This is a genomic window from Citrobacter sp. A316 (genome assembly GCF_002042945.1).
In the GTDB taxonomy this organism is placed as follows: Bacteria; Pseudomonadota; Gammaproteobacteria; order Enterobacterales; family Enterobacteriaceae; genus Citrobacter; species Citrobacter portucalensis.
In genome coordinates, this window is record NZ_MVFZ01000025.1 from 1 (window position 1) to 57,671 (window position 57,671).

Annotated in this window: 54 protein-coding genes, 1 tRNA gene and 2 pseudogenes (1 of these 57 running past the window's edge); 24 read left to right on the forward strand and 33 right to left on the reverse strand. The window is 52.7% G+C overall.

Translation table 11 applies throughout. From position 1 onward, the window contains the following. The 5 genes and pseudogenes from BZK41_RS23535 to ebgR form a co-directional block, all read right to left on the reverse strand. A pseudogene (locus BZK41_RS23535) lies at positions 1–323 on the reverse strand (hypothetical protein); the annotation flags it as partial. Positions 324–405: 82 nt separating this feature from the next. Further along, positions 406–1,839, reverse strand: a complete 1,434-nt coding sequence (locus BZK41_RS23540; RefSeq protein ID WP_079939777.1) for an amino acid permease — start codon at positions 1,837–1,839, stop codon at positions 406–408. Between the two features lie 65 nt (positions 1,840–1,904). Then, entirely contained in the window at positions 1,905–2,354 is a 450-nt protein-coding gene (locus tag BZK41_RS23545; RefSeq protein WP_003828536.1) for a beta-galactosidase subunit beta, read from the reverse strand. Beyond that, positions 2,351–5,443, reverse strand: coding sequence for a beta-galactosidase subunit alpha (ebgA, locus tag BZK41_RS23550; protein ID WP_079939778.1), 3,093 nt, complete (start codon positions 5,441–5,443; stop codon positions 2,351–2,353). Before ebgA ends, BZK41_RS23545 begins: the two co-directional genes overlap by 4 nt. Positions 5,444–5,650: 207 nt before the next feature. Further along, positions 5,651–6,634: a transcriptional regulator EbgR gene (ebgR, locus tag BZK41_RS23555; RefSeq protein WP_079939779.1), complete on the reverse strand. Its 984-nt coding sequence runs from the start codon at positions 6,632–6,634 to the stop codon at positions 5,651–5,653. A 209-nt stretch (positions 6,635–6,843) separates the two neighbouring features. On the opposite strand from ebgR, the gene BZK41_RS23560 reads away from it, so the two are divergent. Next, positions 6,844–7,176 carry a tRNA-binding protein gene (locus tag BZK41_RS23560; RefSeq protein ID WP_079939780.1) on the forward strand — a complete coding sequence of 111 codons (333 nt, stop codon included), beginning with the start codon at positions 6,844–6,846 and terminating at the stop codon, positions 7,174–7,176. A gap of 77 nt (positions 7,177–7,253) precedes the next feature. On the opposite strand, the gene ygjG is transcribed toward BZK41_RS23560, so the two are convergent. Further along, complete coding sequence (gene ygjG, locus BZK41_RS23565) at positions 7,254–8,633, reverse strand: putrescine aminotransferase (RefSeq protein WP_172313286.1); 1,380 nt, start codon at positions 8,631–8,633, stop codon at positions 7,254–7,256. A gap of 430 nt (positions 8,634–9,063) precedes the next feature. On the opposite strand from ygjG, the gene BZK41_RS23570 reads away from it, so the two are divergent. Next, positions 9,064–10,584 (forward strand): PAS domain-containing methyl-accepting chemotaxis protein, encoded by a 1,521-nt coding sequence (locus tag BZK41_RS23570; protein WP_079939781.1) that lies wholly within the window; start codon positions 9,064–9,066, stop codon positions 10,582–10,584. Positions 10,585–10,637: 53 nt separating this feature from the next. Here the strand turns inward: BZK41_RS23570 and BZK41_RS23575 are convergent, their stop codons facing one another. Beyond that, entirely contained in the window at positions 10,638–11,309 is a 672-nt protein-coding gene (locus BZK41_RS23575; protein WP_172313289.1) for a PadR family transcriptional regulator, read from the reverse strand. 235 nt (positions 11,310–11,544) lie between these two features. Between BZK41_RS23575 and BZK41_RS23580 the strand changes: the two genes are divergently transcribed. Continuing rightward, complete coding sequence (locus tag BZK41_RS23580) at positions 11,545–12,318, forward strand: siderophore-interacting protein (RefSeq protein WP_079939783.1); 774 nt, start codon at positions 11,545–11,547, stop codon at positions 12,316–12,318. Here the strand turns inward: BZK41_RS23580 and BZK41_RS23585 are convergent, their stop codons facing one another. Further along, positions 12,319–13,167 (reverse strand): helix-turn-helix transcriptional regulator, encoded by an 849-nt coding sequence (locus tag BZK41_RS23585; RefSeq protein ID WP_079939820.1) that lies wholly within the window; start codon positions 13,165–13,167, stop codon positions 12,319–12,321. It abuts the gene before it with no gap. A gap of 67 nt (positions 13,168–13,234) precedes the next feature. Here BZK41_RS23585 and cfa point away from each other — a divergent pair, with 67 nt between their 5' ends. Further along, the gene (gene cfa, locus BZK41_RS23590; protein ID WP_032934180.1) at positions 13,235–14,389 is read left to right on the forward strand and encodes a cyclopropane fatty acyl phospholipid synthase; all 1,155 of its coding nucleotides are present in this window, start codon (positions 13,235–13,237) and stop codon (positions 14,387–14,389) included. Positions 14,390–14,568: 179 nt separating this feature from the next. On the opposite strand, the gene BZK41_RS23595 is transcribed toward cfa, so the two are convergent. Continuing rightward, positions 14,569–16,227: a glycerone kinase gene (locus BZK41_RS23595; protein ID WP_079939784.1), complete on the reverse strand. Its 1,659-nt coding sequence runs from the start codon at positions 16,225–16,227 to the stop codon at positions 14,569–14,571. Between the two features lie 561 nt (positions 16,228–16,788). Here BZK41_RS23595 and BZK41_RS23605 point away from each other — a divergent pair. Beyond that, positions 16,789–17,886, forward strand: coding sequence for a glycerol dehydrogenase (locus BZK41_RS23605; RefSeq protein WP_003024745.1), 1,098 nt, complete (start codon positions 16,789–16,791; stop codon positions 17,884–17,886). 90 nt (positions 17,887–17,976) lie between these two features. Next, a complete protein-coding gene (dhaR, locus tag BZK41_RS23610) occupies positions 17,977–19,902 on the forward strand; it encodes a dihydroxyacetone kinase operon transcriptional regulator DhaR (protein WP_079939785.1) in 1,926 nt (641 codons plus the stop codon). Here the strand turns inward: dhaR and BZK41_RS23615 are convergent. Genes BZK41_RS23615 through BZK41_RS23630 form a run of 4 tightly spaced genes read right to left on the reverse strand, consistent with a single transcriptional unit; the run spans position 19,880 to position 22,395 of the window. Then, positions 19,880–20,410: a cob(I)yrinic acid a,c-diamide adenosyltransferase gene (locus BZK41_RS23615; RefSeq protein WP_079939786.1), complete on the reverse strand. Its 531-nt coding sequence runs from the start codon at positions 20,408–20,410 to the stop codon at positions 19,880–19,882. The two genes, dhaR and BZK41_RS23615, sit on opposite strands and share 23 nt — an antisense overlap. Next, positions 20,411–20,764 (reverse strand): glycerol dehydratase reactivase beta/small subunit family protein, encoded by a 354-nt coding sequence (locus BZK41_RS23620; protein WP_079939787.1) that lies wholly within the window; start codon positions 20,762–20,764, stop codon positions 20,411–20,413. It lies immediately after the preceding gene. A gap of 16 nt (positions 20,765–20,780) precedes the next feature. Next, positions 20,781–21,944, reverse strand: a complete 1,164-nt coding sequence (dhaT, locus tag BZK41_RS23625; RefSeq protein WP_003024734.1) for a 1,3-propanediol dehydrogenase — start codon at positions 21,942–21,944, stop codon at positions 20,781–20,783. Positions 21,945–21,966: 22 nt separating this feature from the next. Beyond that, entirely contained in the window at positions 21,967–22,395 is a 429-nt protein-coding gene (locus BZK41_RS23630; protein ID WP_079939788.1) for a heme-binding protein, read from the reverse strand. Between the two features lie 392 nt (positions 22,396–22,787). Between BZK41_RS23630 and BZK41_RS23635 the strand changes: the two genes are divergently transcribed. The 11 genes from BZK41_RS23635 (at position 22,788) to BZK41_RS23685 (ending at position 34,307) form a co-directional block, all read left to right on the forward strand. Further along, on the forward strand, positions 22,788–24,455 hold the full coding sequence (locus tag BZK41_RS23635; protein WP_079939789.1) for a propanediol/glycerol family dehydratase large subunit: 1,668 nt from the start codon (positions 22,788–22,790) through the stop codon (positions 24,453–24,455). 11 nt (positions 24,456–24,466) lie between these two features. After that, the gene (locus BZK41_RS23640) at positions 24,467–25,051 is read left to right on the forward strand and encodes a propanediol/glycerol family dehydratase medium subunit (protein ID WP_079939790.1); all 585 of its coding nucleotides are present in this window, start codon (positions 24,467–24,469) and stop codon (positions 25,049–25,051) included. A gap of 2 nt (positions 25,052–25,053) precedes the next feature. Further along, on the forward strand, positions 25,054–25,482 hold the full coding sequence (locus BZK41_RS23645) for a diol dehydratase small subunit (RefSeq protein ID WP_003024721.1): 429 nt from the start codon (positions 25,054–25,056) through the stop codon (positions 25,480–25,482). A 10-nt stretch (positions 25,483–25,492) separates the two neighbouring features. Continuing rightward, positions 25,493–27,307 (forward strand): diol dehydratase reactivase subunit alpha, encoded by a 1,815-nt coding sequence (locus BZK41_RS23650; protein WP_079939791.1) that lies wholly within the window; start codon positions 25,493–25,495, stop codon positions 27,305–27,307. Positions 27,308–27,416: 109 nt separating this feature from the next. After that, positions 27,417–27,740, forward strand: a complete 324-nt coding sequence (locus BZK41_RS23655; protein WP_001573898.1) for a DUF1889 family protein — start codon at positions 27,417–27,419, stop codon at positions 27,738–27,740. Positions 27,741–28,081: 341 nt separating this feature from the next. Further along, the gene (locus tag BZK41_RS23660) at positions 28,082–29,320 is read left to right on the forward strand and encodes an MFS transporter (protein WP_139762663.1); all 1,239 of its coding nucleotides are present in this window, start codon (positions 28,082–28,084) and stop codon (positions 29,318–29,320) included. A gap of 131 nt (positions 29,321–29,451) precedes the next feature. After that, the gene (leuC, locus tag BZK41_RS23665; protein ID WP_079939793.1) at positions 29,452–30,873 is read left to right on the forward strand and encodes a 3-isopropylmalate dehydratase large subunit; all 1,422 of its coding nucleotides are present in this window, start codon (positions 29,452–29,454) and stop codon (positions 30,871–30,873) included. Between the two features lies 1 nt (position 30,874). Next, positions 30,875–31,501 (forward strand): 3-isopropylmalate dehydratase small subunit, encoded by a 627-nt coding sequence (gene leuD / locus BZK41_RS23670; protein WP_079939794.1) that lies wholly within the window; start codon positions 30,875–30,877, stop codon positions 31,499–31,501. Between the two features lie 14 nt (positions 31,502–31,515). After that, a complete protein-coding gene (locus BZK41_RS23675) occupies positions 31,516–32,394 on the forward strand; it encodes a fumarylacetoacetate hydrolase family protein (protein ID WP_079939795.1) in 879 nt (292 codons plus the stop codon). Beyond that, positions 32,394–33,308, forward strand: a complete 915-nt coding sequence (locus BZK41_RS23680; protein WP_079939796.1) for an alpha/beta hydrolase — start codon at positions 32,394–32,396, stop codon at positions 33,306–33,308. Before BZK41_RS23675 ends, BZK41_RS23680 begins: the two co-directional genes overlap by 1 nt. A gap of 33 nt (positions 33,309–33,341) precedes the next feature. Further along, the gene (locus BZK41_RS23685) at positions 33,342–34,307 is read left to right on the forward strand and encodes a LysR family transcriptional regulator (RefSeq protein ID WP_079939797.1); all 966 of its coding nucleotides are present in this window, start codon (positions 33,342–33,344) and stop codon (positions 34,305–34,307) included. On the opposite strand, the pseudogene BZK41_RS23690 reads toward BZK41_RS23685, so the two are convergent. The 3 genes and pseudogenes from BZK41_RS23690 to BZK41_RS23700 form a co-directional block, all read right to left on the reverse strand. Beyond that, positions 34,252–34,525 (reverse strand): annotated as a pseudogene (locus BZK41_RS23690) (cytoplasmic protein). The gene BZK41_RS23685 and the pseudogene BZK41_RS23690 overlap by 56 nt on opposite strands. A 173-nt stretch (positions 34,526–34,698) precedes the next feature. Next, positions 34,699–35,202, reverse strand: coding sequence for a YbjP/YqhG family protein (locus BZK41_RS23695; protein ID WP_079939799.1), 504 nt, complete (start codon positions 35,200–35,202; stop codon positions 34,699–34,701). Between the two features lie 56 nt (positions 35,203–35,258). Then, on the reverse strand, positions 35,259–35,570 hold the full coding sequence (locus BZK41_RS23700; RefSeq protein ID WP_079939800.1) for an NlpC/P60 family protein: 312 nt from the start codon (positions 35,568–35,570) through the stop codon (positions 35,259–35,261). Between the two features lie 243 nt (positions 35,571–35,813). On the opposite strand from BZK41_RS23700, the gene BZK41_RS23705 reads away from it, so the two are divergent. After that, a complete protein-coding gene (locus BZK41_RS23705; RefSeq protein ID WP_079939801.1) occupies positions 35,814–36,137 on the forward strand; it encodes a hypothetical protein in 324 nt (107 codons plus the stop codon). A gap of 475 nt (positions 36,138–36,612) precedes the next feature. Here the strand turns inward: BZK41_RS23705 and BZK41_RS23710 are convergent. After that, positions 36,613–36,688: transfer RNA gene (locus BZK41_RS23710), tRNA-Ile, on the reverse strand. 125 nt (positions 36,689–36,813) lie between these two features. On the opposite strand from BZK41_RS23710, the gene mug reads away from it, so the two are divergent. Next, positions 36,814–37,320: a G/U mismatch-specific DNA glycosylase gene (mug, locus tag BZK41_RS23715; protein ID WP_079939802.1), complete on the forward strand. Its 507-nt coding sequence runs from the start codon at positions 36,814–36,816 to the stop codon at positions 37,318–37,320. Between the two features lie 45 nt (positions 37,321–37,365). Here the strand turns inward: mug and rpoD are convergent, their stop codons facing one another. The 3 genes from rpoD to rpsU all read right to left on the reverse strand — a co-directional run bounded on the left by rpoD (position 37,366) and on the right by rpsU (position 41,573). Continuing rightward, complete coding sequence (gene rpoD, locus BZK41_RS23720; protein WP_048213265.1) at positions 37,366–39,210, reverse strand: RNA polymerase sigma factor RpoD; 1,845 nt, start codon at positions 39,208–39,210, stop codon at positions 37,366–37,368. A gap of 164 nt (positions 39,211–39,374) precedes the next feature. Continuing rightward, the gene (gene dnaG, locus BZK41_RS23725; RefSeq protein ID WP_038633998.1) at positions 39,375–41,120 is read right to left on the reverse strand and encodes a DNA primase; all 1,746 of its coding nucleotides are present in this window, start codon (positions 41,118–41,120) and stop codon (positions 39,375–39,377) included. Positions 41,121–41,357: 237 nt separating this feature from the next. Beyond that, positions 41,358–41,573, reverse strand: coding sequence for a 30S ribosomal protein S21 (gene rpsU, locus BZK41_RS23730; RefSeq protein WP_001144069.1), 216 nt, complete (start codon positions 41,571–41,573; stop codon positions 41,358–41,360). 236 nt (positions 41,574–41,809) lie between these two features. On the opposite strand from rpsU, the gene tsaD reads away from it, so the two are divergent. Then, entirely contained in the window at positions 41,810–42,823 is a 1,014-nt protein-coding gene (gene tsaD / locus BZK41_RS23735; RefSeq protein WP_003024694.1) for a tRNA (adenosine(37)-N6)-threonylcarbamoyltransferase complex transferase subunit TsaD, read from the forward strand. A gap of 85 nt (positions 42,824–42,908) precedes the next feature. Here the strand turns inward: tsaD and ureG are convergent, their stop codons facing one another. The 10 genes from ureG to ttdA all read right to left on the reverse strand — a co-directional run bounded on the left by ureG (position 42,909) and on the right by ttdA (position 50,983). Continuing rightward, entirely contained in the window at positions 42,909–43,526 is a 618-nt protein-coding gene (gene ureG / locus BZK41_RS23740; RefSeq protein ID WP_003828463.1) for an urease accessory protein UreG, read from the reverse strand. Positions 43,527–43,535: 9 nt separating this feature from the next. Next, positions 43,536–44,207 (reverse strand): urease accessory protein UreF, encoded by a 672-nt coding sequence (locus BZK41_RS23745; protein ID WP_079939803.1) that lies wholly within the window; start codon positions 44,205–44,207, stop codon positions 43,536–43,538. Beyond that, positions 44,207–44,665: an urease accessory protein UreE gene (gene ureE, locus BZK41_RS23750; RefSeq protein WP_079939804.1), complete on the reverse strand. Its 459-nt coding sequence runs from the start codon at positions 44,663–44,665 to the stop codon at positions 44,207–44,209. The genes BZK41_RS23745 and ureE overlap by 1 nt, the downstream gene beginning before the upstream one ends. 9 nt (positions 44,666–44,674) lie before the next feature. Further along, a complete protein-coding gene (ureC, locus tag BZK41_RS23755; RefSeq protein ID WP_079939805.1) occupies positions 44,675–46,378 on the reverse strand; it encodes an urease subunit alpha in 1,704 nt (567 codons plus the stop codon). Beyond that, positions 46,371–46,691, reverse strand: coding sequence for an urease subunit beta (locus BZK41_RS23760; protein WP_079939806.1), 321 nt, complete (start codon positions 46,689–46,691; stop codon positions 46,371–46,373). Before BZK41_RS23760 ends, ureC begins: the two co-directional genes overlap by 8 nt. A gap of 9 nt (positions 46,692–46,700) precedes the next feature. Next, complete coding sequence (locus tag BZK41_RS23765) at positions 46,701–47,003, reverse strand: urease subunit gamma (protein ID WP_079939807.1); 303 nt, start codon at positions 47,001–47,003, stop codon at positions 46,701–46,703. 10 nt (positions 47,004–47,013) lie between these two features. After that, entirely contained in the window at positions 47,014–47,838 is an 825-nt protein-coding gene (locus tag BZK41_RS23770; RefSeq protein WP_216350687.1) for an urease accessory protein UreD, read from the reverse strand. Positions 47,839–47,960: 122 nt separating this feature from the next. Next, positions 47,961–49,424: an anion permease gene (locus BZK41_RS23775; protein WP_063941837.1), complete on the reverse strand. Its 1,464-nt coding sequence runs from the start codon at positions 49,422–49,424 to the stop codon at positions 47,961–47,963. A 48-nt stretch (positions 49,425–49,472) separates the two neighbouring features. Next, entirely contained in the window at positions 49,473–50,078 is a 606-nt protein-coding gene (ttdB, locus tag BZK41_RS23780; RefSeq protein WP_079939809.1) for a L(+)-tartrate dehydratase subunit beta, read from the reverse strand. Next, positions 50,075–50,983, reverse strand: a complete 909-nt coding sequence (gene ttdA, locus BZK41_RS23785) for a L(+)-tartrate dehydratase subunit alpha (RefSeq protein ID WP_003828445.1) — start codon at positions 50,981–50,983, stop codon at positions 50,075–50,077. The genes ttdB and ttdA overlap by 4 nt, the downstream gene beginning before the upstream one ends. Before the next feature lie 213 nt (positions 50,984–51,196). On the opposite strand from ttdA, the gene BZK41_RS23790 reads away from it, so the two are divergent. Further along, entirely contained in the window at positions 51,197–52,138 is a 942-nt protein-coding gene (locus BZK41_RS23790) for a LysR family transcriptional regulator (RefSeq protein WP_079939810.1), read from the forward strand. 31 nt (positions 52,139–52,169) lie between these two features. Here the strand turns inward: BZK41_RS23790 and plsY are convergent, their stop codons facing one another. Next, positions 52,170–52,787 carry a glycerol-3-phosphate 1-O-acyltransferase PlsY gene (gene plsY, locus BZK41_RS23795; RefSeq protein WP_003828443.1) on the reverse strand — a complete coding sequence of 206 codons (618 nt, stop codon included), beginning with the start codon at positions 52,785–52,787 and terminating at the stop codon, positions 52,170–52,172. A 106-nt stretch (positions 52,788–52,893) separates the two neighbouring features. Between plsY and folB the strand changes: the two genes are divergently transcribed. Together folB and bacA are read left to right on the forward strand one after the other, a co-directional pair. Continuing rightward, a complete protein-coding gene (gene folB / locus BZK41_RS23800; protein ID WP_003024659.1) occupies positions 52,894–53,262 on the forward strand; it encodes a bifunctional dihydroneopterin aldolase/7,8-dihydroneopterin epimerase in 369 nt (122 codons plus the stop codon). Positions 53,263–53,348: 86 nt separating this feature from the next. After that, positions 53,349–54,167 carry an undecaprenyl-diphosphate phosphatase gene (gene bacA / locus BZK41_RS23805; protein ID WP_003828439.1) on the forward strand — a complete coding sequence of 273 codons (819 nt, stop codon included), beginning with the start codon at positions 53,349–53,351 and terminating at the stop codon, positions 54,165–54,167. 109 nt (positions 54,168–54,276) lie between these two features. Here bacA and BZK41_RS23810 read toward each other — a convergent pair whose 3' ends face one another. Both BZK41_RS23810 and BZK41_RS23815 read right to left on the reverse strand, forming a co-directional pair. Further along, positions 54,277–55,512 carry a multifunctional CCA addition/repair protein gene (locus tag BZK41_RS23810; protein ID WP_079939811.1) on the reverse strand — a complete coding sequence of 412 codons (1,236 nt, stop codon included), beginning with the start codon at positions 55,510–55,512 and terminating at the stop codon, positions 54,277–54,279. Positions 55,513–55,574: 62 nt separating this feature from the next. Beyond that, entirely contained in the window at positions 55,575–56,195 is a 621-nt protein-coding gene (locus BZK41_RS23815; protein ID WP_003828434.1) for a TIGR04211 family SH3 domain-containing protein, read from the reverse strand. Between the two features lie 241 nt (positions 56,196–56,436). On the opposite strand from BZK41_RS23815, the gene BZK41_RS23820 reads away from it, so the two are divergent. Beyond that, on the forward strand, positions 56,437–57,671 hold the 5' portion of the coding sequence (locus BZK41_RS23820; protein WP_079939812.1) for an inorganic triphosphatase. It continues 67 nt past the right edge of the window; 1,235 of the gene's 1,302 nt are visible here — the first part of the coding sequence; it begins with the start codon at positions 56,437–56,439; the stop codon falls past the right edge of the window.

Sequence of the window (57,671 nt, forward strand, 5' to 3'; positions counted from 1 at the left end):
TGGTCAGGAACCCAGGCATTGCCCTGATGGTCGGCCTGCACGGTCCAGCCCTCGCCGTAGATCAGACCAAACCACGAGCCGTGTTTTATTTCCAGGCCACCTTCTATATAGGTACCATCACTGTATTTATGTTTGTCTTGTCCCTCTAAATCCATATATCCCCCCATACCCAATTCGCCATAAAAGCGAAATGAGGGGGAAGATATTTCTGGCGTGTTCGTGTCGTCGTGTTCTGCAGGGCGAACTTCTTCTGCACCCAGAGAGGAGACGCAGAAAAAGGGCAGGGCAATAATTGCCCTGCAACAATGGCTAATGTTTTTCATGCTTCGATCCTAAGCAAATAAAATATAATTTTTATCGTTATAGCCTTGGCGAATATTTTTTATTGTTATTTTGTTTTAGTCATTAATTGATATCTGAAGCAGGAGCTGCCTCAATAGCTTTTTCTTCTTTGGTTAGCCCTTTGATGTATTTACTGTATTTCCACCAGGCAAAACCGAGGAAAATAACAATCCCACCGACGTTATAGAAAATAATGGTTATGATGTTACCGCCGGTCGGGAAGGTAGAGGCGATAAATCCGATGGTGAAAAGAACAATCAGCATCGACACCACAACAATGCCGGTTTTTTGCGAACCCATTCGGAAGTCGCGCGGTAAGTGGTCCAGTTTTGCACGCAGATTCAGGTAAGCCAGCATAATAAATAGCGGCGGCAGCATCGAGGCGGCGGCGGTCATGTTGATGATGGTGTTCATTAAATCCTGCACGGTATTGGAGCCGAGCGTCGGGATAATCATCAGCGGGATAACGATCAGGAACTGGATCCATGCTGCACGGGCCGGGACGCCGTTTTCATTCAGTTCGACGGTTTTTTTACCGAAAATACCCGCCGGAATTTCAGAGAAGAAGATCTTCACCGGCGTTGCGGTCCACATCAGCAGGGAGCCGAACATCGCGGTAAAGGAGACCAGGCCGACGAAGCGGTTAACGACCAGCTCCGGCAGACCAAAATATGCCGCCAGACCGTGGAATACCTGCACCGATCCGCCGGTAAACTTCAGCTCTTTGCTGCTGACGAAGACGTTGATCAGCACCGAGGAAATGGAATAGAGCACACCGATAAAAATCCCGGCAATGATAATGACCTTCACGAACGATTTGGAGCCGCCCTTGACGTCGTTGACGTACACCGCCACCGACTCCGCGCCGCCTGCCGCCATAAAGATCCAGGTGGTGATACCGAGGAATGCCCAGTTAAAATTCGGGATCATTGCGTCTACGGTGATAGGGTCAGCAGGCTGTACGCCGCCGACCAGCGCTGTACCTGCCAGTAAAATGTAGGACAGCGTCAGCAGCAGCATCAACGTGGAGGTGACCGAGGTAATCGGCCCTAGCATTTTTGCGCCATTGGTCGAAACCCAGGTGGAGAAGGCAAACAGCACCATACTTAACACGGTGGTCGCGAACGGCGTCAGAATGTATTCGTAGCCTAAAAAAGCATATGAGGCGTAGGCAATAACGCGGGGCAAAAGCGAGGTAAAAAAGAACAGGTTAACGAACCAGTAGGTGTAGGCGGTAATAAATGCCCAACGCCCGCCCAGCGAACTTTTTACCCATGCGTAGACACCGGCTTCGGAGTTTTTATTCAGCGAAACAAATTCGGCGATGATTAAACAGAACGGAATAAAGTAGAAAATCGTCGCGAGGAAAAACATCGGAGCGGATGCCAGACCAAGCTCAATATTATTGTTGATTACGTTATTAAAACTATAAACCGCGGCAAAGGTGAGTGAAAGTAAGCCGAACTTGCCGATGGTATTACGTTTGGTATCAGACATAGCACATCTCCGATTCCTGATTATTATAGGGTACTGGCGGCGCAACGTCGGCGCCGCCTGTGTTTTTATTTATTATGAAAATAACCATCTTCGATGGTGACTTTGAGTACGACTTTTTTCACTGCGTTATTACAAATAAAACGATAGGCTTCGTGGTTGTCACAAATAACCATTTGTCCTTCGTGCACTTCGACGGTTTTTCCACAACCTTTCAGATATTCGCGATCGGTTTCATCGCGATAATATTCAACCACCTGGAGATCCTCTTTGGCGGCATACTCTATTTTTTGCTGTCCTTGCAGGTAGTAATGGATCTCAAAATAACGACGGTGACCCGTAAACAGCGCATCGGTCGCGGAATCTGTTTCCACGCGGTAGCTCAGGGAATCACCGATCGAGTGGGCGACGCCAGGCTGAATATTGTCAATATTTTCAATAGCCTCAACGCAGCGTTGCCATTTCCGACCCGAAGCATAGCGTTGCTGGAACTGCTCTAAGTTGTCGATGATCCTCATTTTGTATTCTCGCTGTGCATATTCGTGGAAAAGAACCCAGTGCCAAAGGCGCGGTTGGCGGTGGTTTGGGCGCCAGATTCGCTGCCGGAAACCGGCAACAACGTGAAGCCGTAGCTGAATGACGTAAACCAGACGCGCCAGGAATCGAGCACCTCACTCCCCCACGAATTGGAACCTAAGCCCAACAACTGGTGATCCACATTCAGGGTGATGTCATCGCTACGTTGCAGCGCGTTGCAGTGCTGTGCGGCAAAGATATTTTCTGGCGTATAACGCCAGGCGCTCAGGTTGACAGGGCGCTGCGGAACCACCAGCAGACCGTTGCCGTGGCGGTTGGTTAGCGTTGCCCAGCGCACGTCCTGACGATTGCCGTTGTTTTGCGGGAACGGATAGTTTTCGAACATCTCATCCACGCTGCTGCGCCAGATGTCGATGATGTTAGCCCGCTGGCTATCGGCATAGTTTTCACCGGGACCACGTCCGTAATACGCCACCTGGCCCAAATCGCCGTTGATGCCCATCGTGAAGCCGATGCACGGAATGATGTCCCGGTACTCGCCGTAAGGCTGGCCAGAAAGTTCCACATTCAGCTGACCGTCCGCGGCAATGCGCCAGCGATAGGTGCAACGCATGCCGAAATCGAATACCGGCGGGGCGATAATGGTCTGGCTGGTTATCAGCAGCGCATCATCGGTTTGCTCAAGGGTAAACTCGCGCAGATGCTCCTGCATAATCTGTAAATGATTCGGCTGCCAGAGGCCTTCAAACTCTTGCTTGTGGTTATCAATGGTCGGTTTGAAGAAATTAATCTTCGGCTCGCGGGTAATCAGCTCTTCGCCATTGACGTTCCAGGCGATCGGTTTACCGGTCAGCTTTGAGAAGGTCAGATGGAAGTTATAACCACGAACGGTGCAGCTCTGGCGGCTGTCTTCCAGCGTCAGAGCGGTGGAATTTTGCAGGCTAAACGGTACGGCAGTCGCCGTTCTGGCCTTCAGTGGGAACTGATACGTCGCGATGTGATGCCCGGCTTCGCTGTATAACGTACGGGAATCTTTCGTCACGATAACGTTGAGGAATGCTTCGCGCGCATCCAGCTCCGGCAGTACGCATTGCAGCAGCGCGTCGCTGTTGGGAGGAACGTCGCGCAGTTTTATCTGTTGAGCTGAGAGCGTATCTCCTTCGGCGCGAACCTCAATATGCAAGGTGTAATCGTCAAGGGTGGTGAACCACAGTTTGTTCTCTACCCGTAGTTCGCCGCGGGCCAGATCCTGTGCGTGCACTTTCACTGGCGCAATCACCTGCTTGTACTCTTTCAGTCCCGGTCCTGGGGTTTGATCGGAATAAATCAGGCCATCAAGGCAGAAGTTGTAGTTGTTCGGATAGTCGCCGTAGTCGCCGCCATAGTTGTACCAGACGTTGCCGTCGTCATCTTTGGCCTGAATCCCGTGATCGCACCACTCCCAGACATAGTGTCCCTGAATGCAATCATGCTGATAGAAGACGTTCTGATATTCCGTTAGCCCGCCGGGACCGTTGCCCATGGCGTGAGCATATTCACAGATGATGCGCGGCTTAGGATGCGGATATTCACCAAACTCATTCATCAGCGGCACGCGGGTGTACATAGTGGAGATGATATCCACCACTTCGGCGTCACGATCTTCTTCGTAATGGATCAGACGCGTGTCATCCAGCGCTTTCGCAACGTGATACATGGCACGAATGTTACAGCCGTATCCGGATTCATTGCCGAGCGACCAGATGATGATCGACGGGTGGTTTTTCTGCGCATGGACGTGGCGCACGATGCGCTCAACGTAGACATTTTCCCACAGCGGATCGTCGGTGATCCGGCTGATATCGCCGATATTGGCGAAGCCGTGAGATTCAACGTCGGTTTCGGCCATCACGAACAGGCCATAGATATCGCACAATTCATAGAAGCGCGGATCGTTCGGGTAATGGGCGGTACGCACGGAGTTAATGTTGTGCTGCTTCATTAACAGCAGATCTTTTTCAACGCGATCCATACCGACCGCGCGGCCCTTAAGATGATCGTTATCGTGGCGGTTAACGCCATGCAGCATCACGTAGCGGTTATTGATGTAAAACAGACCGTCGCGAACTTTGATATCGCGAAACCCAACGCGCTGTGGCACGACTTCAAGAATATTGCCGCTGGCATCTTTTAACGTCATCACCAGATGGTAGAGATACGGCGATTCCGCCGACCACTGCTGCGGCGCGCTAACCTTGAAATGAAAAGCGGTCTGCGTTTGTTTATCCACCTTCAGGGTGTTAATCACACCGCTATGCAGCGCCTTCTCACCGTCAAACAGGGTGTATTCGAGCGACGCTATCGCTGGCGTTGCGGCCAGGTTTTCCAGCGCAATGTCGCAGGAGAGGGTGGCGTCGCGATAGTCATCATCGAACTCGGTGCGAACGGTAAAATCCTGAATGTGGGTCGCCTGTTTGCCGACCAGATAGACGTCGCGGAAAATTCCCGCCGACCACCACATGTCCTGGTCTTCAACGTAGGTGGAATCAGCCCATTGCATTACGCGAACGCACAGCAGGTTGTCACCAGTGCGCACCATTGCGCTGATATCAAATTCGGCCGTCAGGCGGCTGCCTTTACTGAAGCCAACGTACTGACCATTCACGTAAACTTCGAAGTAGGTTTCTACGCCATCAAACTTAATCAGCGTCTGTTTGCCCTGCCAGCCTTCGCTGAGGGTGAAAATGCGCTGATAGGCCCCGGTGGGGTTATTGGTCGGAACGTAGGGGACATCAATCGGGAAAGGAAAACCTTCGTCGGTATACTGCAGCTTACCGTGTCCTTCCATCTGCCACATGCCGGGGACGGTGATGCTGCCCCAGTCGCTCATAAACTGCGACGTAAAGTCTTCCGGCACCTGCAGTGGATGCTCAAAGAACTGAAAATTCCACTGACCGCTTAGCAGCTGAAAGAGGCTGCTGGTTTCGCGGGCAAACGAGCGAGCCTGCGCAACGGAGTCGTAAGAGAAAAAGTATGCGCGTGGCGCCAGTCGATTTTCGTGGGTGAGCTGAATGTTTTCCCAGCGATTCATAAGGCCTCCCGGTGGAGAAAAATCGGAACCATTCATTGTAATGGTGAGTAAGTGTAATTGATGGTGATTTTAGTAAAAGTTTTACTAAAATATAGCGGGCGAGGTGATTTACTTTAACTGGATCACGAAATTAATTCGGACACGGAAAATAATGCATGACAATGCGCGCCCGGCATCAGAAGAAACCGGGCGGGTTAACAGAGAGTTTTAGCGGGTGGTGCCGCGCAGTTTCAGCTTGCTGGGAACAAAAACCAGTAGGGGAAGCGCACGCCCGTCGCGGGCTTTCTCAAACAGCAGGTTGACGCCCTGACTGCCCATCATTTCTGAATGGATGCGAACGGTGGAAAGCGGAGGAAAGGTGAAACGCGCCGTTGGGATATCATTAACGCTAATCAGCGAAATATCCTGCGGAATGTTCAGACCACGCTCGTGGATGGCGCGCAAAACGCCAATAGCTATCGAGTCTGAAGCCACAAACAGGGCGCTGGGATAGTCGGGTTTTGCCAGCATTTCTTTAGCCAGTTCATAGCCTGATGAACTGGAGAAACCGCCGCGATAGATGTCCTTTTCAGAAACGACCTGCTGCAGACGACCGTATTCGACAAACGCGGCTTCGCGGATATCGGCCTTGCCCGGCTGGTCTTCGCCTCCGATGAAGCCAATGCGGGTGACGCCCTGGGCAATGAAGAAGTCGATGCTCTCTTTACTGATGCGGGCCAGATCGATATCGACGGCGTCATATCCGCTGCCGGATTCATGGAAATCGATAAAGCAGATGTTGTCGGTAAGCGCTGTTGCCGCCTCGCGCAGAGCGGGAGAAGGCTTGCCGACAATAAGGATGCCGGTAATGTGTTTGGTCTCCGGCAGCCCGCTGTGTTCATAGCAGTTGGTCAGTTCGATTCCTAGCTTCTCACACTGGGTTTCAATCCCATGGCGGATCGCGAGGTAGTAAGGATCGTTGATTTCCAAATCCTGCTGATAGCTGTAGAGCGCCAGAATATGCTGGGGGCCGAGCGCGCTGGTCTGGTTCTTGCGGGCGCTGCTGGTTTTATACTCCAGCTTTTCCGCGATCTCCAGAATGCGATGCTTAGTCTCTTCTTTTACATTCAGCGTGGGGTCATCGTTTAAAACCCGGGACACTGTCGCCAGGGACACGCCAGCTTCGATTGCGATGTCTTTAAGTGTTGCCATGTTTGCCTTTTCCCTGAGTTACCTGCGCATTGTAAATGAAGTGCTTATCTATTCATCTGTTTTCAGTAAAAAAAGCATGTTTAATTGACATGCTCGGGGTAAAACTGGTCTTTCAGAGTGTGATGAGTACGTCATTTTCCTGCTTTTGAGAACAATGCCCGGAAAATATTTTGCTAGTATTTAGTAAAATTTTACCAAAGGAGAAAACAATGGATACCGTCGCATTTGCTGATTTTGCCCGAATGGAAATACGTGTTGGAAAAATCGCACAGGTAAAGCGCCATGACAATGCCGATAAGCTGTATATCGTACAGGTAGATGTGGGAGAGCGTACGCTGCAAACCGTGACCAGCCTGGTGCCTTACTACAGTGAAGAGGAGTTGATGGGCAAAACGGTGGTGGTGCTGTGTAATCTGCAAAAGGCCAAAATGCGCGGTGAGACATCAGAGTGCATGCTGCTGTGTGCGGAAACGGACGATGGCAGAGAAAGCGTGCTGTTGACGCCAGAACGCCTTATGCCTGCGGGGGTGCGGATTGTTTAAGTTAGGCTAATTGCCGGATGGCGGCTGCGCCTTACCCGGCCTACAAAAGAGTGTCTTTTATAGGCCGGGTAAGGTTGTTACACCTGCTCCACGCTCACCCGTAATGCAGCCAGGGCTTTGCGTGTTGCTCGCAATACCAGATCGCATTGCTCAATCGTTAACGTCAACGGCGGTTCGATGCGGATCGTCTTTGCATTGTTCAGCGTGCCAGCAACCAGCACCCGCTGGCGGAACATCTCACTGGCAAAGTTGTAGCCGATTTCATTATCGACAAACTCAATCGCCATCAGCATGCCCTTACCGCGAACATCATGTACCAGGTCCGGGTATTCCCGCGCAAGCTGACGGAAACCATCCAGCAACATATCGCCTTTCTGCTCCGCCTGAGCCGGTAAATTTTGCTCCAGCAGGACGTTAATGGTGGCCAGCGCCGCCGCACAAGCGAGCGGGTTGCCGCCAAAAGTGGTGGTATGCAGGAAAGGATTGTCGAACAGGACGGAGAACACCTCTTCGGTGGCAATGGTCGCGCCAATTGGCATCACACCGCCGCCCAACGCTTTGGCCAGACACATAATATCGGGTTGCACGTTTTCGTGTTCGCAGGCGAACATTTTGCCGGTACGACCCATGCCGGTCTGCACTTCGTCAAGGATCATCAGCGCGCCAAACTCATCGCAAAGTTTACGAACGGCGGTCAAATAGCCTTGTGGAGGCAAGATCACCCCGCCTTCACCCTGGATGGGTTCGAGGATCACGGCTGCGACATCGTCACCGGTCTTTTTACACTCGCTGAGCATGGTGCGCATCGCGTTAATATCGCCAAACGGCACATGACGGAAGCCCGGCAGCAGCGGCATAAAGGGTTTACGGAAGGTAGATTTAGCCGTGGCAGACAGCGCGCCCAGTGATTTACCGTGGAATGCGCCGCTGGTGGCAATAAACGTAAATTTACCACGCGGCGATTGATACGCTTTCGCCAGCTTCAGGGCGGCTTCAACCGACTCGGTCCCGCTGTTACAGAAAAAACTGTATTTCAGTTTACCGGGCGCCAGTGCGGCGAGAGTTTTTGCCAGCATGGCCCGCAGAGGGTCAAGTAACTCCTGGCTGTGCAGAGGTTGTTTCGCGAGTTGATTCTGTACGGCGGAAACCACGACTGGATTACGGTGCCCCACGTTGAAAATTCCAAAACCACCCAGGCAATCGACGAACTCTTGCCCTTGGGTGTCGACAAGCGTATTCAGGCTTCCCGCTTGCCACTCTACGGCTCCGTAATCCCCGCCTGCAGTTACAGATTTTCGATACTCTAAGAACCCCGGATTGACATGCTCCTTGAAGTACTCAATCACCTCTCGGTTTAACGATTTCATTTCCTCATGATCAAGCGTGCGCTTTTCGATGAGATTCAGTGCGTGTGCGCTGCAGGCCAGGGCCGATGCGCTGGAAGGTAACCTGTTCAAAATATGCTCCCGGAGCTCGCGTATCACATGATACTGATTTAAGTATTGCAGGGATTGCGCCATTCCGGCGCGCTTAGCAAAAATCGGGATAAACACCAGGAAACATCTCATTTGCGCAACATTTAATGCCGATCTTTAACATTTGCTGGCATTTTGCCCAGGTCAGAAGCCTGAAAACAGATCGAATAAACGCGAATTTGCGCTAAAAATGGGCAATATTTGCACTGTGACAGTGCGCTGGTAGAAGTGACGTTGAATAGTTACTTGGTGAAAGTATTTTAAATCAATGGATTAGAATGCGTACAGATTTTGAGGTTTAATCGCAAATTGCGATCTAAATCAAATTTAACAACTAAAGATAAAAAAATTATCGCCGAAATAACATAAGCCGAAAGAGTTAACAACCAGATAACCTGCACAGGACGCAATCATGTCTTCTCATCCCTACGTTAGCCAGCAAAATACACCGCTGGATGATGATATCACCCTCATGTCTACCACCGATTTGCAAAGCTATATCACCCATGCGAACGATACTTTTGTCCAGGTCAGTGGCTATCAGCTGAATGAATTGCTCGATAAGCCGCACAATCAGGTTCGTCATCCGGACATGCCAAAAGCGGCGTTTGCGGATATGTGGTACACCCTGAAGCAGGGCGAGCCATGGAGCGGGATTGTGAAAAACCGGCGTAAGAATGGCGATCACTACTGGGTGAGGGCCAATGCGGTGCCGATGGTGCGGGAAGGACGCGTGACCGGGTATATGTCGATTCGTACCCGGGCAACTGACGAGGAAATTGCGGCGGTAGAGCCTTTATATAAAGCGCTGAACGAAGGACGTTGCAACCGGCGTATCCATAAAGGACTGGTGGTACGCAAAGGCTGGCTGGGTAAACTTCCGGCGATGCCGATTCGCTGGCGGGTGCGCAGCGTGATGGCCTTCATGTTTGTCCTGCTAGCGGTCGCATTGCAGCAAATGGGCGCCGAATGGCCGTTACTGTTGATGAGTGCATTGGTGATGCTTTTTGGAACGGCTATTTTCGAATGGCAGATTGTGCGTCCTATTGAGAATGTCACCCGTCAGGCGCTGAAAGTGGCGACCGGTGAACGGAACAGCGTGTCGCATCTTAACCGTAGCGATGAGCTGGGCCTGATGCTGCGAGCAGTGGGCCAGTTGGGACTAATGTGCCGTTGGCTCATCCATGATGTTTCCAGCCAGGTGAGTTGCGTGCGCAGCGACAGCGAAACGCTGGCGAAAGGCAGCGATGATTTAAACAAGCATACGCAGCAGACCGTAGAGAACGTGCAGGAAACGGTGACCACCATGAATCAGATGGCGGCATCGGTGAAACAAAACTCAGAGACCGCCGCCGCGGCTGATAAGCTCTCTATTGCCGCCAGCAGCGCGGCAACGCACGGCGGTGAGGCGATGGATACCGTCATCAAAACCATGGACGATATCGCCAACAGCACCCAGCGGATCGGCACCATTACGACGCTGATTAACGATATTGCCTTCCAGACTAACATTCTGGCTTTGAACGCCGCTGTTGAAGCCGCGCGGGCGGGTGAGCAGGGGAAAGGGTTCGCCGTGGTGGCGGGAGAAGTGCGTCATCTTGCCAGCCGCAGCGCCAGTGCGGCCAATGATATCCGCAAGCTGATTGATGCCAGCGCTGACAAGGTGCAGTCCGGATCCAACCAGGTTCACGCCGCAGGACGCACGATGGACGATATTGTGGCGCAGGTGCAAAACGTCACTCAGCTGATCGCCCAAATCAGCCACTCCACGCTGGAACAATCGGATGGTCTTTCCAGCCTGACCCGCGCGGTGAATGAGCTGAGCAACATTACGCAGAAAAACGCCGAACTGGTTGAAGAGAGTGCGCAGATTTCCGCGATGGTGAAACATCGCGCGGGTCGTCTGGAAGATGCGGTTACGGTGCTGCATTAATACTAAAAATACAGGCGGAACGTCGGGCATACGGGTTCCGCCTGCTGTGCAGATTAATCCAACTGAGTAATATCCAGCGCAGCGCGATCGATAATACCGATGATTTTTTTGATCTGCGCATCGCTGGTATCACCATGATTGACGCGTAGATCCAGCACGGCTTTGAAGTTTTCCAGCGCGCGTTTCATCTGTGGATTTTTGCGTAATTCAAAACCCACGCAGCGGGCTTTAATACGTTCGTGGATATGTTCCAGATGCTCACGGTTTTCATCCAGCCACTGCTGGCCCTGGGTTGTGATCGCAATCTGTTTACGCCCACCTTCCTCGTCGCTGACGGTGATCAGTGCCTGATCCTGCAAGAAATCCAGCGTTGGGTAGATAACGCCCGGGCTTGGGGTGTAATTACCCTGAGTCAGAGTTTCAATCGCTTTAATCAGCTCATAGCCGTGGCTGGCGTCGCGGGTCAAGATATCCAGAATCACCAGGCGTAATTCGCCGTGGCCGAAGAACCGCTGACGACGACCGCCGCCGCGACGATGCCCGCAGCCGTGCTCGTGGTGATGATCTTTGTTACAGCCTTCTTCATGGTGATGTTCTTCACCTTTGCAGCAACCTGCATGGTGTTCGTTGTGGCGGCCTTCGTGGTGATGTCCTTCACCCTTGCAGCAGCCTTCGTGTTGGTGCTCTGTGTGCTTGCAGCAACCTTCATGATGGTTTTGCATCATCGTCTCCTGATGTTGTTTAGATATATCTAATTTATATCTAAAAATTATCAGCTTGCAAGTCTATAAAATTATTTTTGTTTAATATAATGATTATTAAGTGTTTTTATGTGAATGTGATAGCGGGGTATTCATAACTCAACTATATCAAAAAGTGCTTGCAATCTTTTTGATTAGCAATCATTATCATTTGAAAATGAGTTTAGATATATCTTATTATTTTCACGAAGGCGAAAAAATGACAACAAACACCTCACGCTACCCGCAGCGCGTTCGCAATGAACTTCGCTTTCGGGAACTTACCGTCCTGAGCGTAGAACGCATTAGCGCGGGCTTTCAGCGCATTGTACTGGGCGGTGACGCTCTGGACGGTTTTAGCTCACGCGGCTTTGACGATCATACCAAGGTCTTTTTCCCTGAACCGGGCAGCCACTTTGTACCGCCTGTCGTCACCGATGAAGGCATTGTCTGGGCTGACGGCGTACGCCCGTTATCCCGTGACTACACGCCGTTGTATGACGAAGCGCGCCATGAGCTGGCGCTGGATTTTTATATTCATGACGGTGGCGTGGCAAGTACATGGGCGATGAATGCCCGCGGGGGTGACAAGCTGACAATCGGCGGGCCGCGCGGTTCTTTGGTGGTGCCAGAGGAATATGCGTATCAGGTTTATGTGTGTGATGAATCGGGAATGCCCGCGTTGCGCCGACGCCTGGAGTCGCTCAGTCGTTTAGTGGTACGTCCGTACGTCACGGCGCTGGTTAGCGTGCAGGATGCAGCGTACCAGGACTATTTAGACCATCTCGACGGATTTACCATTCAGTGGTTTATCGGTCATGACGAGCATGCGGTGGATGAACACTTATCGCGGCTATCGGTGCCCGCAGACGATTATTACATCTGGATCACCGGTGAAGGAAAGGTGGTGAAAAACCTGAGTGCTCGCTTTGAAACCGAGGCGTTCGATCAGCAACGGGTTCGCGCAGCGGCTTACTGGCATCAACGTCGTTAATCAGTAATTAGACGGCGGAACGCCAAACGCCTGGCGGAATGCGTAGCTAAATGCCGCGGTGCTTGAATACCCTACGTCGAGCGCCACGGCGGTTACGCTTTTATTTTTCTTCAGCATTAATACTGATTCAAGTATTCGCATTTTTTGCTTCCAGACGCTGAAAGGCAATCCGGTTTCTTTTTTGAAATGGCGTGAAAAGGTACGAGCAGACATACCCAGATGCTGCGCCCAGTATTCAACCGAATGCTCCAGTGCAGGGGATTCTTGTATTGTTCGGCATACTTTGGTTAATTCGCGATCCTGCGGCCAGGGTAATACAAAAGCGACTTCCGGGAGTTGCAGAATAATATCGACCAGCACACTAACCAGCTTGCCCTCTTTTGACTGACTATCATAATGGCCTGAAATTGAATTCGTGGCGTAATGAATAAACTCTCTGGCGAAATCACTGATAGCCACTACTTTACATTCATTGATGCTCTCTTCAAGAAAGCCCGGTTTAATATCCAGATTTTCTAAATACACATCATCTAATGCCCAAACCGCATGCTCCGTATTATTGGGGATCCAGATGCCATAATGCGCCGGGATTATCCAGCACTTACCGGCAACATCAATGCGCATGCTGCCTTTGCGGGCGAAATGAAACTGCATAAATGAGTGTGAATGTTGCGGTACATGGTGGTTGGCTTCCAGGACATAAGAGCGAAAGAATACGTCCTGCGGCAGTTCGGTCATGGAGTTATCCGGGAAGGAGTTCCACTGTTTTTGCGCGAGAGTTTCCATAAATGAATCGTCAATGTTCCCGATGGTGTGTCCGCTGCTCGATAGATCTTGTCCGCGGATCATAATACATACACTCTTTTTTCCATAATAATCTTGCGTAATAATTTTTAGTCCACTTTTGGTAAATACCATGAACTCGCTTTGTTCAGATGCTGTCATCGTCAATGAAACAAATGATAACTGGACCCGAATGGGAAAAGAGCTGCTTTCGCAAGCGGATATCAGAATTAATGGCTCGCGTGCCTGGGACATTCAACTTCATCATACTGGTTTCTTTAAACGGGTATTGCAACAAGGCTCGTTAGGGCTTGGCGAAAGCTATATGGAAGGCTGGTGGGACTGCGAACGGCTCGATATTCTGTTCTGCAAAATCCTGAGAGCAAAACTCGACCAGCAAATGCCGGGAAATCTGAAAGATATTTTACGTATTGCCAGCGCACGCCTGTTTAATTTGCAGTCGCGGAGCCGGGCATGGATCGTCGGTAAAGAACATTATGATATTGGTAACGATCTCTTTGCGCTGATGCTTGATCCGCATATGCAATATTCCTGCGGTTACTGGAAAGACGCGACCACATTAGACGATGCGCAAAATGCCAAATTAAAAATGATCTGCGAGAAGCTGCAGCTTAAACCGGGTATGCGTTTACTCGATATCGGTTGTGGCTGGGGCGGGCTGGCGGAATATGCGGCGCGTCATTATGGCGTGGCGGTAGAAGGCGTTACCATTTCCAAAGAGCAGCAGAAAATGGCGCAGCAGCGCTGTGAAGGTCTGGACGTTAACATTCTGCTGCAGGATTATCGCGATCTTGATAAACACTACGATCGCATTGTGTCCGTGGGGATGTTTGAACATGTCGGGCCGAAAAACTACGACACCTATTTCAGCATCGCCGACCGTTGTTTAAAACCGGACGGACTGTTCCTGCTGCATACTATTGGTAGCAATAAAAAAGGGATGAGCGTCGATCCGTGGATCAATAAATACATTTTCCCGAACGGTTGCTTACCGGCAATTTCCCACATTGCCGAGGCCAGCGAATCACGGTTTGTGATGGAGGACTGGCATAACTTCGGTAGCGATTATGATAAAACACTGATGGCCTGGCATGAGCGCTTTAATCAGGCCTGGCCGGAGTTGTCATCACGTTATTCCGCCACCTTCAGAAGAATGTTTAATTACTATTTATGCGCCTGCGCCGGTGCTTTCCGCGCCAGAGATATTGAGCTTTGGCAGGTATTATTTAGCCGCGGCGTAGAGGGCGGGATCCGCGTTTATCGTTAACGTTCTGCCGGATGGCGGCGCAAGCGCCTTATCCGGCCTGCACAGGTTTGCACTCGCAGGCCTGATAAGCGCAACGCATCAGGCATATCTTCGCCGGATGGCGGCGCAAGCGCCTTATCCGGCTTACAAAGGTTTGCACTCGTAGGCCTGATAAGCGCAACGCATCAGGCACTTATGGCTTAGCCCAATTCACTCTCTGCCAGCGCTTTAAACACCATCGCGACGGCGTGCGCGCCGGGGTCCATATTTCCGAGCAGGCTTTCGCTGCTGAGATACGATGCGCGACCGGCATTGGCTTTGCTCGATAAACAGGTTCGTTCGGCTCCCGCTTGCGCGGCGTCGAATGCGGCCTGCAAATCTTGAGGTTGTGCGAGCAGCGAAGTCAGGGCCGGTTGCAGTGCATCAATCATGGTGCGATCGCCTTCGTCTGCGCCGCCGTAAAACTTCATCTGCGCCAGTCCCGTATTCAGGGCTTCGGCAACGTTTGCTCCCTGTTCCAGTTTTTGCCCCGCAGCGGTAAAGAAAATAGACATCAGCACACCGCTGGAACCACCCATCACCACGGTCAGACGTTCACCAATCAGCGCGAACAGCGTGGCAAGATTATCCAGCGGCAACTGCTGACGATGCAACAGACCGGCAATTTCCCGAGCGCCGGCGGCAAAGGTTGAACCGGTATCGCCATCGCCGACTTTGGCATCCAGCGCATTAAGATGGGTCTCCAGGTCGGAAAGGGTTGTGGTGACAAGTTCCACAATCCCGGCCACCAGAGCATTCGCCGAAGGCTGGAATTCCACGCGTGCGCTACGCTGAGATGACGGTACACAGCTGATTTCACGCGGTGGGACCGGCGTCGGCCAGTTACTGGTTTCCACCTCGGTGAGTAGCGCTTTTTCGATGCTTTCTTCCAGCACAATGGCCGTCAGTGAAAAGCCTTTCATATCCAGCGCGGTGACCAGCGAGGCCGGGCCAATCAGCCAGTCGATACGTGGGTGCAGCGGGCTGCTGGCCAGTTCGCGGGTAATGATGGCCATTTCGGCAACAGAAACGCCGCCAAGATTGTTAATCATCACCGCCAGACGGCCGGTTTCAGGCAGGGCAGCCAGCAGTTTATCCACCATCAGGCTCACCACCTGCGCACTGTTCTGGGTGTCGATAACCGAGGCACCTGGTTCGCCGTGAATGCCCATGCCCAGTTCCGCGTGGCCCGGATGATGACGTGGGGCGGCGTCGGTTTCTTGCGGCAGATGACAGCTTGAAAGCGCAACGCCCAGGCTGAAGGTGTTATTAGCCGCGTACTGCGCTTCACGCAGGACGGTGGCGAGGTTGTAGCCGCGTTCGGCAAAATAGCCTGCGATTTTATGCACCAGGATGGTTCCCGCAATGCCGCGCGGGTGTTTGTTATCCGGCAGGGAGATGTCGTCGCCAACAATCAGCATTTCAACGTTGTAACCAAGGCGACGGGCTTTTTCGGCGGCAAGACCGAAATTAAGACGGTCACCGGTGTAATTTTTCACGATCAATAAACAGCCCGCCTCACCGGTCACCGCCTGAATGGCGGTCAGTACCGCATCCACGCTCGGGGAGGCGAACACGTCGCCACAGACCGCAGCGGTTAGCATTCCTTTACCGATAAACCCAACGTGCGCGGGTTCGTGCCCTGAACCACCGCCGGAAATGACCGCCACATTATTTTTGTTGAGGTCACGACGGACCACGATGCGAATGGCCGGATCGCTTTCCAGACGCGCCAGGTTATTCCACGGGCTGGCGATAATCGTACCGTCGATGACGTCGCTCACAAGATGGGTACGTTGATTAAAAAAGAATTGAGACATAACGGCTCCTTGAGGTTGAGTGTAAGACAAACCCCCGGAAGCATAGTCATGGTGCGGAGGCGATAGAGAGATTCTGGCGAAGTCAGCGCGGAAAAAAACAACGTTAAAATGAGTTTCATTACGGAACGTTGTTGTTGTTTTTTGTTCCGAAATGAAACTTAAAAGAACGAGGAACGACCACAATGCGAGCTTGCTCGACTTTTTTCTCTCGCGTTGAATGCAGCTGACACGGCACTGTCAGCTTTTTTTTGCCGTTTTTTTGGCAAGTAAGTGGGTAAAAGAGAAAGTGAGATTCGTCTGTGCCGGAGATTTGGCGGTAAATGAACGGATCGGGATCGCAAACCTTATATTTTTTATGGATAAGCGTTCCAATATGGAACATGTGTCGTTTTTATCTGTTTCATATCAGAACAAAAAGACGAAAGATTTTTTTGTGCACGCCTCGCCATACAGTTATTGCATCGCTCCGGTATCTCCCGTTTTCGCCGTCAGCATCAGGCCAAACAGGTTAACGCCAGGGCTCACCATGTAAAAACATGTACTTATTTGAGGATGAAAGGAATGCTAAAAGTTATTCAATCTCCAGCCAAATATCTCCAGGGTCCTGACGCTTCCACCTTGTTTGGTCAATACGCTAAAAATCTGGCGGACAGCTTTTTCGTGATTGCGGATGACTTCGTGATGAAGCTGGCGGGAGAGAAAGTACTCAACGGCCTGCACAGTCACGACATTAGCTGCCATGCGGAACGCTTTAACGGTGAATGTAGCCATGTTGAAATTAATCGCCTTATTGCCATTCTGAAACAGCACGGTTGCCGCGGTGTGGTTGGGATTGGCGGTGGGAAAACGCTGGATACCGCCAAAGCGATTGGCTACTACCAGAAGTTGCCGGTGGTGGTGATCCCGACTATCGCGTCTACCGATGCGCCAACCAGTGCGCTGTCCGTTATCTATACCGAAGCCGGTGAGTTTGAAGAGTATCTGATCTACCCGAAAAACCCGGATATGGTGGTGATGGACACTGCGATCATTGCCAAAGCGCCGGTACGTCTACTGGTGGCCGGGATGGGCGATGCGCTCTCAACCTGGTTTGAAGCGAAAGCCTGTTATGACGCCAGAGCGACCAGCATGGCGGGCGGACAGTCCACCGTGGCGGCGCTGAGCCTGGCGCGCCTGTGCTATGATACCCTGCTGGCGGAAGGCGAGAAGGCACGCTTTGCCGCGCAGGCTGGCGTGGTGACCGATGCGCTGGAACGTATTGTTGAAGCCAACACTTACCTCAGCGGCATCGGCTTTGAAAGCAGCGGTCTGGCTGGGGCGCATGCGATCCACAACGGCTTTACGATTCTGGAAGAGTGCCACCATTTGTACCACGGTGAAAAAGTCGCCTTTGGTACGCTGGCGCAACTGGTGCTGCAAAACAGCCCAATGGAAGAGATCGAAACCGTGCTGAATTTCTGCCAGAAAGTAGGCCTGCCGGTAACGTTAGCGGAAATGGGCGTGAAAGAAGACGTTGACGGCAAGATCATGGCGGTGGCGAAAGCGACCTGTGCAGAAGGTGAAACCATCCACAATATGCCGTTCCCGGTAACGCCTGAAAGCGTACATGCCGCTATTTTGACGGCAGATCTGCTGGGACAGCAGTGGCTGGCGCGTTAATCAGTCGTCGGTAGGTTTTATCCGGCATCTTCTCCCCCTCTGACAGTCTCTGCCGGAGGGGTTGTCTATGGTTAAACAGCGGAAAGGGATATGACGGCGCACACGCATAGCATCGGGAAGGAAGTCTCTTCAGTCATTGCCCAGTCATGGCATCGTTGCAGCAAGTTTATGCAGCGGGAAACCTGGCAGGCGCCGCATCAGGCGCAGGGGCTGACCTTTGAGTCGATTTGTCGTCGCAAGACGGCGTTGCTGACGATTGCTCAGGCTGCGCTGGAAGATGCCTGGGAGTTTATGGATGGCCGCCCGTGCGCGCTGCTGATTCTGGATGAATCAGCCTGTATTCTCAGCCGTTGCGGCGATCCGCAGACGGTGGAACAGTTGGCGGAGCTTGGGTTTCGTGACGGCAGCTACTGTGCAGAAAGCATCATTGGCAGTTGTGCCCTGTCGCTGGCGACGATGCCGGGCCAGCCGACAAAAACCTCTGGCGATCAGCATTTTAAGCAGGCGCTGCATCCGTGGTCGTTCTGCTCGACGCCGGTCTTCGATAACCATGGTCGACTGTTCGGCTCCATCTCGCTGTGCTGTCTGGTGGAACATGAGTGCGTTTCTGATTTATCCCTGACGCTGGCGATTGCCAGAGAAGTCGGCAACTCCTTGCTGACCGACAGCCTGCTGGCTGAATCCAACCGCCATCTGAACCAGATGTACGGGCTGCTGGAGAGTATGGATGATGGTGTGATGGCCTGGAACGAACAGGGCGTATTGCAGTTTATCAATGCGCGTGCGGCGCTGCTTTTGCATCTCGATGCGCAGGCCAGTCAGGGGAAAAACATTCACGATCTGCTCAATCTCCCCATGCTGCTGCGCCGGGCGATCAAACATGTCCGCGGTCTGAATCACGTCGAAGTTACCTTTGAAAGCCAGCATCAGTTTGTTGATGCCGTCATCACCCTGAAACCGATTGTTGAGGAGCAGGGCAACAGCTTTATCCTGCTGCTGCATCCGGTGGAGCAAATGCGCCAACTGATGACCAGTCAGCTCGGCAAAGTGAGCCACACTTTTGAGCAGATGTCGACTGACGATCCGGAAACCCGCCGCTTGATCCATTTTGGACGCCAGGCGGCGAGGGGGAGTTTCCCGATCCTGCTGTGCGGGGAAGAGGGTGTTGGTAAGGAGCTGCTGAGTCAGGCCATTCACAATGAAAGTGAGCGCGCTAGCGGGCCGTATATCGCCGTGAACTGTCAGCTGTATGCCAACAGCGTGCTGGGGCAGGATTTTATGGGCAGTGCGCCTACCGACGATGAAAATGGCCGGTTGAGCCGTCTTGAACTGGCGAACGGCGGCACGCTGTTTCTGGAAAAAATTGAATATCTGGCGCCGGAGCTGCAATCCGCGTTGTTACAGGTGATCAAGCAGGGGGTATTAACCCGCCTGGATGCCCGTCGGCTGATTCCGGTGGATGTCAAAGTGATTGCCACCACCACGGTTGATCTCGCCAATCTGGTGGAGCAAAACCGCTTTAGCCGTCAGCTGTATTACGCGCTGCACTCTTTTGAGATAGTGATCCCACCGCTGCGGGCGCGGCGCAGTAGTATTCCCTCGCTGATTTATACACGGCTGAATAGCCTGAAAAAACGCTTTTCATCCAGCCTGAAGATCGACGACGACGCGCTGGCGCAACTGGTAGCCTATTCATGGCCGGGCAATGACTTTGAGCTGAACAGCATTATCGAAAACATCGCCATCAGCAGTGATAACGGCCATATTCGGCTGAGCAACCTACCGGATTATCTGTTTGCCGAACGTCCTGGTCTGGAGACGGCGTCTTCACTGCTGCCAGCCAGCCTGACCTTTACCGCTATCGAAAAAGAGGCGATTATCCATGCTGCTCGCGTCACCAGCGGGCGCGTACAGGAGATGTCGCAACTGTTGAATATTGGTCGCACCACCCTGTGGCGTAAGATGAAGCAGTACGACATTGATGCCAGCCAGTTTAAGCGCAAGCATCTGGACTAGTTTCTTCAATTCTCGCCATCGAGAACAGCGCGTCTGACAGTCGGTTGATATAACGCCTGGGTTCATCGCGTAACGTTAGCGTTCTGCTCATCGCGATGAGGATCCGCTCCAGTCGACGCGTCAGAGTTCGCGCAACGTGTAGCTGTGCCGATGGCAGATTTTTCCCCGGAATAACAAACTCTTTGAGCGGGCCGCTTTGCGCCATATTGCGATCAATAAGCTGCTCCAGCGCCTGAATATCCTCTTCGCCAATACGCTGTTGTAAGCGAGCGAGTCCTTTCTCATCGCTGGCGAGTTCCGCACCCAGTACAAACAGCATCTTCTGTATGGCGTGCAGATCCTGGCGTAGCCCGGCCTGACGCGTGCTGGCATAGCAGACGCCAAGCTGAGAAATCAGTTCATCCACCGTGCCATAGGACTCAACGCGGATGTCGTCTTTGTCGATACGGCTGCCGCCAAACAGCGCGGTCGTGCCTTTATCGCCGGTTCGGGTATAGATGCGGTACATTTATTTTATCTCGCTGAAGGGAAGTACTTTAACCAGTTGACCGGCATTGGCGCCTAGCGTGCGGAGCTGGGCTGCTCCGGCGTGGGTATGCCCACGGATCAGCGCCCGATCCTCGGGCAACTGAGCGTGTGTTAACACAATATCACCCGTGGCGTTAAGACCGAGACCGACACGTAGCGTTGAGCTTTTGGCCGCAAGTTTGCTCAATGCCAGCGCGCAGTCATGCTCGTCGCAACAGATTGCCCGGCAAGGGACGCCTTGCTCTTCCAGTCCCCAGCACAGCTCATCAAGCACGCGGGTATCCTGCCAGCGTGAGTGATAAAACAGATGTACGCCCGGTGATGAAAGTGACATTGCGCCCCCTGTACTATCAGAATGCCTGACGGAAGATCTCGGCAATTTCTTTCTCGTTCCCTTTGCGCGGGTTAGAGAAGGCGTTGCCGTCCTTCAGCGCCATTTCCGCCATGTACGGGAAATCGGCTTCTTTGACGCCCAGATCGCGCAGATGCTGCGGAATGCCGATGTCAGCGGAGAGACGGGCAATGGCGTGAATGGCCAGTTCGGCGGCATCCATGGTGGAAAGTCCGTCAGTGTTTTCGCCCATAAATTCTGCGATATCGGCAAATTTTTCCGGGTTAGCGATCAGGTTATAGCGCGCCACGTGCGGGAGCAGTACGGCATTTGCCACGCCGTGTGGCATGTCGTACAGACCGCCAAGCTGATGCGCCATTGCGTGAACGTAGCCGAGGTTGGCATTGTTGAAGGCCATACCCGCCAGCAGAGAAGCGTAGGCCATGTTTTCGCGAGCTTTCAGATTGCTGCCCAGCGCTACGGCCTGACGCAAGTTGCGTGCGATCAGGCGAATAGCCTGAATAGCGGCGGCGTCGGTGACCGGGTTGGCATCTTTGGAAATATAGGCTTCCACGGCGTGGGTCAGGGCGTCCATCCCGGTTGCGGCGGTCAGCGGGGCGGGTTTGCCGAGCATCAGCAGCGGATCGTTAATGGAGACCGACGGCAGGTTGCGCCAGCTGACAATCACAAATTTCACTTTAGTTTTGGTATTGGTCAGCACGCAGTGGCGGGTGACTTCGCTGGCGGTACCGGCAGTGGTATTCACGGCAACGATAGGCGGCAGCGGGTTGGTCAGGGTTTCAATCCCGGCATAGCTGTAGAGATCGCCTTCGTGGGTCGCCGCGATGCCGATGCCTTTACCGCAGTCATGCGGGCTACCGCCGCCAACAGTAACGATGATATCGCAATGCTCTTTGCGAAAGACTTCCAGACCGTCGCGCACGTTGGTGTCTTTAGGGTTGGGCTCAACACCGTCAAAAACCACCACATCAATACCGGCCTCACGCAGATGGGCGAGGGTTTTATCTACTGCACCGTCTTTAATGGCCCGCAGACCTTTATCAGTAACCAGCAGCGCTTTTTTACCGCCTAACAGTTTGCAGCGTTCGCCGACAACGGAAATAGCATTGGGGCCAAAGAAGTTCACATTTGGCACCAGGTAATCAAACATACGATAGCTCATAATATACCTTCTTAGATTTAAATTATAATTCAGAGAAACAATTTAGTGCAGTTTCTGCTAATAATTTGTCTTGTTCGACGGTGCCGCCGCTAACGCCAACGGCACCAATTAATTTACCGTTTAATATGACAGGTAAGCCGCCGCCGAAAATAACAATGCGCTGTTGGTTGGTAAGCTGCAAACCATATAGCGAAGCACCAGGTTGTACCGCGTCGGTAATTTCATGGGTACCCTGGCGCAGGCAGCAGGCGGTATACGCTTTATTAAGAGAGATATCACAGCTGGTGACAAACGCATCGTCCATGCGTTGCATTAGCAGCGTATTCCCGCCGTGATCCACCACGGAAAAGACCACCGGAACGTTGATCTCAAGCGCTTTAGCCTCAACGGCCAGCGCCATTTTTTTTGCAGCCGCCAGCGTAATGGTGGCAATTTGTTGGCTCTTATTCACAGTCTCTCCTGAAAATATTGTAGGGCTGAGGTCACGAAACAAATCGCGCAACAGCTATTTTTATCATTGTCTTTACCTTATTTTCTCGCCGCACGTTATTAAGTCAATAGGTCGAAAATTTCAAAGATATTAAATTCACCTTCCCGCTTTTGCGTTTATTGATAATGATCATTTAACCTCGTCACAATTCACGATGGATATTCCTGAATTGCGTTTCAATATGAAACGATGCGTTTTTATTAGGTGCCAAATTGGAACGAAATTAATTTTATTTTTTTATTGTTCTGCTCATTTAGAGTTCGCCCATTGCTGATGAAAGGCGAATGCCGGGTGTTGTGTCCCCGGCAATATGGCCCGGCGTCCCTATTTTTTACCTTTTGAGTCCATAAATCATGAGAAGATCAAAACGATTCGAAGTGCTTGCGAAGCGGCCTGTAAATCAGGATGGGCTGATTGGCGAATGGCCTGAAGAGGGGCTGATCGCCATGGAAAGCCCCTACGATCCAGCGTCGTCGGTGAAGGTGGAAAATGGTCGTATTGTTGAGCTGGACGGTAAGAGCCGCGCCGAGTTCGACATGATCGACCGTTTCATTGCCGACTACGCGATCAACGTGGCCGAGGCTGAGCGCGCCATGCAGCTCGACGCGCTGGAGATCGCCAGAATGCTGGTGGATATCCACGTCAGTCGGGAAGAGATTATTGCCATTACCACCGCCATCACCCCGGCGAAAGCGGTGGAAGTGATGGCGCAAATGAACGTGGTGGAGATGATGATGGCGCTGCAAAAAATGCGCGCCAGACGCACGCCCTCCAACCAGTGCCACGTAACCAACCTGAAAGATAATCCGGTACAGATTGCCGCCGATGCCGCTGAAGCGGGGATCCGCGGCTTTTCCGAGCAGGAAACGACGGTCGGGATCGCCCGCTACGCGCCGTTTAACGCCCTGGCGCTGCTGGTGGGTTCCCAGTGCGGTCGTCCTGGTGTGCTGACGCAATGTTCCGTTGAAGAGGCTACGGAGCTGGAGCTGGGCATGCGTGGGCTAACCAGTTACGCCGAAACGGTGTCGGTGTATGGCACAGAATCGGTGTTTACCGATGGCGATGACACGCCGTGGTCCAAAGCGTTTCTCGCCTCGGCTTATGCGTCGCGTGGCCTGAAGATGCGCTACACCTCCGGCACCGGCTCGGAAGCGCTGATGGGCTATTCCGAAAGTAAATCGATGCTTTATCTGGAGTCTCGCTGCATTTTTATCACTAAAGGCGCGGGCGTACAGGGGCTGCAAAACGGCGCGGTCAGCTGTATCGGCATGACCGGCGCTGTGCCTTCGGGGATCCGCGCGGTGCTGGCGGAAAACCTGATTGCCTCAATGCTCGACCTTGAAGTGGCCTCCGCCAATGACCAGACCTTTTCCCACTCCGATATTCGCCGTACTGCCCGCACCTTGATGCAGATGCTGCCGGGTACCGACTTTATTTTCTCCGGTTACAGCGCGGTACCCAACTACGACAACATGTTTGCCGGATCGAACTTCGACGCTGAAGACTTCGATGATTACAACATTCTGCAACGTGATTTGATGGTTGACGGCGGTCTGCGTCCGGTGACTGAAGAAGAAACCATCGCTATTCGCAATAAGGCCGCACGCGCCATTCAGGCGGTGTTCCGCGAACTGGGTCTGCCGCTGATTAGCGATGAAGAAGTCGAAGCCGCTACTTATGCTCACGGCAGCAAAGATATGCCTGCGCGCAATGTGGTGGAGGATTTAGCCGCCGTGGAAGAGATGATGAAGCGCAATATCACCGGGCTGGATATCGTCGGCGCGTTGAGTTGCAGCGGCTTCGAAGATATCGCCAGCAATATCCTCAACATGCTGAGGCAGCGCGTCACCGGGGATTACCTGCAAACGTCGGCCATTCTGGATCGCCAGTTCGACGTCGTCAGCGCCGTCAACGACATCAATGATTATCAGGGACCTGGTACCGGCTATCGCATCAGTGCCGAACGCTGGGCGGAAATTAAAAATATTGCGGGCGTGGTTCAGCCCAGCTCGATCGAATAAGGCGGAACACTGTGGAATGCACAACTGAACGTAAGCCGGTTTTCACCTTACAGGTGAGCGAAGGCGAGTCGGCTAACGCGGATGAACGCGTGGATGAGGTGGTGATTGGCGTCGGCCCGGCCTTTGATAAGCATCAGCATAAAACCTTGATAGATATGCCGCACAACGCGATTTTGAAAGAGCTGGTTGCTGGCATCGAAGAAGAGGGGTTACATGCGCGGGTCGTGAGGATCCTGCGCACCTCGGATGTTTCTTTTATGGCATGGGATGCGGCAAATCTCAGCGGCTCAGGCATCGGGATTGGTATCCAGTCGAAAGGAACTACGGTGATTCATCAGCGCGATCTGCTGCCGCTAAGTAACCTGGAACTGTTTTCTCAGGCTCCGCTGCTGACGCTGGAAACCTATCGTCAGATTGGTAAAAACGCCGCGCGATATGCACGCAAAGAGTCGCCTTCTCCGGTGCCAGTGGTCAATGACCAGATGGTGCGCCCTAAATTTATGGCCAAGGCCGCGCTGTTTCATATCAAAGAAACCAAACACGTGGTGCAGGATGCTGCGCCCGTCACGTTGCATATTGCACTGGTAAGGGAATGACCATGAACGACAACATCATGACCGCGCAGGATTACCCATTAGCCACTCGCTGCCCGGAGAAAATCCAGACGCCTACAGGTAAGCCGCTAACCGACATTACTCTTGAGAATGTGCTGGCGGGCCGCGTAGGACCGCAGGATGTACGTATTTCTCAGCAAACGCTGGAGTACCAGGCGCAGATTGCCGAACAGATGCAGCGTCATGCCGTGGCGCGCAATTTTCGTCGTGCGGCAGAGCTGATTGCGATCCCGGATGCCCGCATTCTGGAGATCTACAACGCGCTGCGACCGTTTCGTTCTTCGTTCGCCGAGTTGCAGGCCATTGCCGATGAGCTGGAACACACCTGGCATGCCACGGTGAACGCCGGGTTTGTCCGCGAATCGGCAGAGGTATACCAGCAGAGAAATAAGCTGCGTAAAGGTAGCCAGTGACGGAGGCAGCATGCCGTTAATTGCAGGGATTGATATCGGCAACGCCACCACCGAAGTGGCGTTGGCGCAGGATGGCCGGTTTATCGCCAGCGGGATTGTCGCCACGACTGGTATGAAAGGCACGCGGGATAATATCGCCGGGGTGGTGGCCTCCCTGCAGCAGGCACTGGTTAAAACGCCGTGGTCGCTGCAGGACGTGGCGAAAATCTGCATCAACGAGGCCGCACCGGTGATTGGCGATGTGGCGATGGAAACCATCACTGAAACCATCATTACCGAATCAACGATGATTGGCCATAACCCGCAAACGCCCGGCGGCGTTGGTGTGGGTATGGGAACCACCATCGCCGTAGAGAAGCTGGCAGCGTTGAGCGAGGATCGATTTGCTCAGGGCTGGATCCCGTTGGTGGACGAGGAGATGGATTTTCTTGAGGCGGTTTGGTTTATCAATGAAGCGCTGGATCGCGGCATCAACGTAGTGGCGGCCATCCTGAAAAAGGATGATGGCGTGCTGGTGAATAATCGCCTGAATCGGCCAATACCGGTGGTTGATGAAGTCACTCTGCTGGAGAAGGTGCCGGAAGGCGTGCTGGCGGCGGTGGAAGTGGCGGCCCCGGGACAGGTAGTGCGGGTGCTGTCGAATCCTTACGGCATTGCCACCTTCTTTGCCCTGACCCCTGAGGAAACGCAAACTATCGTCCCCATCGCCAGAGCGCTGATTGGTAACCGTTCCGCCGTGGTGCTGAAAACCCCGCAGGGCGATGTGCGATCAAGAGTGATCCCGGCGGGTAAGATCTTTATCCGTGGTGAAAAGCGCGGTGGTGAAGCCGACGTAGCGCAAGGCGCGCAGGCCATTATGCAGGCGATGAGCGCCTGCGCGCCCGTGCATGATATTCGTGGTGAAGCTGGTACGCACGCAGGCGGCATGCTGGAGCGGGTGCGAAAGGTGATGGCCTCGCTGACCGGTCATGACATGAACACGGTGCATATTCAGGATCTGTTGGCGGTCGATACATTTATTCCGCGCAAGGTGCAGGGCGGCATCGCCGGAGAGTGTTCAATGGAGAACGCTGTGGGTATTGCGGCGATGGTGAAAGCCGATCGTTTACAGATGCAGGCCATCGCCAGTGAGCTGAGCGCCCGGTTAAACACTCTGGTTGAGGTTGGCGGCGTGGAGGCCAATATGGCTGTAGCGGGTGCGTTAACAACGCCCGGATGCGCCGCACCACTGGCGATCCTCGACTTAGGCGCAGGATCTACCGATGCCGCCGTCATCAATAGCGACGGCGTAGTGAAAGCGGTACATCTGGCCGGCGCGGGGAATATGGTCAGCCTGTTGATTCAAACTGAGCTGGGCTTAAGCGATGCCTTTCTGGCGGAGGAAATTAAAAAATACCCGCTGGCAAAAGTGGAGAGCCTGTTTAGCATTCGCCATGAGAATGGCGCGGTAGAGTTTTTCCGCGAACCGCTCAGCCCGTCGGTGTTTGCCAAAGTGGTGTATCTGAAAGACGGTGAGCTGATCCCGGTAGATAACCAGACCTCGCTGGAAAAAATCCGTCTGGTGCGCCGACAGGCCAAAGAGAAGGTTTTTGTGACCAACTGCCTGCGCGCGTTACGCCAGGTGTCACCCGGCGGCTCTATTCGCGATATGACGTTTGTGGTGCTGGTGGGCGGTTCTTCGCTGGATTTCGAAATCCCGCAGATGATCACCGACGCGCTGGCGCATTACGGCGTTGTCGCCGGGCAGGGCAATATTCGAGGAACCGAAGGGCCGCGTAATGCGGTGGCAACCGGGCTGGTTTTAGCCGGAGAAGCCAAAAAATAGCGCAGAAAACAGCCGCGCAAGCGTTTAGCTGCGGGGTAAGTCAAATAAAGGCGATGTTCTCTTTGATATCCCGGCGGAGTTGGGTACATAGTATAAACGTGTCTCTCACGTGGTTAATTTTAAGGATAAGAGCATGCCAACAGCAATTGAGAAAGCATTGGATTTTATTGGTGGTATGAACACTTCGGCGTCAGTACCCCATTCAATGGATGAAAGCACCGCTAAGGGAATCTTAAAGTATTTGCATGACTTAGGTGTGCCAGCGAGTCCGGAAGTTGTGATGGCACGGGGTGAGCAAGAGGGATGGAATCCCGAGTTCACGAAAAAAGTGGCCGGATGGGCAGAAAAAGTCGCCTCCGGTAACCGCATCCTTATCAAGAACCCAGAGTATTTTTCAACCTATATGCAGGAGCAGCTCAAAGAGCTAGTGTGAGCTGACTATCGAATCAAACTCTAACGGACGTTTCCATCTCTGGATGGCGGCGTCCAGATGGGGTTGCCAGTGACAGTTTTGGACTGCCGATTCATTTCTTTTCGTCAAATTAATGTCTATATATTTATTGAATAAATATATAGTTCATAACTTACTACGTTGCCATTACCGCGTCATTCTTAGATGATCTACATTTCATAAAACACTTGATTCCATTTTGTCTCTATTAAGAAAAATAAAATGTGAACGCAGTCAATTCTGTAAACGTAAAAGATAAATATTGTATACGCGGATGTTTGTTGGCAAACAGACAGATGGCAATCAGGATCTTTTACGGAACATTGTGTATGAAAAATAATATTGAAGAGACAATAGGTAAGTACTTGCCTATTTTAATGATATTACCTTTGGCGGGGTTGGCAGAGTTGGCGTCTTTATATTCAATCCAGGCTTTATTACCAAAGTTAAGTGAAGTTTATAATATCCCATTGAATCAGGTAGGAATGATTTTGTCTGCTGAGGTGGGGTTTCTGGCATTAGCCATGTTATTTAGCGGCACGTTATCTGACCGTTTTGGGCGAAAGCCAATCATTTTTTATTCGTTGCTGGCAGGCGGTATTTTAACTCTACTGTGCGCAACCGCATCATCATGGCCGATGCTGGTGGTATACCGCGCTTTGCTCGGCATTGCAGTAAGTGGTATTACGGCGGCCGTTACAGTCTATATCAGTGAAGAAGTCTCTCCAGCTTTGGCAGGGATTGTTACTGGATATTTTATTTTCGGCAATTCGCTAGGGAGTATGTCTGGTCGTGTGTTTGCAACTTTAATGATGGAGCACGTATCTATAGATACGATTTTCTTTATCTTCGGTGGTGTTCTGATTGCTATGGCACTCGCGGTGAAGTTGTTTCTCCCGACATCCCGACAGTTTGTTCCTACACCTTCACTACAGCTTGGTGCAGTGTTGAAAGGCGGGTTGGAACATTTTAAGAATATCCGTGTATCATTATGTTTTATCATTGGATTTATTCTTTTCGGCTCTTTTACGTCCATCTTTAATTTTCTGGCGTTTTACCTGCATCGACCGCCTTATGAGCTGAGCTACACCTGGATAGGTTTGATTCCAGTCAGCTTCTCATTAACTTTTTTTCTTGCGCCATATGCTGCCCGTGTCGCGTTGAATATTGGGTCGATGAATGCGCTCAGTATGCTGATCATCTGTATGATGGTCGGTGCATTTCTCACGCTGATCGCCCCCTCTCTGTGGGTTTTCATTTCAGGTATCGTTTTACTGTCAGTCGCATTTTTCTCTGCTCATTCCACCGTATTAGCCTGGGTCAGTTCACGGAGTCCAAAAGCAAAAGGACAGGCGACATCGTTTTATCTGCTTTGCTACTACTCTGGCGGTGCAGTAATGGGGTATTTAAACGGGTATCTTTTCTCCTGGCAGGGATGGAATGCTATTGCGGTATCATGTCTGGTGATGCTGGGGATAGGATTGTTTATCTGCCGGTTTATTTTTGCAAAATATGAGAAACAACCGCAAATCAAAACACAGTCAGTTCAGGAGAGTTTCTGATTATAGACACGAAGTGTGTTTTTATACTTTCCATAATGGAATCATCATTTTTTCATTAATGTGTCACTATAGCTAAAAGCTTAAATTGTGAATATTTGGCTACCCGGATATTCGTTGCTCCAGGAATATATATGTCTGCTAAAACGCTGTATGAGAAATTAGTTGAGTCACATACCATTCGTGAACTTGATAACGAAGGACATGTTTTACTTTATATTGATCGTTCAATACTGAATGAATATACCAGCCCGCAGGCATTTAGCGGGTTAAGAGAACGTGGTCGCACCGTTCGGCACCCCGACACGTTTTTATTGAATATTGACCATGTTAATCCTACCCGGTCGCAACGGGATGTCTTAATGACCGATCCGGGAGGACAGCTACAGGTTGATTACTTTCGGGAAAATGCCGCTGACTTTGGCATCACATTATTTGATGTGCTGGATCCGCGTCAGGGGATTGAACACGTGGTTGCTCATGAACAAGGGCTAGTGATGCCTGGCATGGTGATCGCCGCCGGGGATAGTCACACGACAACCTACGGTGCATTTGGCGCGCTGGGCTTTGGTATCGGGACGTCGGAAATTGAACATCTGCTGGCCACGCAGACGCTGGTTTACCGCAAGCTCAAAACCATGCGCGTAAGCGTTCAGGGGGAGCTACCTTTCGCCTGTTCCGCAAAAGATATTGTTCTTGAATTGCTTGAACGTATTGGCGCTGATGGCGCGACCGGATATGCCATTGAATTTGAGGGGGAGGCCATCAGCGCGTTGAGCGTTGAAGGACGAATGACGCTCTGCAACATGGCGGTAGAAGCGGGGGCGCGTGGTGCCATTATTGCGCCGGATAAAAAGGTTTTTGACTATATCTACGGTAAACCGCAAATGCCTGTAGGTGAACTCTGGCAGCAGGCATTGCTGGAATGGTCACAGTTGAGCAGCGATGCTGATGCGGTATTTGATAAGACGGTGGCGATCAACTGCCATGATCTTGAGCCTAAAGTCACCTGGGGAATCAGTCCGGATCAAACGGGTTCCATCACCGGACGTGTCCCTTTCCCGGAACAGGAAACCAATCCGCTTAAACGCCTGGCGCTTGAGAAGGCCCTTCAATACATGGGATTAACGGCTGGCATGTTGCTGAAAGATATTCGTATCTCACACGCTTTTATTGGTTCATGCACAAATGGCCGCATTGAGGATTTGCGTGCCGTTGCGAAGGTGCTTGAAGGGCGAAAAATTGCCAGCCATGTTCGCGGGATCATTGTGCCCGGTTCAACAATGGTCAGACGCCAGGCGGAAGAAGAAGGACTGGCGAAAATCTTTATTGCTGCCGGTTTTGAATGGCGACAGTCAGGTTGCTCAATGTGCCTTGCGATGAATGAAGATGTGTTGTCGCCCGGCGATCGCTGTGCATCAGGTACGAACCGTAATTTCCCTGGACGACAGGGCGCTGGAGCAAGAACGCATTTGATGAGTCCGGCGATGGTTGCGGCGGCGGCGGTAGCGGGGCATCTGGTCGATGTTCGGTCATTACTTCAGGCAGGGGAATAAGATGGATACGTTTAAGCAAATCAGCGGGCGAATTGCGCCGATGCTGGAACCGAATATCGACACCGATGTGATTATGCCAAAACAGTTCCTGAAAGGGATTGATCGCCAGGGGCTGGATAAAGGAGTGTTTTTCGATCGTCGCTTTATGGCTGGCGGCCAACCAAATCCTGATTTTATTCTGAACATGCCGGGCTGGCAGAGCGCGACATTCCTGCTGGTTGGCCCCAATTTTGGCTGTGGATCGAGTCGCGAGCACGCCGTATGGGGATTAAAACAACTGGGAGTACGGGGGCTGATAGGTAGCACATTTGCAGGCATTTTCGATGATAACTGCCAACGCAACGGGATCCTCACGGTCTCATTAGATGAACCTGCTTTGGCGCGCCTGGCGCAGCTTGCCGCGAGTGCTGATACCAATGCTATCACTGTTTCACTCGATCGTTGCGAAATTACGGCGGCAGAGGAAACGATCCCCTTTGTGATCAGTGAACTCAAACGGGAGATGCTGGTCGCAGGCGAAGAAGCGATAGCCTGGACATTGCAATACTTGCCGGAGATTGAAAATTTTGAGGTTGCGCATTATTCACGGCGGCCATGGTTAAAACGCTCTGCATCCCCGCGCGGTTAAGGAAGAAGACTGCAATGAAACTGGTTCAATATCTTGTGAACGGCGGCAAACGCTACGGCATTATGCAGGAAACCGGAATAATTGATCTCTCGCAGCGGCTTGGCGACAAATATCCCACGTTGAAATCTCTACTATGCGCTAACGCGCTGACGGATGCGGCGTTATGGCGTGATGAGCCGGCGGATTATTACTACCAGGATGTCGCCTTTCTGCCGGTGATTGACGATCCGCAGAAGATCATCTGTGTCGGAATGAATTACGCCGATAAGCGTATTGAGTTTAATGAAACCAACCCGGCTCCAACCCTTTTTGTCCGCTTTGCGGATTCTCAGACCGGGCATAATGGCCCGCTGCTGAAGCCTGAAAATACCAATGAGTTCGACTACGAAGGTGAATTAGCCGTAGTGATTGGGCGGCCATGCTCCCAGGTCAGCGCTGAGGATGCTTTAGATTATGTCGCCGGATACAGCTGCTATATGGATGGTTCAGTGAGGGACTGGCAGCATAGCTGGTTTACGGCTGGAAAAAACTGGCCTTCGACAGGAGCATTCGGTCCGTGTCTGGTGACCACAGACGACATTCCCGATCCCCAGATGCTACGTTTACTGACACGACTAAACGGGCGGGAGGTGCAGAACGAATCTACGGCAAATATGATCCATCCTATCGCTTCACTCATTGCTTATATAAGCACCTTTACTCTGCTTTCCCCTGGCGACACGATCCTCACGGGGTCGCCTGGTGGAGTGGGCAAAAAACGCGTTCCACCGCTGTTTTTACACGATGGTGATGTTATTGAAGTTGAGATTGAACATATTGGAACCCTGCGTAATGTCGTCCGGGATAGCCGTTATTTAACATCATCTGTTAGCTGTCATGACGGGAGAAAGTGATGAGTACACTGATTGAATGCGGCGCTTCTCCGTTTATTCCGGGGTTTGCACTCAAGGATGTTCGTCTGGAAAATGGTCTGACGGTCAGAGTGGCTATCGGAGGCAGCGGTTCACCTTTGGTACTGCTACATGGGCATCCGCAGAATCATACAACATGGCGGAAAGTCGCACCGACATTGGCGCAAAATCATACAGTCATTTTGCCGGATTTGCGTGGCTATGGCGACAGCGATAAACCAATGAGCGATCCGGCGCATCGTACCTATTCAAAGCGCACCATGGCGCAGGATATTGTCATGTTAATGGACGCGCTCGGCTTTTCCCGTTTTGCCTTCGTAGGGCACGATCGTGGCGGACGCGTAGGACACAGGCTCGCGCTGGATTATCCGGATCGTGTGACCTGTTGTACTTTTATCGACATTGCTCCAACCGCGACGATGTACGCCTTAACCGATAAATCCTTTGCTACGCGTTACTTCTGGTGGTTTTTCCTGATTCAACCCTTCCCGTTACCTGAAACGATGATTGCGCGCGATCCGGCATTTTTTCTGCGTAAGCATATTTCGGGTCAGCTAAAAATTGAGGGCGCGACCTCGCAGGAAGCATTCAATGAATACCTGCGCTGTTACCAGAACCCTGAGATGATCCACGCGATCTGTGAGGACTACCGGGCTGCTGCGACGATTGATTTGGACGATGATGCCGCAGATACGTCGGCGCGTATCCGGTGCCCGTTGCAGCTGCTGTGGGGCGGACTGGGAACGGTAGGGCAACTGTATGATGTGGTTGATACCTGGAAAGAAAAGGCGCTAAACGTTCAGGGGGAAGCATTGCCTTGCGGACACTCCCCGCAGGAAGAGTGTCCTGAGTACTTTATCCAGAAACTTCAGTCCTTTTTACATTCAGTGTTATAACTCGGTCATCCTTTGCAACTTCGCACTGATGCTATGAAAACGACGCCTGTAGGAAAAAAACATCGCCAGCCCCTTGAGGGCTGGCCTTCTGTTGAAGATCTTTTCGTTTTTGTCACCGTTGCTCGCAACGGTGGATTTGCCCGGGCAGCGCTGGAGCTGGGGCTATCTCCCTCCTATATCAGCAAACGTATTGCTATCCTTGAAAAATGCCTCAACGCCCGGCTTTTTTTTCGCAATAACAGAGTGATGCGTCTCACACCGGAAGGCGAAAATGCGCTGGGTGGGGCTATGCAGGTCGTCAGTGAAATGGATGGTTTTGTCAGTCGTCTGGATAATCAACGAGGTGTGTTGGCTGGTAATATCACCATCAATTGCTCATTTGGTTTTGGGCATAAATATGTCGCAGAGGCGCTGTCGTCATTTATGATTGCCTATCCTGATATTACGGTAAAACTCACGCTAACGGATCGTGAGGTGGATCTGGTGGAAGAGGGGGTCGATATTGAAATTCGCGTTGGGGATGATATCAACGAATTGTATATCGCACGGCAGTTAGCCACTAATCGACGGATCCTGTGTGCTTCCCCTGAATACCTCGAACGCCACGGCAAGCCAGAGTCTGTTAGTGCGCTTGTGCAGCATGATTGCCTGATGATTCAGGAAAAAAACTCGGCATTTGGCAATTGGATATTAACGGACGGTAAGCAGCAGACACATTGCCGACTAAACGGTTTTCATTCTTCCAACAGTGGCAGTGTGGTGCTTATTTGGGCACTGAAAGGCCATGGCATTACATTGCGGTCGGAATGGGATGTTGCGCAGTATATTGAACGAGGTGAGCTGGTACACGTGTTGCCTCAGTGGTATCAGGAAGCGAATATCTGGGCTGTATATACCCGGCGTTCATCAAGTTCTGATCGTATCAAAACCTGCATTGATTTCCTCACGGAGCATCTTGCGCAATGCTTGCCTGGCGGTAAAGCTTCGGGCGTGTTGTGAGCAGTCGGCGCCAATTGTCGTGGCGCCGGATGCTCTTACTTACGTTTACTGTTAGGTGTTCTTTTTGCCAGCACCCAGTAGCTTTTAGGGCGTTGAGTTGGTGGCGCGGTTTTGTTATCCGCTATCGTGGCGAAGTTATCTTTTACCCCACCACGTGGCCCAACCTTCACATAGATACCTCCATTGTTTCCGGATTTCTCACCTGGTTTTAACGTCATATTTTACCTCCTGATTTTTGGGTGACGATTATCGGAGGTAGAGAGTTTTATTGGTATCGGCTGGACGGCATTGGCTGAAATGCCTAAACGCTGGGGGACGAAAGAAAAGCATAGTGATGGTTAAGGACGGCCGCGAATTGGGATTAATTTAGCGGCCGTCATAATCTCACTATTTAATTTATGGTTGCGGCGTGTTGCTTCGCTTTCTCAATGGCGTGAGTGTCAAATATATACTGTTCGTAATTATCGGTTATATCTTTCACTCTGTATATTTTCCAGCGGCCATCCTCTTTTATCAGGTATACACCGATTTGGTAAGTTTTATTGTTTTCACAACCCAACCAGACGTTAACATACTTTCCGCCAAAATAATCCTTAGCATTACCCACCCTTAAGCGCGGTATCCAATCAGCGGCATAGTCTTGTGCGTATGTATAATAATCAGAACCAACGATTTCCTGCTCATAAATATATGAAATGACGCTCAATTGATTTAATGTCTCTTGAGCAACGTAATCTTTCATCTTTTCGGGATCTGGTTTGATTTTCCCTGTGCTATTAGCATAAACATTTAAATAATACGAGTAAAAATCAGTTACCCGTTTTTCTGCCTGTTCAGGATGCGAACTACATGCTGAAAGTAGAGAGATAATTAAAATCGCAATGAAGGTGCGCATTAGTTCATCCTGTACATTTGGTACGACGGCTTTGCTGAGCGATAACCAGGCCCACCTCAAAAATCCCTCTGTTTAAAGTCTGAATACCAGTCTTGTCCGTCGTAAATTGCCATATGCCCGGAAGCGTTCCCTCCTGTGTAGGGCTGTATCACAACCACGTCACCTGCCATGTGGGATTGCGTTGAGGATATTTTTCTAAACCCTGCCGCCTCCAACATCGGACCGTAGTCTTTTGCATGGTGTGTGTTTATGACATTTATCCCGCCAGTATGAATTGCCCGCCGCACGTATGCGGCGCAGTTGCTTGTCGGGGCTGGCTCGGGTTGAGCTTTCGCGTAGTTGCCTGCACTTCTCGGATCCCATCCCATGATTATTATCCATTCCAGTTAAAATAAATTGTCAATAAATACCCAATTAATTAGGAGGGTTAATCATTTAGTGCCGTAGAACGCGTGACCTGGTGTGTGAGGTTCGCACACTTGACGCTGAGAGCGGGCGGAATCAATTGCGAGGGGATTGCCTAAACGAATTCCGAAAGTAAAAGAGCGCTGGTATGTTTCCGTACATGCCGGGTGCATCATGAAAAAACCTATAAGGAAAAGGGTTTTATCATGAAAAAAATTGCATTTTGTTTTATTGGTGTTTTGATGCTTTCTGGATGTGCTACAAAGCAATATCCACAGGCTCCCGCAATGACAACTGCAGAGGCTGATTCATTTGATTGTAGGGATGTAGGGGTTGAACTGGCAAAAGCGCAGAGCATTAAACGCGAGATAGACACTACCGGCCAGTTTGATGGACGAACGGTGTTAGGTGTGTTGGGGGATTTTGGAGTGGGCAATGGGATGGCCAAGAGTGATGCTTATAAGAAGGTGGATGCCCGCATTCAGCAACTCGAAGCCATTAAACCTCTAAAGTGTAAAGATTCCATGTGAGAAATGCAGCCGGTCAAATGACCGGCTTTTTTGTGCATAGAAAACCCCCAGCGAGGCTGGGGGGGCCGGAAAGCTTTCAGCTTTGGTCCAGTTATTAAAGCCCCTTGCGGTCTGGCAACTGCAAGAGTCAAACAAGAAATCAAAAGGGGGTCCCAATGGGGGACGAAAATCAAAGTAAGGGGCATCATGCGACAAAATGTTTTTGATGCAGGGGTGGAGAAAATTTTATTAGCTATATCAAGGAGTTGCGGGCAATTGACTCCAGATCAACTAAACAACCACTGTATCGTGACAAATTGGATATTGTTTTTGGGGTTAAGTCCGATCATTTTCTATCGCAGCTGCTCGAGAATATCTGCGGGCTGGATACCAATGCGATAACACTGGATCGGGCGTTGCCGTATTACGTGCAGGTTTGCTGGCGGGAGCCTGGAAAATACTAAGGACCTGCGATTTCTCGCAAGTCCTTGAAATTTGGTGGCCCCTGCTGGACTTGAACCAGCGACCAAGCGATTATGAGTCGCCTGCTCTAACCACTGAGCTAAGGGGCCGTGGCGGTGGATTATAAAGTAACTCCGCGTTGCAATCCAGACATAAGCGTACGGATGCTGTTTTTATAAACAATGTATTTTCAGTCCGTTATACTTGTTCCTCTGATGTATTGTTCGGAGTAATTATGGTTAAGGACATACTGGCACCAGGGCTGCGGGTGGTGTTTTGCGGCATCAATCCGGGGTTATCTTCCGCAGGTACAGGATTTCCCTTTGCACACCCCGCTAATCGCTTCTGGAAGGTTATCCATCAGGCGGGATTTACCGATCGTCAGCTAAAACCTGAAGAGGCACAGCATCTGTTGGACTTTCGCTGCGGCGTGACTAAGTTTGTCGACAGACCAACGGTGCAAGCCAATGAAGTGAAGCTACAGGAGATGCGTAACGGTGGTCGTCTGCTCATTGAGAAAATAGAAGAGTATCAGCCAGCCGCACTCGCTATCCTTGGGAAGCAGGCATTTGAGCAGGGGCTTAGCCAGCGTGGGGCGCAGTGGGGAAAACAAACGCTAACCATTGGCGCGACGCAAATATGGGTATTGCCGAATCCCAGCGGGTTAAGCCGGATCACGCTGGATAAACTGGTGGAGGCGTATCGGGAAGTGAATGACGCCCTGGTCAGGCGGGGACTATAAAGAAAAACGCCACCTTGCGGTGGCGTTTATGCTTATGCGGCGAGATTAATCGTCCAGGAAGCTACGCAGTACTTCAGAGCGGCTCGGGTGGCGCAGTTTACGCAGCGCCTTCGCTTCGATCTGACGGATACGTTCGCGGGTAACGTCGAACTGTTTACCCACTTCTTCCAGCGTATGGTCGGTGTTCATATCGATACCGAAACGCATACGCAGGACTTTCGCTTCACGAGCGGTCAGGCCAGCCAGAACATCGTGCGTTGCGGCACGCAGGCTCTCGGTGGTCGCAGAGTCCAGCGGCAGCTCGAGGGTGGTATCCTCGATGAAATCACCCAGATGCGAATCTTCATCGTCGCCGATCGGCGTTTCCATGGAGATAGGCTCTTTAGCGATTTTCAGCACTTTACGGATCTTGTCTTCCGGCATCAGCATGCGCTCAGCCAGTTCTTCTGGCGTCGGCTCGCGGCCCATCTCTTGCAGCATCTGACGGGAGATACGGTTGAGCTTGTTGATAGTCTCAATCATATGTACCGGGATACGGATGGTACGCGCCTGATCCGCGATCGAACGGGTGATCGCCTGACGGATCCACCAGGTTGCATAGGTGGAGAACTTGTAACCACGACGGTATTCAAACTTATCAACCGCTTTCATCAGACCGATGTTGCCTTCCTGAATCAGATCCAGGAACTGCAGGCCACGGTTGGTGTACTTTTTAGCGATAGAGATAACCAGACGTAAGTTCGCTTCAACCATCTCTTTTTTCGCACGGCGGGCTTTCGCTTCACCGATGGACATGCGACGGTTGATGTCTTTAACCTGCTCGATGGTCAGGCCGGTTTCTTCTTCAATCTGCTGCAGTTTCTGCAGGCCGCGGTGAACGTCATCTGCAACATCGTGCAGTTTTTCAGACCACGGCTTGTTCATCGCGATTGCCGCGTTGAACCAGGTTTCGCTGGTTTCGTTGCCAGTGAACAGGGTGATGAAGTTTTTCTTCGGCATTTTGCACTGCTCAACGCAGAGCTTCATGATCAGACGTTCCTGAGTACGCACGCGGTCCATCATGACGCGCATGCTGTTTACCAGGTAGTCGAACTGCTTCGGCACCAGGCGGAACTGTTTGAACACTTCAGACAGCTTCTGAATTTCTTCCTGCGCGGCAGCATGGCTGCGGCCTTTCGCTTTGATGGTGTCGCGAGTGATCTCGTACTGAGTACGCAGTTCACCGAATTTTTCACGCGCTAATTCAGGGTCGATGCTGTTGTCGTCATCGCTGCTGTCGTCGTCTTCTTCTTCATCTTCGTCTTCATCGTCATCCATCTCTTCCTGAGAGAGTTCAGAGCCGACGTGGGTCGCCGTTGGCGCCATGTCTTCTTCCGCGTTTGGATCGACAAAGCCAGTGATCAGATCGGAAAGACGTGCTTCTTCAGCTTCTACGCGATCGTACTGCTCAAGCAGGTAGGTGATAGCTTCCGGGTATTCGGCAACGGAGCATTGAACCTGGTTAATCCCGTCTTCGATGCGTTTAGCGATGTCGATTTCGCCTTCACGGGTTAACAGTTCAACGGTACCCATTTCACGCATGTACATGCGGACCGGGTCAGTTGTACGACCGATTTCGGACTCAACGCTGGACAGAACCTGGGCAGCCGCTTCTTCCGCGTCTTCATCGGTGCTGTTGGAGGTTTCAGCAAGCAGCAGATCATCGGCATCAGGTGCTTCTTCCATCACCTGAATACCCATGTCATTGATCATTTGGATGATGTCTTCGATTTGATCTGAATCGACGATATCTTCCGGCAGATGGTCATTGACCTCGGCATAGGTCAGATAGCCTTGCTCCTTACCACGTTGGACAAGAAGCTTCAGCTGTGACTGCGGGTTTTGCTCCATAAGACGGTATCCACACTTAATTCGTTTGATTGGTGTTGGGCGGTAAAACCGCCAACGGCAAAACGAGGGCATACTTATATTTTGCCGCTGCCTCTCCGTGCGGCTGTCGGGGGCTTCCCGATCGATATTCGGCAGTTAAGCCGTTAAATACTTTTGTCTTTCTGTTATTTCTTGGCCAGTTCCTGGTTCAGTGTCCAGAGTTCCCGGCGTTCTTCGCTACTTAAACCGTGTGTGCGCTCACGAGCTATCAACTCTTCCTGGCGCAGTTCAAGCATCGAATCAAACATATGGTTGAGTGAGTCGGTGAAGGTTTTTTCCGCGATATCTTTATCTGCTATATCGTCCCACATCGACAGTTTTTCAAGGGTCGCAGCATCATTTGTGCCACGATAGTGTTCTAAAAGTTGCCCGGTGGTCAGACCTGGCTGAGCCAGACAAGTGTTGACCAGTTCTCTGAATAAGCCAAGTCCAGGTAGCTTATTGCTATCCAGTGCGCCTAACGGTGGAACCAGCGGGGCCAAATCCGGATTCTGTACCAGCAACCCTATAAGTATACGCATGGTCGTACGTTTTAGCTGTGGAACAGGGCGGGAAGCCCCATTTTCTGCCAGTTTTGGCATTAAACGTTCAAGCTGGCTGTCATCCAGAATGCCGAGCTTGTTTCCCAACTCCTGTCGCAGGTAAATGCGCAACGTTTCGCCTGGTACCTGAGTAATCAGCGGTAATGCCAGCGTGCTGAGCTGTGCGCGTCCGTCCGGGGTACTCAAATCCACCTGCGGCAACAGGCTGTTAAATAAAAACGCGGAGAGCGGCAGCGCCTGCTCCATCCGAGCTTCAAAAGCCTCTTTCCCTTCTTTACGCACCAGCGTATCGGGGTCTTCGCCGTCAGGTAAAAACATAAAGCGTAGCTGGCGTCCGTCTGTCATATAGGGCAGTGCGGTTTCCAGCGCGCGCCATGCTGCGTCGCGTCCGGCACGGTCGCCGTCGTAACAGCAAATTACGTTGTTCGTCGCACGGAACAACAGCTGGATGTGATCGGCGGTGGTTGACGTCCCAAGGGATGCCACGGCGTAGTTAATGCCGTATTGCGCCAGCGCTACCACATCCATATAGCCTTCTACCACTAACAGGCGCTGTGGATCGGCGTTGTCCTGCTGGGCTTCATAAAGGCCATACAGCTGGCGACCTTTATGGAAAATATCGGTTTCAGGGGAGTTCAGATACTTCGGCAGGGCATCGCCCAGCACGCGTCCACCAAAACCAATGACCCGACCACGTTTGTCGCGGATGGGGAACATCACCCGTTCGCGGAAGCGATCGTAACTGCGTCCCTGATCGTTGGTGACCAACATCCCCGCATCGACCAGCGATTTGCGATTCTCAGCATTGCCACCAAACCGTTTCAGGACGTTGTCCCAGCCGGGGGGCGCAAAACCAATAGCAAAACGGGTGATAACGTCGCTACTTAATCCTCGCTTTTCCAGGTACTGGCGCGCAGGGGTAGCGGCGGGCTGCATCAAAGACTGTTGATAAAAAGTGTTCAGGCCGTCCATCAATTGATAAAGGCTTTGCCGTTGATGGCGCTCTATCTGACTGGGGCCACTGCCTGCTTCATAGGGCACTTCAAGGTTGTGCATTGCAGCCAGTTCTTCGACGGTTTCCACAAACTCGAGCTTGTCGTAGTTCATGAGAAAGTCGACGGCGTTGCCATGCGCGCCACACCCAAAGCAGTGATAAAACTGTTTTTCACCGTTTACGGTGAAAGAGGGGGTTTTTTCGTTATGGAACGGACAGCACGCGTGATAATTTTTGCCCTGCTTTTTCAGCTTTACCCGCGCGTCGATGAGATCGACGATGTCGGTTCTTGCCAGCAGGTCATTGATAAAAACGCGAGGAATTCGTCCAGCCATAAGCCCCTGTTTTTTGATGACTCATATACACAAAATCATTCAGGATGCATCAAGGCGGCAAGGAAGCGAATCCTCAGGTGCGTACAGCAGTACGTGACTGGGGGGAGCGACTGCAGCCAACACTGAGGCAGCTTGAATGATGACGTGTATAAACGAAAATAAGCCGCGCATTCCTTCCGGAAGCACGGCCTTACAACTACAACTCAGTCTGAATTGAGAGCTTTGGCTCTCAATGGATTAGTACAGACGAGTACGGCGTGCGTTTTCGCGAGCCAGTTTCTTCGCGTGACGTTTCACAGCAGAAGCTTTAGCGCGCTTACGTTCGGTAGTCGGTTTTTCATAGAACTCACGACGACGAACTTCCGCCAGAACACCTGCTTTTTCGCATGAACGCTTGAAGCGACGCAGTGCTACGTCGAACGGCTCGTTTTCACGTACTTTAATTACCGGCATGTAACTCTCACCTTTAATAAATTCGGTTTGCCGCTGGCATCAACGCCAGCTTATTTCAAAATGGTGCGGAATTTTACTGCAATTGCTGCTGCTTTGTAAAGCACCGACGCGATTTTGAAAGGGACTTTTATAAGGACAAGGAGTATACACGAGCGAAACTCCTGGGGCGAACAAAGTTTTACATCAACCCGCATTGGTCCTACACTGCGCGGTAATAGAGCGAGGTAAAACAAGTCATGCGTGTACTGGGTATTGAAACATCCTGCGATGAAACCGGCATCGCCATTTACGACGATGAAAAAGGTCTTTTAGCCAACCAATTGTATAGTCAGGTGAAATTACATGCTGACTACGGTGGCGTGGTGCCAGAACTGGCCTCGCGCGATCACGTACGTAAAACCGTACCGTTGATCCAGGCCGCGCTGAAAGAAGCGGGACTGACGGCAAAAGAGATTGATGCGGTAGCGTATACCGCAGGTCCTGGTTTGGTTGGCGCGCTGCTGGTTGGCGCAACCGTAGGACGTTCGCTGGCGTTCGCCTGGGGCGTACCGGCAATTCCTGTGCACCACATGGAAGGGCATCTGCTGGCGCCAATGCTGGAAGATAATCCCCCTGCGTTTCCGTTCGTCGCGCTGCTGGTTTCCGGCGGTCACACGCAGCTGATCAGCGTCACCGGTATCGGTCAGTATGAATTACTCGGCGAATCGATTGATGATGCCGCTGGAGAAGCGTTCGACAAAACCGCCAAGCTGCTGGGGCTGGATTATCCTGGCGGCCCAATGCTGTCAAAGCTGGCTTCGCAAGGCGTTGAAAAACGCTTTGTCTTCCCGCGTCCGATGACCGACCGTCCGGGGCTGGACTTCAGCTTCTCCGGCCTGAAAACCTTTGCCGCGAATACCATTCGCAATAACGAAAATGACGACCAGACCCGCGCTGATATCGCCCGTGCGTTTGAAGATGCGGTGGTCGATACGTTGATGATCAAGTGCAAACGCGCACTGGATCAAACCGGTTTTAAACGTCTGGTGATGGCGGGGGGCGTGAGCGCGAACCGTACGCTGCGCGCAAAACTGGCTGAGATGATGCAAAAACGTCGTGGCGAAGTGTTTTACGCGCGTCCGGAATTTTGCACTGATAATGGGGCGATGATCGCCTACGCTGGCATGGTGCGCTTTAAAGCGGGGGCAACGGCGGATCTTGGCGTGACCGTGCGTCCACGCTGGCCGCTGGCGGAATTACCGGCAGCATAAGTTATTTGCCCGGTGGCGCTGTGTTTACCGGGCAAAAAAACCGTAGACCGGGTCAGACGAAGCCGCCACCCGGCGATAATTCTCACTACATCCGCAGCATTCCTTTCTCTTCCAGAAACGCGATAATTTTTTCCAGGCCTTCTCCAGATTTTAAATTACTAAACGTCCATGGACGCTCGCCGCGCATGCGCAAGGTATCGCGCTCCATCACCTCCAGTGATGCGCCGACGTAAGGAGCCAGATCGGTTTTATTGATCACCAGAAAATCGGATTTGGTGATCCCCGGACCACCTTTACGCGGGATCTTCTCGCCTTCAGCAACGTCGATCACATAGATCGTCAGGTCCGCGAGTTCCGGGCTGAAGGTGGCGCTCAGGTTATCGCCGCCGCTTTCCACAAAAATCAGATCCAGATTGCCGAATTTCTCGCTCAGCGCTTCTACGGCGGCCAGATTCATCGACGCATCTTCGCGGATGGCGGTATGTGGGCAGCCACCGGTTTCTACGCCGACGATCCGTTCAGGCTCCAGTGCGCCCGCCTCGGTGAGAATGCGCTGATCTTCTTTGGTGTAGATATCATTGGTCACTACCGCCAATTGATAGCTGCTGCGCATGGCTTTGCATAACGCTTCCAGCAGCGCCGTTTTGCCCGAGCCAACCGGGCCGCCAACGCCCACACGCAGGGGATGCTTGTAGTTACTCATTTTTTCTCCTCAGGAGCGGAATAATCGGGAATATTGGGTTTCATGCCGGGCAGACGCGATAGCGGCCAATGGTGTTGCGGAGCCGAGGCTGGTGTCAGGACACGTCAGCGCCTGTGCCAGACCCTGCGCATAGCGATCGCTGAGCGCAATAATCAAACGCTGGGCCGCCTGTTGTCCAAAAGGAACCAGCTTGACGCCGGCCATGACAGCGCTCTCAATCCAGCTGTAGCCGAGGCTTAACGCCAGCTCCGTCAGGGGAATTTTCCAGCGTACGCCCAGCCAGGCCATGCCGCAGAGTTGGCTGTCAACAAAGAGGGTGCGCCACTCTCGCGAGCAATCCGCCTCCCAGTCGGTGACCAGTCGCGTAAACGCCGCACCCCGACTGCGTTCTTCATCCCGCAGTTCGCGGGTTTCGCGACAGGCCAACAGGTAAGCGCTCCAGCGGTGTGCTGCGGCAAGATCGTCCTGCTCGCAGGCGCGATACAGTCTCGCCAGCAGCGGTAGGTCGACGGTAAAAAAGTTCTGCTCCATCTGCTGGATTTGCCAGGCAGAGAAGTCATCAACGCTTTTCACCCAGCCGATTTCTACCGCCCACTCCAGACCCTGGGACCAGGTAAACGACCCCACCGGGAGAGCGCTGCTGGCGAGCTGCATCAGACGTAGCTGTTGGCTGTTATGCATCAGTGCGCATGACCGTGATGATGCCCGTGTGATTCACTGGCATAAGCGCCAGCTTCAGGTTCAAATGGCAACTGGGCGAATGTCACCTCAAGGTTGAACTGGCGCAGCATGTCGTCCAGCACATGATCGTGGTGGTAGCGCAGTTCGTCCGGCAGAATTTGCAGTGGAACGTGGCGATTGCCGAGGTGATAACAGGCTTTGGCGAGCAGGAAAGGATCGGCGCAGCGCACCACGGAAACCGACTCCGGCGCGGCGATCACTTCGATCACTTCGCGGCCATCTTCGGTGCTCAGCAGATCGCCACCGCGTAGCAGCAAACCACGCGGTAGCATCAGCCCGGCTTCGCGACCGTCATTCAGCGCCACTCTGGCACGACTTTTTACCCGAACATCAATGGGTAGCGTGACGCTTGCGGTGACGCGGTGAGCGTGGTCAAGGCGTTGGGTCAGGTAGATCATCGTAACTCCTCAAAACAGAAAATAGCGTTGCGCCATCGGCAAAACGTCTGCCGGTTCGCTGGTGATAAGTTCGCCATCAATACGCACCTCGTAAGTCTGAGCATCGACGGTGATATTGGGTTGCAGGCCGTTGTGGATCATGTCGGCCTTTTTCACCGTCCGGCAGCCTTTGACGACGGCGATGGCGCTTTGCAGATTGAGCTGCTGTGGGATGTTTTGCACGTCAGCGGCCTGCGAAATAAAGGTCAGTCGCGTGTGGTGCCGTGCTGCGCCAAGTGCGCCGAACATCATGCGGTAATGCACCGGCTGCGGGGTGGGGATCGAGGCGTTGATGTCGCCCATTGGCGCACAGGCGATCATCCCGCCCTTGACGATCGTCGCCGGTTTTACGCCAAAAAAGGTGGGCGACCACAGCACCAGATCGGCCAGTTTGCCAGGCTCAATGGAGCCGACTTCATGGGCGATACCGTGGGTTAACGCCGGGTTGATGGTGTATTTGGCGACGTAGCGTTTAACGCGCAGGTTGTCGTTGTCACCGGTTTCTTCTGCCAGCGGGCCACGCTGAACCTTCATGCGGTGCGCCACCTGCCAGGTACGCAGGATCACTTCGCCCACGCGCCCCATCGCCTGTGAATCGGATGAGGTCAGGGAAAACGCGCCAATGTCATGCAGAACATCTTCTGCTGCGATTGTTTCCCGGCGAATGCGGGATTCGGCAAAGGCCACGTCTTCGGCGATATCCGGGTCGAGGTGGTGGCAAACCATCAGCATGTCGAGATGCTCGTCAATGGTGTTGACGGTATAGGGCAGCGTCGGGTTAGTGGAGGAGGGCAGAATATTCGGATGCGCGCAGGCGGTGATGATATCCGGCGCATGGCCGCCGCCCGCGCCTTCGGTGTGAAAAGTATGAATGGTGCGATCGCCAATTGCCGCCAGCGTATCTTCAACGAATCCGGACTCGTTGAGCGTATCGCTATGCAGCGCGACCTGGATGTCCATCTCGTCGGCCACGGTCAGCGCGCAGTCGATAGCGGCAGGCGTGGCGCCCCAGTCTTCATGGATTTTCAGGCCAATTGCGCCCGCGCTGATTTGCTCACGCAGGGCGTCAGGGTTTGAGCCGTTACCTTTGCCCAGTAAACCGATGTTAACCGGTAACGTGTCTGCCGCCTGCAGCATACGCGCGATGTACCACGGACCCGGCGTACAGGTGGTGGCGTGAGTGCCTGCCGCCGGACCGGTACCGCCACCGATCATCGTCGTCACGCCGGAAACCAGCGCCTCCTGCGCCTGCTGTGGGCAGATCCAGTGAATATGCGTATCCACGCCGCCCGCAGTGACGATCTTGCCTTCCCCGGCGATGACTTCAGTTCCCACGCCTATCGGGATCGTCACGTTGGGTTGAATATCGGGATTACCTGCTTTGCCGATAGCGAAGATCCTGCCGTTTTTGATGCCGATATCCGCTTTCACGATCCCCCAGTGGTCGACGATCAGCGCGTTGGTTATCACCAGATCCACGCATGCATCGGCGCGCATTTGTCCCTGGCCCATGCCGTCGCGGATCACTTTTCCGCCGCCGAATTTGACCTCTTCGCCGTAGGTGGTGAAATCTTTTTCCACCTCGATCCACAGGTCGGTATCCGCCAGGCGCACTTTATCACCGGTGGTTGGGCCAAACATGTCGGCGTACGCCTGCCGGGAAATTTCACTCATTATCCGCCTCCAGCCCGCCCATCACTTCGCTGCGAAAACCTACGATCCTTTGTGCGCCAGCAACGCGCACCAGTTCGACTTCGCGTTTTTGTCCCGGCTCAAAACGTACCGCTGTGCCCGCAGCAATGTTCAGACGAAAGCCGCGTGCGGCCAGCCTGTCAAAGTGTAGCGCCGGGTTCACTTCGTAAAAGTGGTAGTGCGATCCCACCTGGATGGGTCTGTCGCCATGATTTTCCACCACGATCGTGCAGATCTCTCGCCCCTGATTAAGTGCGATACTGCCTTTTGCGATCTGATATTCACCGGGGATCATTGCCGCTCCTTAGACGATCGGGTTGTGGACGGTGACCAGCTTCGATCCGTCCGGAAATGTGGCTTCAACCTGAATATCCGGGATCATCTCCGGCACGCCTTCCATCACCTGATCGCGGTGCAGGACGTGACGCCCATCCTCCATCAGCGCGGCTACGGTTTGCCCGTCGCGTGCCCCTTCCATGATGAAAGCGCTAATCAGCGCCACCGATTCCGGGTAGTTCAGCTTCAGCCCGCGGGCCAGGCGACGTTCCGCCACCAGCGCGGCGGTAAACAGCAACAGCTTGTCTTTTTCTCTGGGGGTCAGTTCCATAAGGGTTCTCTTAGGTTTGCCAGATTCGCGGGAGTACGGGCGCTTTGTGTGTCAGTAGCGGGCGCAGAAATTGCCAGATGTCACGCATAACGCGCTGAACAATCAGGTTGTCGTCAGCAAGAAAACGGATTGTCAGCAGCGAGTCGTTAAGCGTTGCCCCGGCGTAATCGCCAAGCGCCGTAAGCCGCTCGCGCGTGCCCTCCAGCATGTGCTCGCTGGCCGGATAACACAGTAACGTACCGACCCAGGGATGATGCGCGACGCCGCTCAGATTCCCCTCCTGCAACTGCAAGCGTTCTATCAGCAGCGGCTGTTCATCTCGCCACACTTCCAGGCGATTTTGCAGCATGCCGTGGCTGAAGGTTTCCTGCATAACCGGTCGGCCAAGGCATAGCAGGTCCCAGGCCAGCAGGCGGCTTGTGGATGTCAGATGAAAGATGGTCTGAATAGCGGCGTTGGCGCCGGGAAAGAGGATCGTATCCTGCGGCAGCCACTCCAGCGTCGCGCGAGGCGCGAGGGTAAAATGCTGGCGCAGCAATGCCTGCGGTCCGCGGCTGCGGTAAAACTTTCCCGCACCAGGCTGGGTGATTAACGCGTGGCTGTATTCGTCGAGCGTTACGGCGATATGGAGCTCATCTCCGCCGACGATCCCCGCCGGTGGATGAAGCAGATAAAGATGGCAGACGTTTTCTTCGGGGTAAAATGGGCGCTGAACCGTCAGTGGACCATGATGACGCGCCGAGGCGAGCACCGTTTTGTGCCCGGTGCAGGTAAAATGCAGATCCAGTTCGGCCTGCCAGCCCCGTGTGAGTGTCTCGTGCGCAACCGTGTCCAGAGCGTTTCCCTTATCAGCATGAGGGTGTTTGCATACAAAAAAGTATGCCTCAGCGCATCGGGAAATCGATCATACGAGAAGCTTATGGATAAAGGGGCGACGATACGCCGCCCCATGGGGTTTTACAGTAAAACGAGGGGCATCCAGACCAGACCGGTAATCACCAGTAGCACGAGGAAAATCAGGCCAAAAATAGCACCGAGTCGCCAGTAATCCGCCGTTGGTAAATAGCCGCTGCCGTAGTAGATAGGGCTAGGGCCGGTGGCGTACGGGGTCAGAATGCTGCCCAGACCAATGGCGGCGCCGACCATCAGGCAGAAGACCGGTAGCGGGATTTCCGGCATCGCTAGCGCGGCGGCAATCATCATCGGCGCGAGGGCGGAGGTATAGGCCGTGGCGCTGGCAAAGAAGTAACGCAGCAGATAGAACACTACGATGAGTGCTACCATCACCATCATCGGCGAATAACCGCTCAGCCCGTTTGCCAGCAGCTTACCGAACCAGGTAATAAAACCGGTGTTATTGAGCCCGGTGGCCAGTGTTATCAGCGAGGCCAGCCAGAAAAAGACGTTCCATGCGGCTTTATTGCTGACGATGTCATCCCAGCTAATGATGCGCAGTACCAGCATCAACGCTACCACGCTGTATCCGACCATCGCGGCGTCAATATAATCACCGCCGAAGATCCACAGCACCAGTGCGCCGACCATCAGCACCAGCATCTTTTTCTCGCGAGCGCAGAGCGGTCCCATCGCTTTTAGCTCCGCATCCGCCCAGCGCGGAACCTGATCGCCGGATTTCAGCACCGGTGGATACAACACGTACGCCAGCCACGGCACAATCAGCACCAGCAAAATGCTCAGTGGCAACATGCCTAAGAACCAGTCGCCCCAGCTCAGCGCGGTGTGGGACGCGCCTTTCATTAGTCCTATTAACAGCAGGTTCGGCGCCATTGCCGTTAAGAAAATAGCGCTGGTAACGCAGTCGGCGACAATCCCCATCCACATGATGTATGAGCCAATGGAGCGTGAACTGGCGCTATTGGGCTGTGAGTTATACAGCGGCGGCAGGTTGCGGATAATCGGGTAGATTATTCCGGCCCCGCGCGCGGAGTTGGAAGGCGTGACGGGAGCGAGGATAAGTTCGGAGAACATCACCGCATAGCCGAGAAACAGCGTCCGATGCCCCATCTTTTTCACCAGCATCAGCGCGATACGCCGACCAAGTCCGGTTTTCTCATAGCCAGTACCAAACATAAAGGCCGCGAAGATCAGCCAGATGACCGAGTTTGAGAATCCAGATACCGCCCACGACAGCGATTTGGCGGTAAATTTAAAACCGTCCTGCGCGAGTTGCTCCGGGCTGAACAGTAGCCACGGTGATAGGACGGCGATGATCGAAATACCAATCATCGCCACCACCGCGCCCGGTACAGGTTCCAGAATAAGTCCGACAATCACACCGGTAAAGACGGCAAAATAGAGCCAGGTGTGGCTCTCAAGACCGGTGGGAACGGGCAGAACAGCAATAATGGCGATGACCACCAGCGGAGCCAGGTATCGCCACCAACCAGCTAAAGGTGCCATTGTTGTATCCCTGCGAAAGGGGAGAGGCGTAGCGCCTCTCCGGGAGGGTTATTTGATGTAGTGCACGTGCTCGCAGATTTCATTGACGATAGGGTCGCGACGTTCAGCGAACAGCTTTTTGTTTTCAGCGATCAGGTTATTGCCGTGGGTATCGATGGAAACGATCAGCGGGCCGAACTCTTTTACCCGACACACCCACAGGGATTCCGGCATGCCGAGTTCCGTCCAGTGCACCTCTTCGATCTCTTCAACCTGGGTTGCCGCCACGACCGCGCAGCCTGCCGGGAAGATAACGTGCAGCGCTTTAAACTGCTTGCAGCCTTCTTCCGTCAGCGGTCCCATGCCGCCCTTGCCGACCACCAGCTTGACACCCGTCTGCTCGATAAAGTCTTTCTCAAACGCTTCCATACGCATGCTGGTGGTTGGGCCGACGGAAACCATTTCCCATTTTTCACCGTTCTTACGTACGATCGGGCCCGCGTGGAAAATGGCTTTGCCGTTCAGGTCATAAGGAATCGGGCGCTTTAGTTCGATCAGGCGGCGGTGGCAAACGTCACGGCAGGTCACCAGCGTACCGGTCAGGTAAATAACATCGCCAACGCGAATGTCTGCCAGATCTTCGGCTTTGATCGGGGTTGTGAGGATCTTTTTCATAACGCGCTCCGGGTGTGAGACAGGTTTTCGAAGGAGAGGTCAGCATGAACCAACAGTGTGCCGCGACGGTGGGCCCAGCAGCCGGTAGAGACGGCAACGCCGATAGTCGACGGGTGGCGCGCGGCGGATTCGATATGCACGCCCATCACCGAGCTGTTACCGGTCAACCCTTGCGGACCAATGCCCAGACGGTTCAGTCCTTCTTCCAAACGCAGTTCCAGTTCGGCCGCTTTCGGATTCGGATGACGTGAGCCGATAGGGCGCAGCACCGCTTTACGAGAAAGCACGGCGGCGGTTTCTACGGAGGTGGCAATACCGACGCCCACCAGCACCGGCGGACAGGCGTTGACTGCCAGCGTGGAGATATTTTCAAAAACAAATTTCACCACGCCTTCGTAGCCCTCAGAAGGCATTAACACCTTCGAGCGTCCCGGCAGCGTACAGCCGCCGCCTGCCATGTAGACTTCGATTTCCGCGTCATCGTTATCAGGGATGATGTCCCAGGTGACCCACGGCACACCGGTACCGGTATTTTTGCCGGTATTCACTTCGTCAAAAATCTCGACCGCGTTATGGCGCAGCGGCGCTTTTACCGTGGCGTCTTCAACGGCCTGCTTCAGGATGCTTTGCAGTTCTCCCAGTAGCGGAAAACGGGAACCGACCTTCACGAAGAACATAATCTCACCGGTGTCCTGACAGGCCGGACGGTTCAGGTCGATAGCTTTCTGCATGTTGTCAAACATGGTGTGGTAGATGATTTTACCCATCGGCGAGGTTTCGCCTTCACGCAGCTGTTTTAATTTATCCACGACGTCGTCGGGCATGCGGGTAGAAATCATGGCGGTAAAATCGGCGACAATGTTCGTCAGCGTATTTATCGCATTTTGGTTATTTTGATTGCTCATCTTGTTAACTCCAGTTCTTTTATTTATCTGGAAATAAATTCTCCGTGACAAACTACCACTAAAAATGTGGTTTTATATTATTTGCCACTGTGAATATCCAATTAACAGTTCGTGAATGATGTCCGGATAAGGCAATAAAAATTGCGCAAAGGCAGGGTTTAATACGTATGAGAGAATTACACTGCGGTGAACAACATTACGGATAGACCGATCATGCTGAACACGTATCCCCTGGCGAAAGATCTGCAGGTGCTGGTTGAAATTGTGCATAGCGGCAGCTTCAGCGCCGCCGCCGCGACGCTGGGGCAAACGCCCGCGTTTGTGACGAAACGCATTCAGATCCTTGAGTCTACGCTGGGGACGACGCTGCTAAGCCGCTCCGCGCGTGGCGTGGCGCTCACGGAAAGTGGACAACGTTGCTATGAACATGCGCAGGCGATCCTCGCGGGCTATCAGCATCTGGTCGATGATGTTACGCAACTCAAAACGCGCCCGGCAGGGATGATTCGTATCGGCTGTAGTTTTGGCTTTGGGCGCAGTTATATTGCACCAGCAATTACAGAATTGATGCATAGCTACCCTGAATTACAGGTGCATTTTGAACTTTACGATCGGCAAATCGATTTGGCACAGGATAATATCGATTTGGATATTCGTATTAATGACGAGATTCCGGATTATTATATTGCGCATTTGTTAACGAAAAACAAAAGAATATTGTGTGCGGCCCCGGCCTATTTACAAAAATACGGTCAGCCGACGACGTTACAGGAATTAAGTCGTCATGATTGTCTGGTCACTAAAGAACGCGATATGACTCACGGGGTGTGGGAACTGGACAATGGTCAGGAGAAAAAGTCGGTCAAGGTGGCGGGACATCTTTCCTCTAACAGCGGTGAGATTGTGTTGCAGTGGGCGCTACAGGGAAAAGGGATTATGTTGCGTTCTGAATGGGATGTGCAGCCGTTTCTGGCCAGCGGTGAACTGGTGCGTGTGCTGCCGGACTATGCGCAAAGCGCCAATATCTGGGCGGTTTATCAGGAGCCACTGTATCGCAGCGTGAAGCTGCGCGTGTGCGTGGAGTTTCTGGCGACGTGGTGTCAGAACCGATTAGGCAAACCGATGGAGGGGTATCACATCCCCCACGCCGGATAAGACGCCGTTGCGTCGCTATCCGACAATAAAATCACTCGGGGTCTCGTTCGCGTTTTTTCTTCAGCTTGGTCCAGATCTTTGGCTCCTGACGACGCCACAGACGCTGAATGTTGTCATGGTGACGAAGCAGAATTAAGCACGACAACATGGAAACCGGGAAAGTGAACTGGGGATTGAACCACCAGACGTAAAAAGGGGCGATCAGCGCGCTGACGATAGCGCCTAACGACGAATAGCCGCTTAATAAGACGGTCAACAGCCAGGTCCCGGCCATCACGCCGGTTAAGTCCCAACCAATCGGTGCTATCGCGCCAAAGGCTGTAGCAACGCCTTTGCCACCTTTAAAGCCGAAAAATACCGGCCAAATGTGGCCCAGACAGGCGGCGATTGCGATCAATCCCAGCCAGAAGGGGCTGACGCCTAGCGCATAGGCACCCCAGACGGGTAACATACCTTTCAGGACGTCGAAAATCAGTACCGCGACGGCGGCTCCTTTGCCACCGATGCGCAGCACGTTTGTCGCGCCCGGATTCCCAGAGCCGCTGTCGCGCGGGTCCGGCAATCCAGCAAGGCGGCATACCAGAATAGCACTGGAAATTGAGCCACAGAGGTACGCGAAGATAATCATTCCAGGCGCGATTGCACTCATAAGCTGTTCCGTTTTGAAAATGTCGTGTAAAACGCTACTTCTGTGGATAATACGCATATTTCGCCGGAAGTGGTATCCGGGTTAGCCAAAAAGCAGGCAGGTCGTGATGGATATTGTATTTATAGAGCAACTTTCTGTAATCACCACTATTGGTGTTTACGACTGGGAACAAACGATCGAACAACGGTTGGTGTTCGATATCGAAATGGCATGGGATAACCGTAAATCAGCTAAAAGCGATGATGTGGCTGATTGCCTGAGCTATGCTGATATCGCTCAAACGGTTGTTAATCATGTGGAAGGTGGGCGCTTTGCGCTGGTAGAACGGGTTGCGGAAGAGGTGGCAGATCTCCTGCTTAGCCGCTTTAATTCTCCCTGGGTACGGATCAAACTCAGTAAACCTGGCGCGGTAGCCCGTGCGGCGAACGTCGGGGTTATCATTGAGCGTGGCAATAATCTGAAAGAAAATAATTAATTTAATAATTTCTAAAACAAACGGGTATAAAAGGGGCCTTTCATCGGCTCTTTTTTGCCGTGGTTTCTCTATCTAGGGGTTTATTAATGAGTGATATGCACTCGCTGCTGGTGGCGGCAATTTTGGGTGTGGTCGAAGGATTGACGGAGTTTTTACCCGTTTCCAGTACCGGCCATATGATTATTGTTGGCCACCTGTTGGGTTTTGAGGGTGATACCGCAAAAACATTCGAGGTGGTTATCCAGCTAGGTTCTATTCTGGCAGTCGTGGTGATGTTCTGGCGACGTCTGTTTGGTTTGATTGGCATTCACTTCGGCAAGGCTCCGCATGAAGGCACGGGCAAAGGTCGGTTGACGCTGGGACATATTCTGTTGGGGATGATTCCAGCCGTGGTACTGGGGCTGATATTCCACGACACCATCAAATCGCTGTTTAACCCAATCAACGTGATGTATGCGCTGGTGGTGGGTGGTGTACTGCTGATTGCCGCAGAATGCCTGAAGCCGAAAGAGCCGCGCGCGCCGGGTCTTGATGATATGACCTATCGCCAGGCGTTTATGATTGGCTGTTTCCAGTGTCTGGCGCTGTGGCCGGGCTTTTCTCGCTCCGGGGCGACGATTTCTGGCGGTATGCTGATGGGCGTGAGTCGTTACGCGGCCTCTGAGTTTTCTTTCCTGCTGGCGGTGCCGATGATGATGGGCGCAACGGCGTTGGATCTCTACAAGAGCTGGTCATTCCTCAGCGCATCAGATATTCCGATGTTTGCAGTCGGTTTTGTGACGGCGTTTATCGTGGCGCTGGTAGCGATCAAAACCTTCCTGCAACTGATTAAACGCATCTCGTTCATTCCGTTTGCGATTTACCGCTTCATTGTGGCGGCTGCCGTTTACGTCGTGTTCTTCTGATGACTTACCGTGGTGCCGGATGGCGGCGTTCCGCCTTATCCGGCCTACGGGTTATATCCGTTTCGAACCTGCAGGCCGGATAAGCACAGCGCATCCGGCACCGCAGTGTCTACGCTTTCGGGCACCGCTGCTCCTTCCAACTGGCCACCGCCGCGATGCGACGCCGGGTCAGTTCTTCACGAATTGCCTGACCTTTGAATCCCGCCTCAACGACGTCTTTCGTTGGCACTGCCTGCGCAACCTGCCAGGCTTCACGCAATAGCCTGCCTTGCGGATAATCTGCCGCTTCAAAACCGGTTCGCCCACGCACATCGGCCTCGCTGGTGAGGGCGATTTGCTCCACGCGTTGCGGTTTGCGCCAGGCATCGATGGAATCAAACAGCTTAACGATGGTTTTCGGCTGCAGGATCGGGAAGGTATGAATGAGGTCGTGGAACTCGGCAACCAGTTTGGCTAAATCACGGATGTCATTCGGTACGCGCAGGCGCTGGCACAGTTGTTCAACAAGCTTAACACCTGCCGGACCGTGACCATGATGGCGCGGCCACAGCGCTTTAGGTGTCAATGCCTTGCCAAGATCGTGGCACAGCGTAGCAAAACGCACATCGACTTCCGGACTTAACATGGCTGCCATCGACAGCGTCATCAGCGTATGAATGCCGGTGTCGATTTCCGGATGCCACTGCGCGGGGGCAGGAACGCCAAACAAAGCATCCACTTCCGGAAACAGGACGCGCAGTGCGTCGCAGTCGCGCAGGACCTGAAAAAATATCTGTGGGTTACGGGTGGTTAATGCGCCTTCGGTTTCTTTCCACACCCGCTCTGGTGTCAGATGCTCCAGTTCACCAGCGGCGGTCATGTCACGCATCAGCGCCATGGTTTCGTCAGCGATCCGAAAACCGAGATGTGCGTAACGGGCAGCAAAGCGCGCCACGCGCAGCACGCGCAGCGGATCTTCGCTAAAGGCAGATGAAACATGGCGCAGCAGACGGTTTTCCAGATCGTCGCGTCCGTTATACGGGTCGATAATCTCCCCGTCGTCATCGCGGGCGATTGCGTTGATGGTCAGGTCACGACGCTGAAGATCGGCCTCCAGCGTCACATCTGCGGCGGCATAGCAGGTGAACCCGGTATACCCCGAGCCTGACTTACGTTCGGTACGCGCCAGCGCATACTCTTCGCGGGTTTGCGGATGCAGAAACACGGGAAAATCGCGGCCTACCTGCTGGTAGCCCGCGTCGAGCATCTCTTGCGGCGTGGCGCCAACAACAACCCAATCTTTATCTTTAATCGGTAGCCCTAATAACGCATCCCGAACAGCACCACCGACCAGATAAATCTTCACGCCACTTTCCTTTTGAAAACTATGATCCCTTAATCATATGTCAGTGTGGCGGAGAAGGCGATTCAGTTCATCCAGCGATCTTTGCGTTTACGGCTTGGTATCATGTGTGGCAGAACCAGGCCGAGCAGCAGACCAAGGCCCAGCACGCCGCCACCGTACATAAACCACTGCATGATGATGGTGCGCTGTTTGTCATCAAGCTGAAGATTGGCTGCGCTGACCTTCTTTTGCGCCACGATAAGCTCGTTTTTCAGCTTCTGGTTTTCTTGTTTCAGTCCGTCGATCACGCTGTCACTTTGCGCGACCTTTTGCTGCATATCGGCGGTGCGCTGGTTCCACGTGGTATCGATATTATTGAGCTTATCGGTCAAGGTCTTAACCTGGTTTTCCAGGTCGGGAACGCGGGTACGCAGGCTCGGCGTACTGTTCAGCTCTTTCAGTGGGATCCAGGCGGTACGTCCGGTGCTGTCTTTCACCTGACCGTAGTTAGTGTTGGCATCGGTCTGTAATAGCGTGACTTCCTCGCCGGCGTTAACCGTACCCACGAGGCGATAATTATCTCCCGGACCGCTGCGGACCCAGGTGTTCAGTTCGTCAGAGACATAGCGCTTTTCTTCGGCATGAGAGACTGCAGTGGCGCTAAGTGCGAGTAAAGTTAATCCAATCAGGCGTAATTTTGGCATCAGGCTGTCGTTATTGTCATAGAAAGTGGAACGATAGTAGTGGCATCAGTGTCTCTACGCAAAGCATTCGACATCAATCGGAATCATCTGTGTCCTTTTTGCCACCACTCGAAACTTTTACGCCCGTCAAATTGCTCGTTGCATGGCAATTTGGCGCAAAATACTATCTACTGACCATAAAGAACGAACTTAGTTCGCAGTCAGTTTTCTCAACTGTGACATAACCCATAAGTACAAGACCATGGCCCAGGAAATCGAATTAAAATTTATCGTTAATAGTGACGCTGTAGATGCGCTACGTGAACGTCTGAATACGCTGGGGGGAGAGCATCATGCGCCCAGCCAGTTGCTGAATATCTACTACGAAACGCCGGATGCGTGGTTGCGTGGTCACGATATGGGGCTGCGTATTCGCGGTGAAAACGGTCATTACGAAATGACCATGAAAATTGCCGGACGCGTGACGGGCGGACTGCACCAGCGGCCGGAATATAACGTTGCGCTAAACGCGCCTGAGCTGGATCTCACCTTGTTCCCAACGGAAGTCTGGCCTGATGGTGAGCTGCCCGCTCAACTTGCTTCTCAAGTGCAGCCGTTGTTCAGCACCGATTTTTTCCGTGAGAAATGGTTGGTTGATGTTGATGGCAGCCGGATTGAAATGGCCCTCGATCTGGGGGAAGTGAAAGCGGGCGAGTTTGCAGAACCTATCTGTGAGCTTGAACTTGAACTGCTAAGCGGCGATACCCGTGCGGTACTGAAGCTGGCAAACCAGCTGGTTTCGCAAACCGGTTTACGCCAGGGTAGCTTGAGCAAAGCAGCGCGCGGTTATCATTTGGCTCAGGGGAATGCGCCGCGCGAACTCAAACCGACGCGTATTTTGAAGGTTCCGGCGAAGGCGAGCATTGAACAGGGGCTGGAAGCGGCGCTGGAGCTGGCATTATCACAGTGGCAGTACCATGAGGAGCTGTGGGTGCGCGGCGTCAAAGGGGCGAAAGCTGAGGTGCTGGCGGCAATGGGCCTGGTGCGTCACATTCTGATGCTGTTTGGCGGCAATGTGCCGCGAAAAGCGAGCGCTCACTTACGTGATTTACTGACCCAGTCGGAAGCGATCATTGCGTCGGATGTTTCTGCCATTTCGGCGGTTTACAGCACGCAAACGGCAATGGCCAAGCTGGCGCTGACCGAATGGCTGGTGACCAAAGGATGGCAGCCATTTCTTGATGCGAAGGCGCAGGGGAAAATTGCCGACTCCTTTAAGCGCTTCTCTGATACCCATCTTTCACGCCATGCCGCTGAGCTGAAAACCGCTTTTGCGCAGCCGCTGGGCGATCAGTACGCCGATCAGCTTCCACGTTTGACGCGCAACATTGATAGCATGCTGATGCTGGCGGGATACTACGACGAAAATGTCGCATCAGAATGGATCGCCAACTGGCAGGGTTTGCGCCACGCCATTGCGGCCAACCAATATATTGA

Excerpts from the sequence above, each read along its gene's own strand:
- BZK41_RS23745 (WP_079939803.1), bottom strand. The coding sequence starts at position 44,207 with ATGCATAACAGCCAACAGCTACGTCTGATGCAGCTCGCCAGCAGCGCT.
- BZK41_RS23685 (WP_079939797.1), top strand. The coding sequence starts at position 33,342 with ATGAAAACGACGCCTGTAGGAAAAAAACATCGCCAGCCCCTTGAGGGC.
- plsY (WP_003828443.1), bottom strand. The coding sequence starts at position 52,787 with ATGAGTGCAATCGCGCCTGGAATGATTATCTTCGCGTACCTCTGTGGC.
- BZK41_RS23585 (WP_079939820.1), bottom strand. The coding sequence starts at position 13,167 with ATGATCCGCGGACAAGATCTATCGAGCAGCGGACACACCATCGGGAAC.
- ureE (WP_079939804.1), bottom strand. The coding sequence starts at position 44,665 with ATGATCTACCTGACCCAACGCCTTGACCACGCTCACCGCGTCACCGCA.
- BZK41_RS23775 (WP_063941837.1), bottom strand. The coding sequence starts at position 49,424 with ATGGCACCTTTAGCTGGTTGGTGGCGATACCTGGCTCCGCTGGTGGTC.
- BZK41_RS23700 (WP_079939800.1), bottom strand. The coding sequence starts at position 35,570 with ATGGGATGGGATCCGAGAAGTGCAGGCAACTACGCGAAAGCTCAACCC.
- ureG (WP_003828463.1), bottom strand. The coding sequence starts at position 43,526 with ATGAGTAACTACAAGCATCCCCTGCGTGTGGGCGTTGGCGGCCCGGTT.
- BZK41_RS23680 (WP_079939796.1), top strand. The coding sequence starts at position 32,394 with ATGAGTACACTGATTGAATGCGGCGCTTCTCCGTTTATTCCGGGGTTT.
- ebgA (WP_079939778.1), bottom strand. The coding sequence starts at position 5,443 with ATGAATCGCTGGGAAAACATTCAGCTCACCCACGAAAATCGACTGGCG.
- BZK41_RS23645 (WP_003024721.1), top strand. The coding sequence starts at position 25,054 with ATGAACGACAACATCATGACCGCGCAGGATTACCCATTAGCCACTCGC.
- BZK41_RS23620 (WP_079939787.1), bottom strand. The coding sequence starts at position 20,764 with ATGTCACTTTCATCACCGGGCGTACATCTGTTTTATCACTCACGCTGG.
- rpsU (WP_001144069.1), bottom strand. The coding sequence starts at position 41,573 with ATGCCGGTAATTAAAGTACGTGAAAACGAGCCGTTCGACGTAGCACTG.
- BZK41_RS23675 (WP_079939795.1), top strand. The coding sequence starts at position 31,516 with ATGAAACTGGTTCAATATCTTGTGAACGGCGGCAAACGCTACGGCATT.
- dhaT (WP_003024734.1), bottom strand. The coding sequence starts at position 21,944 with ATGAGCTATCGTATGTTTGATTACCTGGTGCCAAATGTGAACTTCTTT.
- ebgR (WP_079939779.1), bottom strand. The coding sequence starts at position 6,634 with ATGGCAACACTTAAAGACATCGCAATCGAAGCTGGCGTGTCCCTGGCG.
- leuC (WP_079939793.1), top strand. The coding sequence starts at position 29,452 with ATGTCTGCTAAAACGCTGTATGAGAAATTAGTTGAGTCACATACCATT.
- BZK41_RS23545 (WP_003828536.1), bottom strand. The coding sequence starts at position 2,354 with ATGAGGATCATCGACAACTTAGAGCAGTTCCAGCAACGCTATGCTTCG.
- BZK41_RS23705 (WP_079939801.1), top strand. The coding sequence starts at position 35,814 with ATGAAAAAAATTGCATTTTGTTTTATTGGTGTTTTGATGCTTTCTGGA.
- BZK41_RS23815 (WP_003828434.1), bottom strand. The coding sequence starts at position 56,195 with ATGCCAAAATTACGCCTGATTGGATTAACTTTACTCGCACTTAGCGCC.
- BZK41_RS23580 (WP_079939783.1), top strand. The coding sequence starts at position 11,545 with ATGACAACAAACACCTCACGCTACCCGCAGCGCGTTCGCAATGAACTT.
- BZK41_RS23765 (WP_079939807.1), bottom strand. The coding sequence starts at position 47,003 with ATGGAACTGACCCCCAGAGAAAAAGACAAGCTGTTGCTGTTTACCGCC.
- BZK41_RS23575 (WP_172313289.1), bottom strand. The coding sequence starts at position 11,309 with ATGATGCAAAACCATCATGAAGGTTGCTGCAAGCACACAGAGCACCAA.
- dnaG (WP_038633998.1), bottom strand. The coding sequence starts at position 41,120 with ATGGCTGGACGAATTCCTCGCGTTTTTATCAATGACCTGCTGGCAAGA.
- rpoD (WP_048213265.1), bottom strand. The coding sequence starts at position 39,210 with ATGGAGCAAAACCCGCAGTCACAGCTGAAGCTTCTTGTCCAACGTGGT.
- BZK41_RS23540 (WP_079939777.1), bottom strand. The coding sequence starts at position 1,839 with ATGTCTGATACCAAACGTAATACCATCGGCAAGTTCGGCTTACTTTCA.
- dhaR (WP_079939785.1), top strand. The coding sequence starts at position 17,977 with ATGACGGCGCACACGCATAGCATCGGGAAGGAAGTCTCTTCAGTCATT.
- cfa (WP_032934180.1), top strand. The coding sequence starts at position 13,235 with ATGAACTCGCTTTGTTCAGATGCTGTCATCGTCAATGAAACAAATGAT.
- BZK41_RS23760 (WP_079939806.1), bottom strand. The coding sequence starts at position 46,691 with ATGATCCCCGGTGAATATCAGATCGCAAAAGGCAGTATCGCACTTAAT.
- BZK41_RS23635 (WP_079939789.1), top strand. The coding sequence starts at position 22,788 with ATGAGAAGATCAAAACGATTCGAAGTGCTTGCGAAGCGGCCTGTAAAT.
- BZK41_RS23695 (WP_079939799.1), bottom strand. The coding sequence starts at position 35,202 with ATGCGCACCTTCATTGCGATTTTAATTATCTCTCTACTTTCAGCATGT.
- leuD (WP_079939794.1), top strand. The coding sequence starts at position 30,875 with ATGGATACGTTTAAGCAAATCAGCGGGCGAATTGCGCCGATGCTGGAA.
- ttdB (WP_079939809.1), bottom strand. The coding sequence starts at position 50,078 with ATGAAAAAGATCCTCACAACCCCGATCAAAGCCGAAGATCTGGCAGAC.
- BZK41_RS23560 (WP_079939780.1), top strand. The coding sequence starts at position 6,844 with ATGGATACCGTCGCATTTGCTGATTTTGCCCGAATGGAAATACGTGTT.
- ureC (WP_079939805.1), bottom strand. The coding sequence starts at position 46,378 with ATGAGTGAAATTTCCCGGCAGGCGTACGCCGACATGTTTGGCCCAACC.
- BZK41_RS23615 (WP_079939786.1), bottom strand. The coding sequence starts at position 20,410 with ATGTACCGCATCTATACCCGAACCGGCGATAAAGGCACGACCGCGCTG.
- BZK41_RS23790 (WP_079939810.1), top strand. The coding sequence starts at position 51,197 with ATGCTGAACACGTATCCCCTGGCGAAAGATCTGCAGGTGCTGGTTGAA.
- BZK41_RS23605 (WP_003024745.1), top strand. The coding sequence starts at position 16,789 with ATGCTAAAAGTTATTCAATCTCCAGCCAAATATCTCCAGGGTCCTGAC.
- BZK41_RS23650 (WP_079939791.1), top strand. The coding sequence starts at position 25,493 with ATGCCGTTAATTGCAGGGATTGATATCGGCAACGCCACCACCGAAGTG.
- BZK41_RS23570 (WP_079939781.1), top strand. The coding sequence starts at position 9,064 with ATGTCTTCTCATCCCTACGTTAGCCAGCAAAATACACCGCTGGATGAT.
- tsaD (WP_003024694.1), top strand. The coding sequence starts at position 41,810 with ATGCGTGTACTGGGTATTGAAACATCCTGCGATGAAACCGGCATCGCC.
- bacA (WP_003828439.1), top strand. The coding sequence starts at position 53,349 with ATGAGTGATATGCACTCGCTGCTGGTGGCGGCAATTTTGGGTGTGGTC.
- mug (WP_079939802.1), top strand. The coding sequence starts at position 36,814 with ATGGTTAAGGACATACTGGCACCAGGGCTGCGGGTGGTGTTTTGCGGC.
- ttdA (WP_003828445.1), bottom strand. The coding sequence starts at position 50,983 with ATGAGCAATCAAAATAACCAAAATGCGATAAATACGCTGACGAACATT.
- BZK41_RS23595 (WP_079939784.1), bottom strand. The coding sequence starts at position 16,227 with ATGTCTCAATTCTTTTTTAATCAACGTACCCATCTTGTGAGCGACGTC.
- folB (WP_003024659.1), top strand. The coding sequence starts at position 52,894 with ATGGATATTGTATTTATAGAGCAACTTTCTGTAATCACCACTATTGGT.